Annotated in this window: 49 protein-coding genes, 3 pseudogenes and 2 riboswitches; of the genes and pseudogenes, 34 read left to right on the top strand and 18 right to left on the bottom strand. The window is 61.1% G+C overall.

The features are described from left to right. Positions 1-156: helix-turn-helix domain-containing protein (locus Q8M85_RS23450; RefSeq protein WP_371135165.1), on the bottom strand; the 156-nt coding region annotated here is incomplete at its 3' end. A 561-nt stretch (positions 157-717) separates the two neighbouring features. Between Q8M85_RS23450 and Q8M85_RS20985 the strand changes: the two genes are divergently transcribed. Next, a complete protein-coding gene (locus tag Q8M85_RS20985; protein WP_305548354.1) occupies positions 718-1,437 on the top strand; it encodes a ParA family protein in 720 nt (239 codons plus the stop codon). Between the two features lie 247 nt (positions 1,438-1,684). Continuing rightward, complete coding sequence (locus tag Q8M85_RS20980) at positions 1,685-2,080, top strand: hypothetical protein (protein ID WP_305548352.1); 396 nt, start codon at positions 1,685-1,687, stop codon at positions 2,078-2,080. Between the two features lie 98 nt (positions 2,081-2,178). On the opposite strand, the gene Q8M85_RS20975 is transcribed toward Q8M85_RS20980, so the two are convergent. Continuing rightward, positions 2,179-2,835: a LuxR family transcriptional regulator gene (locus tag Q8M85_RS20975; protein ID WP_305548350.1), complete on the bottom strand. Its 657-nt coding sequence runs from the start codon at positions 2,833-2,835 to the stop codon at positions 2,179-2,181. A gap of 962 nt (positions 2,836-3,797) precedes the next feature. Here Q8M85_RS20975 and Q8M85_RS20970 point away from each other — a divergent pair. After that, positions 3,798-4,031: a WGR domain-containing protein gene (locus tag Q8M85_RS20970; RefSeq protein WP_305548348.1), complete on the top strand. Its 234-nt coding sequence runs from the start codon at positions 3,798-3,800 to the stop codon at positions 4,029-4,031. Between the two features lie 33 nt (positions 4,032-4,064). Here the strand turns inward: Q8M85_RS20970 and Q8M85_RS20965 are convergent, their stop codons facing one another. Beyond that, positions 4,065-4,427 carry a polymer-forming cytoskeletal protein gene (locus tag Q8M85_RS20965; protein WP_305548346.1) on the bottom strand — a complete coding sequence of 121 codons (363 nt, stop codon included), beginning with the start codon at positions 4,425-4,427 and terminating at the stop codon, positions 4,065-4,067. A 304-nt stretch (positions 4,428-4,731) separates the two neighbouring features. On the opposite strand from Q8M85_RS20965, the gene Q8M85_RS20960 reads away from it, so the two are divergent. From Q8M85_RS20960 to Q8M85_RS20950, 3 genes are all read left to right on the top strand, one after another. Then, entirely contained in the window at positions 4,732-4,905 is a 174-nt protein-coding gene (locus Q8M85_RS20960) for a hypothetical protein (RefSeq protein WP_305548344.1), read from the top strand. Between the two features lie 202 nt (positions 4,906-5,107). Then, positions 5,108-5,377 carry an antitoxin gene (locus Q8M85_RS20955; protein WP_305548342.1) on the top strand — a complete coding sequence of 90 codons (270 nt, stop codon included), beginning with the start codon at positions 5,108-5,110 and terminating at the stop codon, positions 5,375-5,377. Continuing rightward, entirely contained in the window at positions 5,374-5,784 is a 411-nt protein-coding gene (locus tag Q8M85_RS20950; protein WP_305548340.1) for a type II toxin-antitoxin system VapC family toxin, read from the top strand. Before Q8M85_RS20955 ends, Q8M85_RS20950 begins: the two co-directional genes overlap by 4 nt. A 289-nt stretch (positions 5,785-6,073) precedes the next feature. On the opposite strand, the pseudogene Q8M85_RS20945 reads toward Q8M85_RS20950, so the two are convergent. From Q8M85_RS20945 to Q8M85_RS20935, 3 genes and pseudogenes are all read right to left on the bottom strand, one after another. Further along, positions 6,074-6,310 (bottom strand): annotated as a pseudogene (locus Q8M85_RS20945) (transposase); the annotation flags it as partial. A gap of 48 nt (positions 6,311-6,358) precedes the next feature. Then, entirely contained in the window at positions 6,359-6,892 is a 534-nt protein-coding gene (locus Q8M85_RS20940; protein ID WP_305548338.1) for a cation:proton antiporter, read from the bottom strand. A gap of 580 nt (positions 6,893-7,472) precedes the next feature. Next, positions 7,473-8,222, bottom strand: a complete 750-nt coding sequence (locus Q8M85_RS20935; RefSeq protein WP_305548335.1) for a cyclic nucleotide-binding domain-containing protein — start codon at positions 8,220-8,222, stop codon at positions 7,473-7,475. 161 nt (positions 8,223-8,383) lie between these two features. Between Q8M85_RS20935 and Q8M85_RS20930 the strand changes: the two genes are divergently transcribed. The 9 genes from Q8M85_RS20930 (at position 8,384) to Q8M85_RS20890 (ending at position 18,049) form a co-directional block, all read left to right on the top strand. Next, positions 8,384-8,935, top strand: a complete 552-nt coding sequence (locus tag Q8M85_RS20930) for a hypothetical protein (RefSeq protein ID WP_305548332.1) — start codon at positions 8,384-8,386, stop codon at positions 8,933-8,935. A gap of 12 nt (positions 8,936-8,947) precedes the next feature. Further along, positions 8,948-11,125 (top strand): NosR/NirI family protein, encoded by a 2,178-nt coding sequence (locus Q8M85_RS20925; RefSeq protein WP_305548329.1) that lies wholly within the window; start codon positions 8,948-8,950, stop codon positions 11,123-11,125. Positions 11,126-11,139: 14 nt separating this feature from the next. Then, complete coding sequence (gene nosZ / locus Q8M85_RS20920) at positions 11,140-13,092, top strand: TAT-dependent nitrous-oxide reductase (RefSeq protein WP_305548327.1); 1,953 nt, start codon at positions 11,140-11,142, stop codon at positions 13,090-13,092. Between the two features lie 3 nt (positions 13,093-13,095). Next, a complete protein-coding gene (locus Q8M85_RS20915) occupies positions 13,096-14,418 on the top strand; it encodes a nitrous oxide reductase family maturation protein NosD (protein ID WP_305548324.1) in 1,323 nt (440 codons plus the stop codon). After that, positions 14,384-15,280 carry an ABC transporter ATP-binding protein gene (locus Q8M85_RS20910; protein WP_305548321.1) on the top strand — a complete coding sequence of 299 codons (897 nt, stop codon included), beginning with the start codon at positions 14,384-14,386 and terminating at the stop codon, positions 15,278-15,280. Before Q8M85_RS20915 ends, Q8M85_RS20910 begins: the two co-directional genes overlap by 35 nt. Further along, a complete protein-coding gene (locus Q8M85_RS20905; RefSeq protein WP_305548319.1) occupies positions 15,277-16,098 on the top strand; it encodes an ABC transporter permease in 822 nt (273 codons plus the stop codon). Before Q8M85_RS20910 ends, Q8M85_RS20905 begins: the two co-directional genes overlap by 4 nt. Beyond that, a complete protein-coding gene (locus tag Q8M85_RS20900; protein WP_305548318.1) occupies positions 16,095-16,652 on the top strand; it encodes a nitrous oxide reductase accessory protein NosL in 558 nt (185 codons plus the stop codon). Before Q8M85_RS20905 ends, Q8M85_RS20900 begins: the two co-directional genes overlap by 4 nt. Positions 16,653-16,655: 3 nt before the next feature. Beyond that, the gene (locus tag Q8M85_RS20895; RefSeq protein WP_305548317.1) at positions 16,656-17,546 is read left to right on the top strand and encodes an FAD:protein FMN transferase; all 891 of its coding nucleotides are present in this window, start codon (positions 16,656-16,658) and stop codon (positions 17,544-17,546) included. Between the two features lie 125 nt (positions 17,547-17,671). Continuing rightward, positions 17,672-18,049, top strand: a complete 378-nt coding sequence (locus tag Q8M85_RS20890; protein ID WP_305548315.1) for a hypothetical protein — start codon at positions 17,672-17,674, stop codon at positions 18,047-18,049. An 89-nt stretch (positions 18,050-18,138) separates the two neighbouring features. Here the strand turns inward: Q8M85_RS20890 and Q8M85_RS20885 are convergent, their stop codons facing one another. From Q8M85_RS20885 to Q8M85_RS20875, 3 genes are all read right to left on the bottom strand, one after another. Further along, positions 18,139-18,348 carry a DUF1858 domain-containing protein gene (locus tag Q8M85_RS20885; protein WP_305548314.1) on the bottom strand — a complete coding sequence of 70 codons (210 nt, stop codon included), beginning with the start codon at positions 18,346-18,348 and terminating at the stop codon, positions 18,139-18,141. Between the two features lie 269 nt (positions 18,349-18,617). Then, a complete protein-coding gene (locus Q8M85_RS20880; protein WP_305548312.1) occupies positions 18,618-19,022 on the bottom strand; it encodes a single-stranded DNA-binding protein in 405 nt (134 codons plus the stop codon). Positions 19,023-19,632: 610 nt separating this feature from the next. Then, complete coding sequence (locus Q8M85_RS20875; protein ID WP_305548309.1) at positions 19,633-20,658, bottom strand: IS110 family transposase; 1,026 nt, start codon at positions 20,656-20,658, stop codon at positions 19,633-19,635. A gap of 463 nt (positions 20,659-21,121) precedes the next feature. On the opposite strand from Q8M85_RS20875, the gene Q8M85_RS20870 reads away from it, so the two are divergent. From Q8M85_RS20870 to Q8M85_RS20860, 3 genes are all read left to right on the top strand, one after another. Further along, on the top strand, positions 21,122-22,339 hold the full coding sequence (locus tag Q8M85_RS20870; protein ID WP_305548307.1) for a tyrosine-type recombinase/integrase: 1,218 nt from the start codon (positions 21,122-21,124) through the stop codon (positions 22,337-22,339). A 199-nt stretch (positions 22,340-22,538) separates the two neighbouring features. Then, positions 22,539-23,318 (top strand): tyrosine-type recombinase/integrase, encoded by a 780-nt coding sequence (locus Q8M85_RS20865; RefSeq protein ID WP_305548304.1) that lies wholly within the window; start codon positions 22,539-22,541, stop codon positions 23,316-23,318. Beyond that, positions 23,311-24,321 carry a tyrosine-type recombinase/integrase gene (locus tag Q8M85_RS20860; RefSeq protein WP_305548301.1) on the top strand — a complete coding sequence of 337 codons (1,011 nt, stop codon included), beginning with the start codon at positions 23,311-23,313 and terminating at the stop codon, positions 24,319-24,321. The genes Q8M85_RS20865 and Q8M85_RS20860 overlap by 8 nt, the downstream gene beginning before the upstream one ends. A gap of 73 nt (positions 24,322-24,394) precedes the next feature. On the opposite strand, the gene Q8M85_RS20855 is transcribed toward Q8M85_RS20860, so the two are convergent. From Q8M85_RS20855 to Q8M85_RS20820, 8 genes and pseudogenes are all read right to left on the bottom strand, one after another. Further along, positions 24,395-24,571 (bottom strand): hypothetical protein, encoded by a 177-nt coding sequence (locus Q8M85_RS20855; protein WP_288997859.1) that lies wholly within the window; start codon positions 24,569-24,571, stop codon positions 24,395-24,397. A gap of 391 nt (positions 24,572-24,962) precedes the next feature. Continuing rightward, on the bottom strand, positions 24,963-25,433 hold the full coding sequence (locus tag Q8M85_RS20850; RefSeq protein ID WP_305548296.1) for a hypothetical protein: 471 nt from the start codon (positions 25,431-25,433) through the stop codon (positions 24,963-24,965). A gap of 99 nt (positions 25,434-25,532) precedes the next feature. Continuing rightward, positions 25,533-27,725, bottom strand: a complete 2,193-nt coding sequence (locus Q8M85_RS20845) for a ParB/RepB/Spo0J family partition protein (RefSeq protein WP_305548293.1) — start codon at positions 27,723-27,725, stop codon at positions 25,533-25,535. A 150-nt stretch (positions 27,726-27,875) separates the two neighbouring features. After that, positions 27,876-29,054, bottom strand: a complete 1,179-nt coding sequence (locus Q8M85_RS20840) for a helix-turn-helix domain-containing protein (RefSeq protein WP_305548291.1) — start codon at positions 29,052-29,054, stop codon at positions 27,876-27,878. A gap of 230 nt (positions 29,055-29,284) precedes the next feature. Continuing rightward, complete coding sequence (repB, locus tag Q8M85_RS20835) at positions 29,285-30,241, bottom strand: plasmid partitioning protein RepB (RefSeq protein ID WP_305548288.1); 957 nt, start codon at positions 30,239-30,241, stop codon at positions 29,285-29,287. Beyond that, positions 30,231-31,439 carry a plasmid partitioning protein RepA gene (gene repA / locus Q8M85_RS20830; RefSeq protein ID WP_305548285.1) on the bottom strand — a complete coding sequence of 403 codons (1,209 nt, stop codon included), beginning with the start codon at positions 31,437-31,439 and terminating at the stop codon, positions 30,231-30,233. Before repA ends, repB begins: the two co-directional genes overlap by 11 nt. A 443-nt stretch (positions 31,440-31,882) precedes the next feature. Then, positions 31,883-32,257: pseudogene (locus tag Q8M85_RS20825) on the bottom strand (recombinase family protein); the annotation flags it as partial. 99 nt (positions 32,258-32,356) lie between these two features. Continuing rightward, positions 32,357-33,472, bottom strand: coding sequence for a tyrosine-type recombinase/integrase (locus Q8M85_RS20820; RefSeq protein WP_371135323.1), 1,116 nt, complete (start codon positions 33,470-33,472; stop codon positions 32,357-32,359). 165 nt (positions 33,473-33,637) lie between these two features. On the opposite strand from Q8M85_RS20820, the gene Q8M85_RS20815 reads away from it, so the two are divergent. The 15 genes from Q8M85_RS20815 to Q8M85_RS20745 all read left to right on the top strand — a co-directional run bounded on the left by Q8M85_RS20815 (position 33,638) and on the right by Q8M85_RS20745 (position 47,251). After that, positions 33,638-34,486, top strand: coding sequence for a DUF1403 family protein (locus Q8M85_RS20815; RefSeq protein ID WP_305548279.1), 849 nt, complete (start codon positions 33,638-33,640; stop codon positions 34,484-34,486). Positions 34,487-34,488: 2 nt separating this feature from the next. After that, the gene (locus tag Q8M85_RS20810) at positions 34,489-35,079 is read left to right on the top strand and encodes an SMC-Scp complex subunit ScpB (RefSeq protein ID WP_305548276.1); all 591 of its coding nucleotides are present in this window, start codon (positions 34,489-34,491) and stop codon (positions 35,077-35,079) included. A 127-nt stretch (positions 35,080-35,206) separates the two neighbouring features. Next, positions 35,207-35,328: riboswitch (TPP riboswitch) on the top strand. 84 nt (positions 35,329-35,412) lie between these two features. Beyond that, a complete protein-coding gene (gene thiC / locus Q8M85_RS20805; RefSeq protein ID WP_305548273.1) occupies positions 35,413-37,248 on the top strand; it encodes a phosphomethylpyrimidine synthase ThiC in 1,836 nt (611 codons plus the stop codon). Continuing rightward, positions 37,245-38,207, top strand: a complete 963-nt coding sequence (locus Q8M85_RS20800; RefSeq protein WP_305548270.1) for an FAD-dependent oxidoreductase — start codon at positions 37,245-37,247, stop codon at positions 38,205-38,207. Before thiC ends, Q8M85_RS20800 begins: the two co-directional genes overlap by 4 nt. Next, positions 38,197-38,391, top strand: a complete 195-nt coding sequence (gene thiS / locus Q8M85_RS20795; protein ID WP_305548267.1) for a sulfur carrier protein ThiS — start codon at positions 38,197-38,199, stop codon at positions 38,389-38,391. Before Q8M85_RS20800 ends, thiS begins: the two co-directional genes overlap by 11 nt. Before the next feature lies 1 nt (position 38,392). After that, positions 38,393-39,178, top strand: a complete 786-nt coding sequence (locus Q8M85_RS20790) for a thiazole synthase (RefSeq protein WP_305548264.1) — start codon at positions 38,393-38,395, stop codon at positions 39,176-39,178. 2 nt (positions 39,179-39,180) lie between these two features. Then, the gene (locus tag Q8M85_RS20785) at positions 39,181-39,777 is read left to right on the top strand and encodes a thiamine phosphate synthase (protein WP_371135325.1); all 597 of its coding nucleotides are present in this window, start codon (positions 39,181-39,183) and stop codon (positions 39,775-39,777) included. Next, positions 39,774-40,724 (top strand): HesA/MoeB/ThiF family protein, encoded by a 951-nt coding sequence (locus tag Q8M85_RS20780; RefSeq protein WP_305548258.1) that lies wholly within the window; start codon positions 39,774-39,776, stop codon positions 40,722-40,724. The genes Q8M85_RS20785 and Q8M85_RS20780 overlap by 4 nt, the downstream gene beginning before the upstream one ends. Beyond that, complete coding sequence (locus tag Q8M85_RS20775) at positions 40,721-41,419, top strand: hydroxymethylpyrimidine/phosphomethylpyrimidine kinase (RefSeq protein WP_305548255.1); 699 nt, start codon at positions 40,721-40,723, stop codon at positions 41,417-41,419. Before Q8M85_RS20780 ends, Q8M85_RS20775 begins: the two co-directional genes overlap by 4 nt. A 112-nt stretch (positions 41,420-41,531) precedes the next feature. Beyond that, the gene (locus tag Q8M85_RS20770) at positions 41,532-42,164 is read left to right on the top strand and encodes a GntR family transcriptional regulator (RefSeq protein ID WP_305548253.1); all 633 of its coding nucleotides are present in this window, start codon (positions 41,532-41,534) and stop codon (positions 42,162-42,164) included. A 91-nt stretch (positions 42,165-42,255) separates the two neighbouring features. Further along, positions 42,256-43,248 (top strand): biotin synthase BioB, encoded by a 993-nt coding sequence (gene bioB, locus Q8M85_RS20765; RefSeq protein ID WP_305548250.1) that lies wholly within the window; start codon positions 42,256-42,258, stop codon positions 43,246-43,248. A gap of 62 nt (positions 43,249-43,310) precedes the next feature. After that, complete coding sequence (locus tag Q8M85_RS20760) at positions 43,311-44,369, top strand: 8-amino-7-oxononanoate synthase (protein WP_305548247.1); 1,059 nt, start codon at positions 43,311-43,313, stop codon at positions 44,367-44,369. Next, a complete protein-coding gene (gene bioD / locus Q8M85_RS20755) occupies positions 44,366-45,007 on the top strand; it encodes a dethiobiotin synthase (RefSeq protein ID WP_305548244.1) in 642 nt (213 codons plus the stop codon). The genes Q8M85_RS20760 and bioD overlap by 4 nt, the downstream gene beginning before the upstream one ends. Then, positions 45,004-46,263: an adenosylmethionine--8-amino-7-oxononanoate transaminase gene (locus Q8M85_RS20750; protein WP_305548240.1), complete on the top strand. Its 1,260-nt coding sequence runs from the start codon at positions 45,004-45,006 to the stop codon at positions 46,261-46,263. The genes bioD and Q8M85_RS20750 overlap by 4 nt, the downstream gene beginning before the upstream one ends. Next, positions 46,250-47,251, top strand: a complete 1,002-nt coding sequence (locus Q8M85_RS20745) for a beta-ketoacyl-ACP synthase 3 (RefSeq protein WP_305548237.1) — start codon at positions 46,250-46,252, stop codon at positions 47,249-47,251. Before Q8M85_RS20750 ends, Q8M85_RS20745 begins: the two co-directional genes overlap by 14 nt. A 28-nt stretch (positions 47,252-47,279) precedes the next feature. On the opposite strand, the gene bluB is transcribed toward Q8M85_RS20745, so the two are convergent. Next, complete coding sequence (gene bluB, locus Q8M85_RS20740; protein WP_305548234.1) at positions 47,280-47,969, bottom strand: 5,6-dimethylbenzimidazole synthase; 690 nt, start codon at positions 47,967-47,969, stop codon at positions 47,280-47,282. Positions 47,970-48,012: 43 nt separating this feature from the next. Continuing rightward, positions 48,013-48,198, bottom strand: a riboswitch (cobalamin riboswitch). A 295-nt stretch (positions 48,199-48,493) separates the two neighbouring features. Here bluB and Q8M85_RS20735 point away from each other — a divergent pair. Further along, positions 48,494-48,906 (top strand): annotated as a pseudogene (locus Q8M85_RS20735) (hypothetical protein); the annotation flags it as partial.

The raw sequence follows: 48,906 nt of genomic DNA, 5'->3' as shown, positions 1-48,906 counted from the left end.
GGCGGAGACAGCGGAACGGCCCCGGCCGATGACGTTGTAGACGGTCTTGGGCGAAACCTTCAGCGCCGCGCTGATCGCACCAACCGAGACGCCTTTCGCCCGTTCCCGGACGATCTGACGGCGCTCCTGATCGGTCAGTCTCCGACTGCTGCCCATGTGAAGTATACGTTCCTATTTCTTGCCAACTTCGTACAAGCCCGCCTTCTCCCAGCACAAGCGGAGAAGGCACCAAGGGCTTGTACTCAATGTAGAAAATCGGCCTCGGAGGCCGATTTGACGTCCTTTGGCAAATGCAGCGCGCATCGCGCTCCATGCAACGCGTCCCGCGTTCTCTGCACTGCGCATCGCGTCCTTTGGACCGCGTTATGCGCGCCCCGCAGCACGTCGTCTGGCAGGCGTCAAATGGTAGATGCTGCCCGCATCCCGCCTGGCGCCAGATGGCTCACGTCCTGCGCGGGATGCATTGCGTTTCGTGCATCCGGAGCTATGGCCGATGTCGAGTGTTGCACGGCATCTGCAGGCTGCATCGCGCCAACTGGAGGACGCCCTCTGTCGCACGTACGGTGCCTTCCGCCATATGTGCGAAGCACCGTGCGCCCCGCATCCCGCCTCTGGGACCACGCATCCCGCCTTCTGCTTGACGCCGTCGCATGCGGAGGTTAGCGACGACACAACATCTTTGCTGCATATAACCACTTTTGCGAGAGGTCCGTCCCCATGCCGAACGACAATCTCGTGGTGATCGCCGCGATGGCCCGGAAAGGGGGGAGTGGAAAGACCACGCTTTCGCGCGCCCTGATCAGTGCGGCCGTTGCCGCCGGGCGTCGGGTCCTGCTCATCGACACAGACAGCACTGGCGTGCTCGGTACATGGCACAAGCGGGCAGAGGCTGCGGGTCTAGGATCACCTCTCCTGCGCTCTGCGACCGTCGAGAGCGTGGGCGCTGTGGATCGCCGGATCGAGCAGGTCTATGCAGCGGACTCGGCGGATTTCATCTTCATCGACACCGCGGGCGTCGGGGCCGAGTGGTCAGACGGGATCGCCGTTCTGGCCGACCACATCGTCACCCCGGTCATGCTTTCAACCTCAGATCTCGATGTCGGCGCGCAAACCGCCGACTGGTTCGAAAAGCTCCGCGCCCGCGTCGATGATCCTGCAAGCCTGCCCCGTCACCATGTCGTTCTGAACATGGTCGACCCTAAAACCACACGCGCCGATGCCGCTCTCATCGAAGCGGCAATCGCGCGATTTCCGGTAGTCGAGACTGTGATGATGCGCCGCAACGTCTACAAGGAGATGGACGAAAAGGGCCTCCTGCACGCTGTGGCCCTGCAGAAGCAGGCCGATCCCAACCCTCTCATGCGCCCGCATCTGCGCCACGTAGTCGAGGCTCTGGAAGAGGCGACCGACATCCTCAACAACATCCTGGCCGCGTGAGGGCAGGGCGGTGAGAAAGAAGATACCGACGATCACTCGGCCCGACCCGGCTTATGCTGCATCCCTGCGGCCAGAGGTGGGAGAAGACCCGGGAAGGGAAGAGGTTCTGCGAGCTGAGACGATGCCAGAAGCTGCAAACGTCGAGCCTGTGGTCTTGGACAGTCACGCTGTTTCGCCGCCAAGTACGCGGCCCGCGCCCGCTACTCAGCCCAGTCAGGAGACAGCCGGGCGAGCAGCATCCGCGGCCATGGTATCTCCCACCCGCCCGCGACGCAGTCCGGCGACGCGCAAGATCGACATCCGGGTGAACGCGCTGGAACGGCAGGAGGAAGCCCTGATCGACTGCGGCGTCGATCCCGCCCATGTCGTACGCGCCGCCCTGCGCCGCGCGGTGAAGAACTGGGAGCTTGGGCCAGACTTTGTCGCACCGTCAGAAGAGCAGCGTACGCGGATCACCGACTGGCGCGCACGCACCTCGCTGGCAGTCGATGCAGGCGCAGTAACCGCTCTCCTTCGCGCCCACGACCCGCTCGACGTGCTGAGCAAATGGACCCTGATCCGCGGGCAGTTAGAGCCCCGCGTATGGGCCGAAATCGACGCAATTCTGGACGAGATTGCGAAGCGAGCCACGTATTCGGCTTGAACTCTTATGAATCCGACACACTGCAAATGCTCGGCCGTTTACACTCGAAATGGCATCGGGCGGCGTGGCAGGGGAGAGCTAACCGCTTAGGCGGCTGTTCAGAAGGTCGGGTCAGTAAAGATCAGCCCGCGACGTGTGGCAATGGCAACGGCATGTACTGCATTACGCGCCCCGAGCACCTCCCGCGCACGCTCCAAGCGTTTCTTGATCGTTGCGGGGCTCACGCCACGCTGATCAGCGATTTCGTTATGCGTCATTCCTGCAGCCAGATCCCGCAAGGCCTCCAGTTCGACTTCCGTTAGGCCAGCATGTTCTCCAACCGCGTCGACGATCTCGTCGAGTATTTCTGCCAGGCTCTGCAGCTCAATCGCTCGCAACTCACGGTCTTCGCGTGCGCCAGACAGGACACAGAGGCAGTGACCCCCGGAAGGTCCTCTCGACGAGACAACGCCACCATAGTTCAGCCCGAACTGGCTGGCATGCTCCAAAATGTGTAGCCCTGGACCGCGGGAAAACCCAGCAGGGATCTCGCTCCATCGCGTCGAACCAACTGAGAAGCGGGCCCAAGCAACAATTGGATCGAACATGACATAACGGCGTTCCGTGTAGATGTTGACCCAGTCTGGAGGATAGGTCGACTGAAAGAACTCCGGTGTCAGATGCCGAATGTTCAGGGCCAGCATGTGACCGACCGGCACGATCTGACCCAGACGCGCTTCGAGGTTTTCGATGTTTGGCAAGATATTGTGCAGCATGGCGCCTCCTGCGGGTCAATAGCGCGGGCAAGATGCGGTTGGGAGTGGATTACCAGATTTGGTAACCGTCTGGAACAACCTAAGCGTGCATGTCACACCCCCGGCCAAGCAAGGCCGACTGTCCGATGGCTGCAGCTCCTAGGCTAATCCAATCCGGAGGGAACAGACGTGATCCATCATAGAACCATGCCACGCTCGACGACCGACACTGCTGGGTCTTCTGCGGCCGATTTGGTGGCGACGTTCTTGGTAGCCTGGGAAAATGCCGCGATTTCCTACGAGCGGTTGCTCGCAACTGGACTTGCGCAAGGCGATCATGAGCTCGCCAAAGACCAGAACTATGCGCGGCTCCTGAAGGCGGGACAGTGCATCCTATGGATCGGTGGCCATCGGGCGACCATACATGCTGCTCGCCTAATCGCGAGACAGGTTCCTGGCGGATCGGCCGAGCACTTCGACAGGCTCTGGTGCGGTCTCATGCGGCATGGAATTGCCTGAACCGTCCGACCGCCGGCCATGGTCGCCATACGCAGGGCTGAGAACGCCCTGCTATCAATTTCACAACGGAAAGCATCATGAAGAAAGAGCCGCGCCTTTCTGCGCGTCCCGTCGCACGATTGATCTGCGCAGAGACGGAAATGACCGTCGGATACACGTACGAATGGAACAACGGCGACAGACAGCCGGCATGGCTTGGACCACGCGTGAAGACCGTGCGCTCCGTACCAATCGCAGAAATGCAGAACGAGCATGTAGGCATTGACCCTGTCATCGGGCCAACCCGTGACCGTGCAGTAGGTTAGAGAACAGGCTTGCGACCCGGATCAGTGGCACTCGACGAGTGTGGTCCTGCATTGAAGCCAAGGAGCTCATCAGGTTTCGGAATCGGATCCTGCAGATAGATTCAGAAACCTGATTGGACTTGGTTCCGCCGGGAGGGCATCCTTTCTGTTGGAGGTCCTATGCAGCCAATCCATCTCCACCGCGTAATCGCCGAAGCCAACATGGCCCGGTTCTATCACGTTGACATCGCACCAACGCTTTTCGGTGAAGTCTCCGTGTTGCGTAGCTGGGGCCGCATCGGGTCGCACGGACGGACAAGCGTCGAGACCTGGGTGACGTCTGAGGAGGCGGAGACCGCCGCAACCCGAACCCTGCGTCAGAAGGCGCAACGCGGCTACTTCGCGGTGCTCTGAATGCGCTTGTCTGACCTGCCAGGCTGAAGTCCTTTAGGCTCTGCTCTGCAGCCGGCCTTCAAGCTCCGCACCTGCCTCGACTGCAATCCGTTCATGGCTAACGTCGGCATGAACAACAGCGCTAGGCGAGAGTTGGACGTTGCGCGCCGAGATCATGCCGGAAACCGCTCCGAGCACTGAGAGGTCGTTTGCGACGACGGAGCCTTCAACCCGACCGGAACCGGCGATGACGATATCGGGCGCGCGCATCGAGCCAATGATCTTGCCGTGCATGTCGATTGGACCGCTGGAGGTGACATCCCCCTCGACGACAAGGTCCTGGGCAAGAACACTCCGGCGCGCGTTTGCGCCGGCCGGGTCAGGCCAACGGTCGAGGTCGCCATGTGGTATCTTCATCTGGGTGCCGCCTCAGCTCAACTTCGTGCCGCCAGATTGGACCAGAAGCGAAATGAAAGAGCAACTTGCGGCGCCGAGATCGGCAACGAAGCGCGGCAGCCCTCGGCATTGCACAACTCGTCCGGCAAGGATCGTCTGCCTGTCGTCCCTCACGAGCTATAGATTCTACGTCTATCGCTCATCCGTGGCCTTCAGACCGTTGGTTGGTGTGGTCCACCGTTGGAACCACGACAATGAACGGCTAGGGTATTCCGGTGAACTTCAGGCGAGCGTAGTGATGATGGAACACGAAGAGCGTGGTAGCTTGACCGATACCGACTTCAACTTCAGGCATGAGCAATTCGCAGGCGAGATGCAGCGGCGCCTCGCTCTTCCCTTTGATGCCTGGGAAACCATCGGCAGGGGAGACCCTATAACAACCGGAGCCCGGGCTCATCTTGCCCGCCTTGCCGAATCCGGCAATGGAGACATGGCCTGAAACACTCGGGTCGTGTTCACTGTTCGACCGCGACCTTTTCGTCTCCGCTGTCCAGATCCCATGCGTGACCGGTAGGTCCCACAGCTAATCGGGTGTAATTGGGTGCAGAAACGGGTTGCAAGAAACTTGTGTTTCCGAAGCGCCTGCTTGAAATCGCGGCGACGTACATGTATATGTTCATGCATATGCAACGGAGGTCGCCATGCCGCAAGCTCACACCCATGACCACTTGCCGGGCCGGGAAGCCAAGCTTTTCCGCAACAACAAGAGCCAGGCTGTGCGCATCCCGGCCGACTTCGAAATGCCGGGCGATCGTGTGATGATCCACCGCGACGGGGACCGCCTTATCCTCGAACCCGTTCGACGCCGGAGCCTTCTGGCCGTGTTGGCCGATCTTGAGCCTCTTGGTCCGGAAGACCAATTTCCCGACGTCGACGAGACACTCTTGCCCCCACGCGAGGTCGACTTGTGAGCCGACTTTACATGCTGGACACGAACATCGTGTCCGATCTGGTACGCAACCCGCAGGGCCCGGTCACGCTGCACATCGTAAGGGTCGGGTCCGAGGCAGTCTGCATCAGCATCATCACCGCCGCTGAGCTTCGCTACGGCTGCGCGCGGAAGGGGTCAGCCAAGCTGCTCGCCAATGTCGAGGCCATTCTGAGCAGCATCCAGGTCGTGGCCTTCGATGTCCCGGCCGATGCGGAATATGGTGGGATCCGGGCCGAGCTTGAAACCGCTGGCAAGCCGATCGGCCCAAACGATCTCCTGATCGCGGCCCATGCCTACGCGTTCGGGGCAGTCTTGGTCACAGCCAATACAGGTGAATTTTCTCGTGTGCGGGGCCTGCAGGTCGAAAACTGGCTGAACCCACCTTGAGGCACGACGACGGATACCGAAGAAGAGGTCACTATTTGTTTTTCTGTCAGTGTGTTACATTAAAACTGATAATAGTAGTTATGCAATCTAACCAACGATGACCCATGATCGGCCATAGGTCGATCGGCTACTGCGACCCTTGGTCTCAGTGGATCATCACCTTGGTCTTGGGTTTGCGTCGCCAGGCTGCAGCCAGGTTGATCATCATGAGGAGCTGGGCGGACCAGCCGCGGTGGCGCGCCAATGGCTTCTCTCACTGGGACTCGCGCGCGAAGTACGCCGTTGTGTGTCTTAGAATGTCGAACTCCTCGGTGACCCGAGCAACCTCCCGCTTCAGTCGTCGATTCTCCGCTTCGCGGTCAATGCCACTCACCTTCGGCGCAGGCTCCGCGAAAAGTCTAAGCCACTGGTAGAACGAGTGCGAACTAACCCCCAAACGTCGAGAAACCTCCCAAACCGGATACCCACGCACTGTAATCTGCTGCACCGCATCACGCTTGAACTCGTCGCTGTAGTTGCTCGTCCCCGTCTCGGCCTCCTTGCCTCAAAGTAAAGGGGCAAAGCGTCTACAAATCTAGGGGCACCTCAGACCGGCTTCGGCCGTCAGGGTGAAGCGGACAGGGTGCTCGCCACCTTCGAGCGGTGGGCCGACCTGCACATCGCCCGCCAGCACGGGATCGGTCGGGGACAAGGACGCACCGAGAAGCACTGCACCTGCGACGGTCATTCCAGCCAGAGCCCAGCCCAGAAAGGCCACAGCGGCAATCGTCAGCGGCATGGCGATCAACAGAAGATGTACGGTCGGCCTCCAGCGGCTCCAGTTGTTGATCCTGTCGATCCGCAAGCCGGTCGCGAAGAGGACGACGATCACCACGATCTCGCTGGTCGTCTCCCAGATGCGGGGCGAAACCGTCGGATCGAGGGCAGCAGGCATGCCGGGCACGAAGGTGAAGGCCAATAAACCGAGGATCATCAGGATCGCCGACGATGACGTAAATCGCAGAAAGTAGATACGCGGCAGAAGATACGCATTGAACACCGCTGCGCCCAACGCCGCCATGAGCACATGGATAGGGGAAAAACCGAAGAAGGTCTCAGCATCTGACATGGCGTTGCTATCTCCTAGATCGGCGCGTGAACGACGGCAGGAGGCCGCTCGACCTTGAAGCAGCGATATGTTGGTGATCACTGCGATACAACCGGAGAACGGGTGAAGGGAGGCACAGTTAAGGGAAAGGACCCTCCGTTACGGATAACTGGCTAGCTGCTCGGAGGAGCTCCAACGCGGTGCACCGATCGGGACGACCGGCAGCTATGGGCCGAAGGCATCCGCATGGACGCAAAGGGCGGAAAGCAGACGCTCGCAGGTCTGGCAAGGATTATTGGGCTCATTGTACCAGCGATTGGACCCACACTCTTCCCAACTCATTTAGAGATGTCCTTCCGTCAAGCAAAAGGCTTATCTCGGCAGCATTTCTGGTGGAAGGCGCCGGGCCTTGATATTCTATGCCGGATCAAAATCGCCGTTACCAGTTGCATGAAATGGTACGCCATCGCTTGATCCATCAATCTTCTTTCGCGCAGATGGTTGAGCCGCGCGAAATGTGCGTTCGCCACAGCTTCGATTGGGCCGCTGCCCCTCTGCCGCGCGAACCGTAGGGACAGGGTGCTTGCAGGGGTCGGGATCGTCAGCGCACCGGCAAAGCGGGGCCGGGAAGGCTTACGCCGCCGCTCATCCTTTCAGGGTCGGGCCCGTCGATCAGCACATCGGGCGGACAGGCCGCCATCAGTCGGGCCCGATCGGTGATCGTCACTGTCTGCCCCTTTAGCGAAACCCCGTCTGCCTCCAGCGCCTTGATCGCACGTGACAGGTTTTCTGGCGTCATCCCGAGGTATGAGGCGACCAGCCGCTTTTCCACCAGCAGCACGAAACGGTCCACACCCCCGGCGAGTTGTGACTGCTTCAGCAGGTAACAGGCGATCCGCTCGCGCGAATTGCGCAACTTCAGGTTCTTGGCGTGCCGCGCCATCGACCGGAAGGCCCCAGCGAGTTCGCCGACGATCGAGACGGCAAACTCCGGGTCGTTGCGGAAGATCGCCCGCAGGTCGGACGCGGGGACCAGCAGCAGACGCGAGGGTTCCAGCGTGCGGGCAGACATCAGATAGGGCAAGTCGCGCACGCAGGCGGCCAGGATGAAGGTTCCGACCGGCTGGACGACCGCCATGGTCGTCTCTCGGCCCTGCCAACCGGCATAAAGCTCGACGCTGCCTTCCACGACGACATGAAGGAAATCCGCCCGTTCTCCTTGCCGGATCAGCTCAAGGCCAGCGGGGAAGCGCTGCGCATAGGCCCCCTGCATCAGCGCCGCGAAATTGGCTTGTAGCATGTTGCGAAAGAGGGGGAGCTGCCGGGTTTCCGCCAGGTCTTCGGGACGCATTCGGCCTCCATTCTGGATTGATGCAGTTCAGGTCCATGGGCGAAGAAAGTCAATCCTTGGACCGAAAGCAGCGGCACCTGCGGTCCTGTTCGCAGCCAATAAAGTCAAGACAGCGACCGGCTCTGTCAGCGCAAAGGCACGGGGTAAGTCGGACAGAAGAAATGTGCCGCCTGTCCAGCTATGACTTGATCTATATCAATCAATCGCAGGCCACGCTCCGCTATCAAAACGCCATGCAACGCATCGCGCACAGCCTTTCCTGCCTTGTACTTGCGTTCGCCCTAATCCTGACCGGACCGGGCGGGGCAGGTCCTGCCAAAGGTGAAATGCTGGTAGAGCTTTGTGCCGATGGCGCGACCAGCCTCCTGTGGATCGATGCCGAGGGAAACCCTGTGACGCCCGGCCCTGCTCACATCAAGTGTCTGGATTGCCTTCTTTTTTCTGCCCCATTGCCCAACCTTGCCGATGGTCTGTTGAGCATCGATCCGCTGCCGTTAGCTCCCGGCATGTCCCTGTCGGTGGCGCGACCAACCCACCCCGTCGCCCATCTTCATCCCATTCCCCGCGGCCCGCCTGCCGTGAAAGGTGACATCTTGCGCCTTGGGAGCCTGCGCCACGATTTCAGGTCCTTTGAGCCTCTGGCCACATTGTCGCTTGAGTTCCATCAAGCCGTGCTCATGGCCAAGGTTACCGACCCTCGGGCTATCCTCTGAAAGCGCCCGAACATGATCCTTCCCCGCCTCCTCTCCCTCCTCTTGCCGCTGATGCTGGCCGCCATTCCTCTTAGGGCCGAGCCGGTCTTGCCGCAGTTCCTGGACAAGGTTCCTGCAAGCGAGCTTGTCGCGGGGGCTGATGCATATGGCCCTGTGCAGGTCGACCCCCCGGTCGCCCCAGTCCTGAAGGGCGGCGAGACGGTAGGCTATGCCTTTATCACCAGTGATTTCGTCACGACCACCGGCTATTCCGGCAAACCCATCCATACGCTGGTTGCGGTAGACCTTGACGCGCATGTGACCGGGGTGAAGCTCGTCAAGCACTCCGAACCCATTGTCCTGATCGGCATCCCCCAGGCCAAGATCGACGCACTGGCCGCGGCCTATATCGGCCTCGATCTGGTGGCCGAGGCGCAGTCGGGCGGCACGTCGCATGAGGTCGACATCATCTCCGGCGCGACCGTGACAGTGATGGTGATCGACGACAGCATCGTGCGCGCAGGCCTGAAGGTGGCGCGGGCGCTGGGGCTGGGGGGGCTTGCGGTGGATGCAGCACCTACCGGGCCGGTGTTCGAGCTGAACGCCGATGCGCCGGCCGCAACGGATTGGATGACGCTGGAAGGCGACGGCACGCTGCGCCGCCTGTCGCTGGATGTGGGGCAGGTGAATGCGGCCTTCGCGGCACTTGGTGACGAACGCGCCACCGCCCGCGCCCTGACCGAGGCGCCGGAGACGACCTTCATCGAGATGCAGGCGGCCCTGGTCTCGCATCCTGCCGTTGCCAAGGCGATCCTGGGCGAAGGCGAGGCCGCGAACCTGCCCAACTGGCTTGCACCAGGGGAGCATGCGCTGGTGATCGTCGGCCGCGGGATCTACAGCTTCAAGGGCTCGGGCTATGTCCGGGGCGGGATCTTCGACCGGATCGTGCTGATCCAGGACGATGTGTCCGTCCGCTTCCGCGACAAGATGCACAAGCGGCTGGGGGCGGTCGCGGTCGAGGGCGCGCCAGAGTTCACCGAGACCGACCTGTTCAAGATCCCGGCCGATGTGGGCTTTGACCCGACGAAGCCGTTCCGGCTTCAACTTCTGGTCCACCGCGAGGTCGGGCCGATCGAGAAGGTCTTCACCACCTTCGACCTGGGCTACCAGCTGCCGCCGCAATACCTGCGCGCCGTGGCCCCCCCGCCGCTGCCCGAGGCCGTGGCCGAGGTCACCACCCGGGACGAAGCCGCCGCGCATCAGGCCCTGTGGAAGCGGATCTGGGCCGACAAGCAGGTCGAGATCGCCATCACCGCCGCGATGCTGGCCGTGCTGACGCTGGTCTTCTTCTTCCAGGGCCTCGCCACCCGCAATGCACGTGCCTTCTGGTGGTTCCGCATGGGCTTCCTGACCGTGACGCTGGTGTTCCTGGGCTGGTATGCCAATGCGCAGCTTTCGGTCGTGAACCTGATGGCGCTGTTCGGCGCGCTGGTCAGCGGATTCAGCTGGCAGGCGTTTCTTCTGGACCCGCTGACCTTCATCCTGTGGTTCAGCGTGGCCGCCGCGCTGCTGTTCTGGGGCCGGGGGGCCTATTGCGGCTGGCTGTGCCCCTTTGGCGCGCTGCAAGAGATCACCAACCAGATCGCGCGGACGCTGCGCATCCCGCAATGGACGCTGCCCTGGGGCCTGCACGAAAGGCTTTGGCCGGTCAAGTACATGATCTTCCTTGGCCTTTTCGGCGTCAGCCTGATGAGCATCGAACAGGCCGAAGCCTATGCCGAGGTCGAGCCGTTCAAGACCGCCATCGTGCTGAAGTTCGTCCGCGCCTGGCCCTTCGTCGCCTATGCTCTGGCGCTTTTGGCCGCCGGGCTGTTCGTCGAACGCTTCTACTGCCGCTACCTGTGCCCGCTTGGCGCGGCGCTGGCGATCCCGGCGCGGATGCGGATGTTCGACTGGCTGAAGCGGTACAAGGAATGTGGCAACCCCTGCCAGACCTGCGCCCACCAGTGCCCGGTCCAGGCGATCCATCCGACCGGGGAGATCAACCCGAACGAGTGCGTCAACTGCCTGCACTGCCAGGTCCTGTACCAGTCCAAGACCATCTGCCCCGTCGTCATCAAGCGCGACAAGCGGCGCGAGGCCGCTGCCGCCTCAACCGCGCGCGACCTCTCAGGGCACCCCAACACACCCAAACTCAACCCCCTCCATTGAAAGGAGTTCCGACCATGACACAGGAACAGAAATCCGGCCTCTCTCGCCGCGCGCTTTTGGGCGCGACGGCCGGAGGCGCCGCCCTTGCCGGAGCGGTCGGCGGCGGTCGCCTGGCCCTGACCGGCGGCGCTGTCGGCGTCGGCGCGCTTGCCCTGACCAGCGGCGCGGCCCTGGCCGCCGGTGACGGCAGCGTCCCCCCAGGCCAGCTTGATACGCATTACGGCTTCTGGTCCTCGGGCCAGACCGGCGAGATGCGGATCCTTGGCATCCCGTCCATGCGCGAACTGATGCGCGTCCCGGTCTTCAACCGCTGCTCGGCGACGGGCTGGGGCCAGACCAATGAATCGCTGCGCATCCACCAGCGCACGATGACCGACAAGACGAAGAAATACCTGGAAGCCAACGGCAAGAAGATCCACGACAACGGCGACCTGCACCACGTCCACATGTCGTTCACCGACGGCAAGTATGACGGCAAGTACCTGTTCATGAACGACAAGGCGAACACCCGCGTCGCCCGGGTCCGCGTCGACGTGATGAAATGCGACGCGATCCTGGAAATCCCGAACGCCAAGGCGATCCACGGGATGCGCCCGCAAAAGTTCCCCGGCACCAAGTACATCTTCTGCAACGGCGAGGATGAGGCGCCGCTGGTCAACGACGGCTCGACGATGCAGGACGTGTCGACCTATGTGAACCTCTTCACCGCCGTCGACGCCGAAGCGATGCTGCCCGCCTGGCAGGTCATGGTTTCCGGCAACCTGGACAACTGCGACGCGGATTACGAGGGCAAGTGGGCCTTCTCGACCAGCTACAACAGCGAAATGGGCATGACGCTGGCCGACATGACCGCCTCCGAGATGGACCACGTCGTGATCTTCAACATCGCCGCCATCGAGGCCGCCGTTGCGGCGGGCGAGGGGCAGGAGCTGAACGGCGTGCGCATCCTGGACGGCCGCAAGGACGCGAAAAGCCAGTTCACCCGCTATATCCCGATCGCCAACAACCCGCACGGCTGCAACATGGCGCCGGACAAGAAGCACCTCTGCATCGGCGGCAAGCTTTCGCCCACCGTCACCGTGCTGGACGTGACGAAATTCGACACCCTCTTTGACTCCGAAGTCGACCCGCGCAGCGTCGTGGTGGCGGAACCCGAACTTGGCCTTGGCCCCCTGCACACCGCCTTCGACGGGCGGGGCAATGCCTATACCTCGCTGTTCCTGGACAGCCAGGTGGTGAAGTGGAACATCGAGGACGCGATCCGCGCCTATGCCGGAGAGGCGGTGGACCCGATCAAGGACAAGGTCGACGTGCAGTATCAGCCCGGCCACCTTAAGACGGTGATGGGCGAGACGTCGGAGGCCGAGTCGAACTGGCTGGTCTGCCTGTGCAAGTTCAGCAAGGACCGCTTCCTGAACGTCGGCCCCCTGAAGCCGGAAAACGATCAGCTGATCGACATCTCGGGCGACAAGATGGTGGTGGTGCATGACGGCCCGAACTTCGCCGAACCGCATGACGCCATTGCGGTGGCCGCGTCGAAGGTGAACCCGCTGTCGGCCTGGGACCGGAACGACCCGATGTGGGCCGAAACCCGCCGGCAGGCCGAGGCGGACGGGGTGGACCTGGACGACTGGCAGGACACGGTGATCCGCGACAAGGACGACCCGAAGAAGGTCCGCGTCTACATGTCCAGCCAGGCGCCCAGCTTTGCGCTGGAAAGCTTCACGGTCAAGGAAGGCGACGAGGTCACGGTGATCGTCACCAACCTGGACGACATCGACGACCTGACCCACGGCTTCACCATGGGCAACCACGGCGTCGCGATGGAGGTCGGGCCGCTGGCCACCTCGTCCGTCACCTTCACCGCGGCCAACGCCGGGGTCTACTGGTACTATTGCCAGTGGTTCTGCCACGCGCTGCACATGGAGATGCGCGGCCGGATGTTCGTGGAACCCACGGGGGCCTGACCGATGCGCGCCCTTGCCCTTTTCATGCTGCTTGCCGCGCCCGTCTGGGCGGCGGAGGTGCATGTCCAGCCGGGCACGGGCACGCTGGCCGCAGCCATTGCCGGGGCCGACCCCGGCGATGTGCTGATCCTCTCTGGCGGGGCCTATCTTGGCCCCGTCACCATCGACCGCCCTCTGACGCTGCGGGGCGACGGTCTGGCCACCGTGGAGGGCCAGGGCCGGGGCAGCGTGATCACCGTCACGGCGGCTGACGTGGTGCTGACCGGCCTGCACGTCACCGGGTCGGGCAGCGACAACCAGGCCATCGACTCGGGCATCAAGATCGCAAAGGGCGCCGACCGCGCCCGGATTCAGGGCAACCGGCTGACCGACAACATGCATGGCGTGGACGTGCACGGGGGCGTTGACACGCTGGTCACTGGCAACAGCATCGAAGGCCGCCAGAATCACCGGATGAACGAACGCGGCAACGGCATCTATATCTGGAACAGCCCCGGCACGGTGATCGAGGGCAACACGGTGCGCTGGGGCCGCGACGGGATCTTCTCCAACGCCTCGAAGAAGGGCACCTACCGCAACAACACCTTCCGCGACCTGCGCTTTGGCGTTCATTACATGTACACGCATGACAGCGAGGTGTCGGGCAACGTCAGCATCGGCAACCACCTGGGGTTCGCGATCATGTTCTCGGACCGCGTGGTGGTAAGGGACAACCTGTCGCTGGGCGACCGCGAACACGGGGTGATGCTGAACTTTGCCAACGGCGCCGATGTGGCCGGAAACCTGGTGCGCGGCGGCACGAAGAAATGCCTGTTCATCTACAACGCCCACAAGAACCTGATCTTCGGCAACCGCTTCGAAGGCTGCGGCATCGGCATCCACTTCACCGCCGGATCGGAACGTAACCTGCTGACCGGAAACGCGTTCCTGGGCAATCAGGAACAGGTGAAATACGTCGGCACCCGCTTCATGGAATGGAGCTATGAGGGGCGCGGCAACTTCTGGTCCGATCATCCCGCCTTTGACCTGAATGGCGACGGCATCGCCGATGGCGTCTTTCGCCCCAACGACCTGATGGACCATATCCTGTGGTCCCAACCCGCCGCGAGCCTTCTGACTGGCTCGCCCGCCGTGCAACTGGTGCGCTGGTCGCAGTCTTCCTTTCCGGCGATCATGCCGGGCGGGGTGACCGACAGCCACCCGCTGATGCAACCCCACACCATTCCCGTCCCGTCCGACATCGCGGCCTTTGGAGCCGAAGTCGAGGGGCGCTGGACCGAAGGCACATTCGATGACATCGACGTTGACGATCTCGGATCTCACTAAGCGCTTTGGCGAGATCGCGGCCCTGACCGGGGTCAGCCTTTCTGTTGCCCCCGGCGAACGGGTGGCTTTGCTTGGCCATAACGGCGCAGGCAAGTCGACGCTGATGAAGATCATCCTGGGCCTGATCCCGATGACCAGCGGACAGGTCACCATCTGCGACGCCGCCCCCGGGTCCGCCGCGGCCCGGTCCGCCGTGGCCTACCTGCCCGAAAACGCGGCGTTCCATCCGGCGCTGACGGGCCTAGAACAGATTCGCCACTACCTGCGCCTGCGGGGCGAAAGCCCGTCGCTCGCCATGGGCCTGCTGGAGAAAGTCGGCCTTGCGCAGGCCGCCCGCCGCCGGATCGGCACCTATTCCAAGGGCATGCGCCAGCGTGTGGGGTTGGCCCAGACCCTGATCGGCCATCCGCGCCTTCTGGTGCTTGACGAACCCACCTCCGGCCTCGACCCCGTGTCCCGGCGTGAGTTCTATGCGCTTCTTGATGACCTGGCCGCGCAGGGTGCTTCGATCCTTTTGTCGTCGCATGCCTTGACAGAGGTTGAGGCGCGGACCGACCGGATCCTTATCCTGTCCAAGGGCCGCCTTGTCGCCGAGGGCAGCTTGGCTGACCTCCGCCGCCGCGCCAACCTGCCGGTTACGCTGCATGTGACGGCGCGAAATGGGTATGCGTCGGATATTTGTGCCCATTTGCCGGAGTCGATCCTGGTTGACGGTGCTTTGCACCTGACTTGCCCGCAGTCCGAAAAGCTGGAAACCCTTGGCCGGATCACTGGCCTTGGCGACAAGGTGGCCGACCTCGACGTGCTTCCCCCCAGCCTTGAGGACCTTTACGCCCATTTCAGCCGGGGGCCGCAGCCATGACCCGCATCCTGTCCACCGCCGGGACCGAGTTCCGCATCGCGCTGCGCAACCGCTGGGTCGCCATCGCGCTTGTCCTCATGGCGGTCTTTTCGCTGGTTCTTTCGCTTGCCGGGTCCGCCCCAACGGGGGGCCTTGGCGTCGACCGCCTATCAGTGATCGTCGCATCGCTGACCTCGCTGTCGGTCTACCTGATTCCGCTTCTGGCCCTTCTCATGAGCTTCGACGCCATCGCCGGCGAAGCCGAGCGCGGGACGCTGCCCCTCCTTCTCGCCTATCCGACTGCGCGGGAAGAGGTACTTATCGGCAAGCTCCTCGCCCACCTTGCCATTCTGACCCTTGCCGTCCTTCTTGGCCACGGCCTGGCCGCAAGCGTCGCCTTCTGGACCGACGAGAACGCCCTCGACGGCCTTCCCGCCCTTGCCCGGCTGAGCTGGTCCTCGATCCTGCTGGGGGCCACTTTCCTTGGCGCGGGCTATGCGCTGTCGTCCCTGTCCCGCCGCCCCTCGGGCGCAGCCGGCCTTGCCATCGGCCTCTGGCTTGGCCTGGTCGTCCTCTATGACCTCGCCCTCCTTTCGGCCATCGTCGCCGACAATGGCGGCTGGTTCACGACCGAAGCCTTTCCCATCGCGCTAATCGCCAACCCCGCCGATGCCTTCCGCCTCTTCAACCTCACTGCCTCTGGTGCCACTGCCGCTGCAGCCGGGGTAGCGGGTGCCGCTGACGCCATTCCCCTGTGGCAGTCGCTCACCTCTGTCCTGCTCTGGCCCCTCGTGGCACTGGCGCTTGCCGCTGCCGCCTTCCGAAAGGTCACCCCATGAAACGCGCGCTTCTTTTCGCCCTGTTGCTTTCTGCCTGCCAGGAAGAGCTGGCCCAGAACACCGACCCGCTGCCGCTGACCCCGGAAACCGTAGGTCATTTCTGCCAGATGAACCTTCTGGAGCATGAGGGCCCCAAAGGTCAGGTGCATCTCGACGGTCTGCCCGGCATGCCATTGTTCTTCAGCCAGGTCAGCGATCTGGTCGTCTACCTGCGCCTGCCTGAACGGAGCAACCCGGTTCTGGCGATCTACGTCAGCGACATGGGTGCCGAGGGCGCGACTTGGGCCGCGCCGGGCGTCGCCAACTGGACGGATGCCAGAACCGCGCATTACGTCGTGGGCTCCGGCGTCGAGGGCGGCATGGGCGCGCCGGAGGTTGTGCCCTTCGCCGATCCCGCCGAGGCTCAGGCCTTTGCCGCCGAGCGGGGCGGCGTCGTGATGGCGCTGGACGACATCCCCGACAGCGCCGTTGCTGCACCGCCTTCGGCAGCCGCGACGGGCGAGGATGATTATGCGCGCCGCCTGAAGGCGCTTGCCGACAAACCCGAGGGCTAAGACATGCTGACTCGCCGCCGCTTCATCGCCATTTCCGCCGCAGTTGCACCTTCCATGGCCCTGGCAAACACTGGGCCCTATGTCGAAACCGGCATCGCGCTGGGGGCCAGGGTGACCCTGCGCCTGCACCATCCCGACGCCCCCCACCTGGCGACCATGGCAATGGAGGAGATCCGGCGGCTGGAAGGCATCTTCTCGATATACCTGCCGACGTCCGACCTCAGCCGCCTGAACCGGGATGGCACACTGCCCGCGCCGCCCTTCGAACTCCTTGAGTGCCTCAGCCTTGCCGGGGCCATCCATGCGGCCAGCGACGGGCGGTTTGATCCGACTGTCCAGCCCCTGTGGGCTGCCGAAGCCAAGGCAACCCAACGCGGGCATCCTCTGACCGACTCCGAACGTGCAGCGGCCAAGGGCCTGACCGGTTGGGCTGGCATTACCCTGTCGCCCGATGCGATAAGCCTGCGACCAGGCATGGCGTTGACGCTGAACGGTATCGCGCAAGGCTACATCGCCGACCGGGTGGCGGCACTTCTTTCCAGCCATGGTCTGACCCGTGCGCTGATCGATACCGGAGAACTGCGCGCCCTGCCGGAAGGCCGCTGGACCGTCCATCTGCCCGACCGCGAACTCCCGCTGGAAGGCCGTGCCCTTGCGACCTCTTCCCCGCTTGGCTTGACTTTCGGCGGCGATGGGCGTACCAGCCACCTCATTGATCCCTCCCTCGGTCGCCCGATCCAGCCCAAATGGCGATCCATCTCGGTCTCGGCCCCATCGGCCGGGTTGGCGGATGCGCTGTCGACCGCCGCGTGCATGATGGACCTCAAGGAACGCATCATCGCCCTCTGCGACCAGGTGCGCGGTGCTACCCTCGAATCCGCTATCTCGATCTAGAGGGGAAGCTCGCGACCGAACAGGAAGCCTGCATCATCGCCGTCACCCATGACGAAAAGATCTTCGACCGCCTGATCCATCTGCGCGATGGTAGCCTCGTGGAGCGCTGAACAAAGGAGGAGGCCATGCCTACCCGCTCTCGTTCCGTCACTGCTGCCGCCATCGTTGCCGTCATTTTCGGGCTGCTGACGATCTTCTCCGGCGGGCGCGCTCTGTTCGGGGGGGCCGACATGGGCGCTGTTGTGCCCTTCGTGCTGTGGTTCAACTTCCTGGCCGGTTTCGCCTATGTCGTCGCGGGTCTGGGTCTTTGGTATCGCACCAGCTGGGCGGCCAGCCTCTCGATCTTCATCGCACTGGCAACCGCAGCCGTGATCGCCACCTTCCTCTGGAAGGTCTGGAGCGGGACGGCATACGAGGCGCGGACCATGGGTGCCATGGGGCTTCGCCTTGCCACCTGGGTAGTAATCTCGATCGTCGCGGCCAGAGGCGGTCGGGCAAGCTGACAGTCTCGCCGGTGAAGCTCTCACGGCCACTGATCGAGACCGCCTGACCTATACGACGCATTACGGGTCTGTGCAGGTTCCGGAAAGTTTCACCCGCCAACTGCGTCGCGCAATTCAGCGCGAAACACAACCTCGTTCAGCCCGTATTCTTCACAGGCGTCAATAACCGTGTGAAAAGATACGATTGGGCAGCCGAAACAGAGCATGCGATTTGATAGAAACACGCTCACTGTTGCCGGCCAGTGCCGGAACAGCAAGACGAGTGGTAAATCTGGGTCGTCAATCCTTGGCTCGCACATGATGCATCCCAATCAATAAGAATACAGTTCTGGAATTCTGAATATTATAGCGGCTACGTCATTGCGCTGGGACAACGTTCACCTGAGGTTGCGTGCATAATATGAACCGCTCCTAGATGTCGTTTTGGTAGCTTCTGGATCCGCGGTAGCTGGGCGCGAGTCCCGAATGTTCGCCTTGGCTCCGACTATGATGACCGGCAGCTATGGGCCGAGATCAACTGAGCCCGGCGGGTTTCCCCGCCGGGCCTAAGGGGGAGACCCCGTTCTTTTCAGAACGGGATCTCGTCGTCGCGGTCGACCAGCTCGGGGTTTTCGCTCTCGGCCGACTTCGGGCGGCTCAGGAAGTCGACCTTCTCGGCGATGATCTCGCAGCCGTAGCGGTCGGTGCCGGTTGCGTCGGTCCACTTCGTATAGTGGATGCGACCGTGGACGAGGACCTTCATGCCCTTCTCGCAGTGCTCTGCGACGGTCTTGCCGAGACCATTGAAGCATGTGATGCGGTGCCATTCGGTGTCCATGACCCGGTAGCCGTTCTCGTCGCGCATCACGCGACCTTCCGAGAGGCACGGCCGCGAGGTGACCAGGGTGAAGTTGGTGATCTTCGTGCCGTTTTGGGTCGAGCGCACTTCGGGCTTCTGACCGATGTTGCCGGCGAGGATGACGATGTTCTGCATGGTAAGCTCCTGTGTTTTCTGTCCCTGGGACCGTCCCTTCGACAAGACCCGGAAAAAGCCTGTCGGCTGAGGCGTGCACGGGCGACGGAACGGCGACCGGAAACCTCCACAGGGCCGGGGTGGTGCGGGCAGCCCCGAAGGGGCAACACGGCACGGACTGACGCGGGGTTGCGCGCCAGAGGCCGAACAGGCTTTGGGGACTGTCAGTCGAAGGGAGGGCACCGGGGATGGAGGCGACCTGGCTCTTGCAGAACTCGTGCTTCCTTGCCTAGGCAACGGGGTGAAAGCGCTTGCGAACCGGACGACCCTGCGGACCAAGCCAACTTCATCCCCCTTCTATGGTTGCCGCCCGTGATGCAAGTTGCTTTTGACGCTTCCTGAGGTGTGATCGAGTGCGGTCTTCTATCAGGCCTTTTGTGCGGCATTTCAGAAGCCGCTGGCCGGTATGGAGATCAGCGGATCGGGTCCAAATCTACCCTGCGAGCTATCATACTCATGGGGGCGCACTGGTTTCCCCGACCCAGATCTGTTCGATCATTTGCCCATTCAGGTCATCGGCTTCCTACACCTCCCGTTGGCCGGCCTCAGGTTTAACTGCGAAACATGAACTTCACGCTGCAGTCATCGTCGCCGGTTCCCGGTAGTCTTCTTGTTTCATGAGCAGCGCCCAGATTTGCCGGGCCATTTTGTTTGCCAGCGCGATCGCCACCAACATCTTTGGCTTTCGTTCGAGCATCCGCGCCAGCCAGCTGCCCTCAGGAATACCGCGACGACCTCGAGGCGTGAGCCGTGTCATGGCGCCCATGATCAGCAGGCGCCTTATGTCCCCCTGCCCCGCTTTCGAGATTTTTCCAAGCCGCTGTTTGCCGCCCGAGGAATGCTGCCGCGGCACAATTCCAAGCCAGGCCGCAAAAGCTCGACCTGACTCAAAGGTCTCCATGGGTGGTGCGAAGGTTTCAACAGCCAGTGCAGTAAGCGGCCCCACACCCGGTATGGTCTGCAGCCTACGCGTCACACTCGCCTGCGCTGACAGGGCGGTCGTCGTCCTCGTTCGGGCCTCGATACGGCCTGATTTTTCCGAGATCTGATCCAGCAGGTCGAGGCAATCCGCTAGAACCAGGGGATGCAGCCCATTGTCCGGATCAAGCAGCAAGGCCTCGATGCGCCCGACGTGCGCGGCACCCGTGGGGAAAACATGCCCATGCTCATAGAGCACGCCACGCAGCGCATTGATCAGTTCAGTGCGTTGGCGGACAAGACGGTCGCGAGAGCGGAAAATTGCCGCGCGCGCCTGCTGTTCTTCGGTCTTCGGCTCGACAAACCGCATCTCAGGTCGCTGCGCCGCAACGACAATCGCCTCAGCATCGGCAGCGTCGTTCTTTTGTCTTTTCACGAACGGGCGCACGTACTGAGGCGCAATCAGTTGGACTTGATGCCCAAGTTCAGCCATCACACGTGCCCAATAGTGCGCTCCCCCACAGGCTTCCATAACAACGACTGCAGGAGCATGGTCCGACATGAACTTAAGGAACTGTGATCGGGTCAACTTCTTCCGAAACAGCACCTCGCCGGTCATCGCCGCTCCGTGGAGCTGAAAGACAGACTTTGCCAAATCCACGCCAATCATAGTATCCATTATATGCCGTCCTCTCCGTTTTGTGGCTCTGAACACCACAATCTTGGCACATCGCGATGCCGTTTGGGGAGGGCGGCAACCATTCCATCTGCCCTATCTGCTTCAGTTTTTTGCCACCGTCTTCTTTGGATTTCGGAATGCCGACAAGACGTCGGCGCAGTGGGCCTGTCAGGCTCTTGAGGGCAGACAGGCGAAAGGCCCGGAGACGCGTTCGCGCCGAGCCCGGGCCTTATTAAAGACCGTGGGCACTACGCCCACGGGTCGTGCTCAGCCTTATGGAGACATCGCCATAACGCTGAGTATGATCCCTTCGCGATTATGGCCCGCTGAGGGCCATCTTCTTGGCAAGCGGCTGAGGTGCCGGGCTTTTCGCCCGGCACCCTGCCCTTGGCAGTGCACATAATCAGGGGCTTCACTTCGATCTTTGGAACAAAGGAGATCGAAGATGCGAACCAGACTATGCATGCGCAAGCTGACGGACGATCCGGGCAACCTACTTGCGCCGGTATTCTCGGCCTACCGACAAACCCTAATCGAAGGGCGATATGTCCCGGATATTCAGGGCCGCTACTTTGCCGCCGTTTTCCATTTTGGAGACTGGCTTCGATCCTCTGGGATCGGCATCCGGGTGGTCCGGCATGAGCACATCTGTGACTTTCTGCAAAGCCATTTGCCAACATGCACCTCTAAGCGCCATACACACAGCGATCCAAAACATTACCGGTCTGCGCTGCAGCTGCTTGAGCGGGTGATGCAGACCCACGGCTTCGCGGTCCCAAAGCCTACGACAGCAATCGACGCCGAACTGCAGGCCTTTGACGTCAAGATGAAGCAGGTCTGGGGTTATGCTGACAGTACACGGGCGGCGCGGTGTCTTACCATCAAGAGGTTCCTCAGTAAGCGGTTCAATAATCAAGATATTGATTTAGCCAATATTTCAGCCGATGACTTGGAGCGCTTTATCTTTGGGGATGGCAATCGGGGCAGCAGCAGCGCGCGTTGGATTTCAGGGTCGATCCGATGTTACCTGCGATACCGACAACTCTTGGGTGATGACGTCTCGCATCTGATGAGGGCCATGCCAACGCTTGCGCGTGCCAACCCGTCTGCGCTTCCAGAAGTTCTAAACGATGCAGAAGTCGCTGCGCTGTTGAACGCCTTTCGCGGCGACTTTCCAAGGCGGCGGCGTGCATTTGCCATTGCACGATGTCTGATCGACCTCGGCCTTCGCTCAAGCGAGGTTGCGGGCCTAACTCTCGATGATATCGATTGGGATCTTGGGACCATTCGTGTCGCCAATCGCAAGGGGCGAAGAGCAGATGTCATGCCCTTGCTCGCACCGACTGGCGAGGCAATCGCCAATTATGTTCAAAAGGAACGTCCATCGACGACTTGTCGTAACATCTTCGTCAGAACATCGGCGCCGGTTGGACAACCTGTCGGGCGGCGGGCTGTCCAAGCCACAATGCTGGCCGCTTATGACCGTCTTGGCTGGGATCGCAGTCGGGTCCATGTGTTGAGGCACACGTTGGCGACACGGCTGCTGTCCGCCGGGACACCAATGCCAATTATCGCTGATGTGATGCGCCATAGAAGCCTCAGCACAACAGTCATCTACACAAGACTAGATACAGCCTGGCTGACAGCGGTTTCCTTGGCCTGGCCGGGAGATATCCAATGAACCAGCCCTTTAGCTTGATCGAAGCGGCCGTTGCCTTTCTCGATGATCGATATCGCCGGGGTTTCGTAAGGGTGAGTTCTGACAATCGGGTATCTGCTTTTGCCCGGTATGCAGCAGACCGTGGACACACCTGGCCCATGACTGTCGAGCTTTGCCTTGGGTGGGCTCGAGATGGAGCTGAGATAGCTGACCCCTACACTTGGGCCAGACGCCTCGATTCACTCCGGCCATTCTCGCGATTTTTGGCCAATCGCGATTTTTGGCCAATATCGATCCAGCGACACGATTTCCGTTCGGAAGTCCGTTCGGACAGGCGGCAAGGCGCCTCGCGCCGCACATTTACACCAGCGCAGAGATCCAGAGGATCATTGAAGAAGCAACAAAACTGCAGCCGACCGTGCCTTTGCGGCCGGCGACTTACACAACAATGTTCGGCCTCCTCGCGGCAACGGGCTTGCGGATATCAGAGGCATTGTCGTTACGACTCGCAGATACCGACCTCAGCCTCGGGCTACTTACAATAAGGGCGAGCAAATTCGGAGGCAGCAGGATTGTTCCGCTTCATCCAACCACTGTACGAGCGCTGGACCGATATCTGGCGCGCCGCCGCCATTTCGCTGACAGAGGTGAGGCAAGCCATTTTTTCACAGGCCACCTAGATGGTCGGGCAATCGAATACGCAACGGCGTTTCACGCGTTCACCCGACTGCCGGCACGCAATGACATTCGGCCGAGGGGCGGTCACCCTTGGGTCAGACTCCATGATCTGCGACACACCTTCGTCTGCCGCAGGCTGATGCTCTGGTTGGAACACGGTGTTGATATCGATAACGCCATCTTGGCTCTGTCTACCTATGTCGGGCACGCCGAGCCTAAAAGCACCTACTGGTACATGGAGGCGGTGCCAGAATTAATGGCGCTGACCAGCTTAAGGTTCGAACGCAGCGTGCAAAAGATGGAGGTCATCGATCATGCGTGACCCAGCCATGCGCCCTTCATTTCCACATCTGCTTCAGCAGTTTTTTGTCGAATACCTCGGCCAACAGAAGGCTGTTAGCCGACACACGGTTGCCGCCTATCGGGACACATTTCAGCTTCTCCTGCGATTTGCACAGAAGACGATTGGCAAGAGTCCGACCGACCTTCACTTAGAGGACCTGAATGCAGCACTGGTGCTCGACTTTCTGGACCATCTGGAGAAGGAGCGGGGCAACTCAGTTCGCAGCAGAAACGCCAGATTGGCAGCCATCCGAGCGTTCCTTAAATATGCAGCTCATAAAGACTTTGCGGCGATGGCCTCAATCGAGCAGGTCTTGGCTGTGCCTGCGAAGCGGTGCGACAAACCAGTCTTGGACTTCCTGACCAAAGCCGAGATAGATGCGATCGTCGCAGCACCGGATCCTGCAACATGGGTCGGCCAACGTGACCGCGCAATGTTGGCATTGATGTACAACACCGGGGCCCGCGTTTCAGAAGTTGCCGGTTTGACACTGAACGATATCGTGCTTGGGCCAACTTCTGTTGCACATCTCAAGGGAAAAGGTCGCAAACAGCGGAGCGTCCCCCTGTGGCAACAGACAGCATCAACTCTGCGCAAGTGGATCAGACGGCTGGATGATCCGAGTTCAAGTAGCGCATTGTTCCCCAGCACCTTCGGTCAACCAATGACGCGGTCTAGCATCGCGCGTCGACTTGCCGTCGCAGTCGCTTGCGCCAGTAGGGCTGAACCGAGACTCAGCAACCGCGTCGTGTCACCGCACATCATTCGGCACACAACCGCCATGCACCTGCTGCAGTCTGGGGTCGACATCTCTGTCATAGCCTTGTGGCTAGGGCACGAAAGCCCGGCGACAACCTTTATCTACCTGTCAGCCGACATGAAGATGAAGGAGGAAGCTCTGCTTCGACTTCAACCAACTGTCATCAGCATGAAGAGGTTCAAGGCATCGGATGACCTGTTGGCTTTCCTGAAAGGCCTCTGATTATGTGCACTGCAAAGGGCAGGGTGCCGGGCGAAAAGCCCGGCACCTCAGCCGCTTGCCGAGAAGATGGCCCTCAGCGGGCCATAATCGCGAAGGGATCATACTCAGCCACAACCAAAACCTCGTCACCGTCGATTTCGTCGGCGGGGACGGCACCAAAGGTTCCATCCCCTGCCTGGAAGACGACGATCGAAACCATGAGCGTGGCGGCGAGGCTGGCGGCGAAGGCGTGTGCATCTTTGCGGGACATCTGTTTTGGCTCCTGTTTGGAGGCGAGGGACCATCCCCCGCGCTGACAGGAACCCGCAGGCCCAAAGACGGGCTGACATCACCGGGTGCGTTCGGGCTTGCCCCGAATCCGGCCGGCGGCACGGGCTTGCCCCGTAGTCCGAGCCCTTGTGGCTTGATCTCGAAGACTGGATTTGGGCCAAGGAAGGGACTGGCAAGCGGGGGATGGTAGTTTGACACAAGGAGCCTAATTGTCCCGCCGATGCTCACCCCGCCAGCCTTGTAGACAAGCTTTTGGTTGACCGAGGCCTTACTGGGGATGGAGCCTTTAGTGCCCCGCGCAGATGCGCGGGACAGGTTGGTGCTGGATGAGAGGCCCGCGTGCGGCAGGCCCCCTTGGTCTATGAGAAGGCTCAGGCGGCAATACCCGCCTCCCCTGCCCTATCGACTTCGTCGCCGACGACTTGAAGCCGCGCGTTGCGATAGCCCTCTTTGGCGATCCAAAGCTCTGCCGCTGTGACGGACGACGCCAGATGCAAAAGCTCGGTATTGCCTCCAAAATCCAACAGCACGCAGACCTGCCCCACCTTTGGCTCCTCGATGACTTCGAAAATCAGCGAACTGTCGGCCGAATGACTACGCATGATGGTAACGAGGATGACCCCCTCCGAGGAGAAGTTGCCTTCATGCAACGTGAAGGACGCCGGGGCCGTCCAGGTCGGAAAGGGTCGCTGCGGTTCTTTCTTCACCAGGCGGCCAACACCGTTGGACCTTTCCCAGGCTGCCAGCTTTTTGGTGAAGCGCGCGGGCGGTTTGGGACTGCCATCAGTGTAGCGAATGAGCGCGCCCAAAGGCGCTTGGTCGATGATTGAGTTTGCGGACATGATTCCTCATTCTGAATGCGAACACTCGCATTCATCATATTGATATTGTTGTGTTTTATGGTGAATGAGGGCGGGTTTCCCCGCCCTCAGGGGCTCAGATCACTCTGCAGCCATCATTGCCGTGCTTTCCACGGGAAGATCGGCCATCAGGAAGGCGGGCAAGTCGAGCTCAGCGTCAATGTCAGCAGCGCCCAAGGGTTCTTCGCTCAAAGCCCCCTGCCCTTCTGCAGCGCCATCGCCGTCCAGAGCGGCAAGATCACTGCGCCGCAGAACCTCCGGCAACCAACCGCTGCCCTTGAGCAAGCGCTCGGCTTCCGTCGCCATCTCACCCTTCTTCAGATGGTCGAGCAGCTGCGCGGTGCCCTCCCCCTTTGCCTCACGCACCGCCTCAAGGATACGTGCCTTGGGAACCCGGTTCAGGTAATTGTCCGCCGTCGGCTCCCAACCAGCAGCGACCATGTCGAGATCGACGGCTTGGGCCACGATCTCCGACTGCGCCATGCGGCGGGTCAACCCGCTGGCCGAGATGCCCGCGCCGTAAGGGTTCACCTTCTCATGCAGCGCGTTGATCCCTAAGCTCAGGCAATGCGCCAACAGTGCCAGACGGCTGGCCTTATCGAGGGCCGAGAGATAGTCCCAAAGCACGGCATCGTCGCCAAGCGGCAGATCGGCCTCCCACGCAGAATGACGATCGTCCACCGCCTTGGCCACCGGACTGTCCTTCAGATCAGGCGCCTGAGCCGACATGTAGACGGGGCGCAAAGAAGCCTCCAAGCAACTGCCCGAAGCCCCGGAACTGCGGAAGGTGTCATTGACCAGCTTCATCAGCAGCAGCGTCAGGGCGACGTCGGGCGAACGCCCAATCGCCTCGCGCAACGCGAGGGTGCGATGCGCGGTCAGCTCCATGATCAGACGCTCCGGCAAAGGCTTCAATGCGCCATCATCTTCGTCATCTGAAAGACCGCCACCGAACGGCTGGCCCCCGGAAGTGATGACGGTGGCAGCAGACGTGCCAGCGGGAAGCTGATAGGCGGAGACACCGACATCAACCCCCTGCCCTTCCGCGTCCGACTCATCGCCGAAGTTGGCCACGGTCTCTTCGCGAGGCTCATCCTCCGGCCGGACATAGCCGCGATAGACAGCCAGGTTGCCATCTCGATCCAGCGTTACGAAAACCCCGGCGCGACCAACCTCGGCCACATCGAAGATCAGCGGACGCTGCTCGAAGGCTTCCATCGCAGCTTCCAGCTCGCCAAGCCGGGTGTCGATCTCCTCGGGGTATTCGTCCTGACCAGAGTATTCATCTTCCAGAGCGTGATACTCCGCGAGAAGCTTGGCATGCTCTGCAACTTCATCCGCGCTCAGGGGCGAGGGATCGCCAAGCAGACGCCGCAGACCGTGGCTGTAGCCGTAGGCCAGATCAGTGGACACCTCGATCCACTTCCAACCCTCAGCCGCAATTGCCTGCGCCTCGGCTTGCAGCTTGTCCGTGACCAAACGGTCGAGCAGGGCAGGGTCCTCCAACCAGCCGCCATCATCGCCTTGGAAGAGATCACGCAAGACAACGCCGCCCGCGGCCTCATAGACATCAATACCGACAAACACTGCACGCCGATCCGAGGCCCGCACAGAAGTTTCGGTCAACATGCGGCGGATCGAATAGGGCTCCTTGTTCCAGGAGTTCTGCACCGCTTCCCAAACCTGCACCTGGCGCGCGTGATCCGGGTTCACCGTGAAGGCCATCAGCTGTTCCAGCGTCATGCCACCCTCGGCATAGACCTCGAGTAGGACAGGGGCCACGGACGCAAGTTTCAACCGCTGCTTCACGATCTGCGGGGTGACAAAGAAGGCCGCTGCGATGGCTTCCTCACCCTGACCCTTGTCGCGCAAAGCAACAAAGGCGCGGAACTGATCGAGCGGGTGCAAGGCAACGCGCTGCATGTTCTCAGCTAAGGAGTCGTCCTCGGCCAGAATATCTGATGTCACATCACGCAACACACAAGGCACAGGTGCGGTCTTTGCCAATCGCTTCTGCTTCACCAGCAACGACAGCGCCTGAAAGCGGCGACCGCCAGCCGGGATCTCAAACTTGCCGGTCTCGACGCCATCGGCATCCAACACGGGCCGCACGCTCAGGCCTTGCAACAAACCACGACGGGCGATGTCCTCGGCCAACTCTTCGACCGACACACCGGCCTTGATACGTCGGACGTTGGACTGGCTCAGCACCAGCTTATCAAAGGGGATGTCCCGCGAGGACGACAGGGTGATCTTCTGGGCAGCTTGGGCCATCAGGTTTTCTCCACGACGGGCGCCGGGAGCCACTCTCCCGATCTCACTTCCCATCACCCTCAAACCAACCATTCTCTTACTTTCCTACTGGACATAGGTGGCAACGACAGCGCGCCAGACCGGCAGGGCGGCGCGTTTTAGGTTGGCAATCTATGTACCAACGCGAAGTTGGCCATGGCCAACTCTTGTCTTGGTGCAACCGGCTAGGATCCTCGAAAGGTAGCTATCAGGGTTTTTGACTTGGTCGATCTTGCAGGCCATTTGATCTGCCACCTGAATCGCCTCTGCCAGGCCAAGCAAAGACACCGCCTTACCCAGCAGAGCGCTGTCTATTCTCAGCATCTTACCAAATTCAAATAGCAGCTGTAGGAGGCCGTGTTCTGTGGTGGGGTGGTCTGGATAAAAGGCCGGGATTTCGGTCAAGCAAGCCCACAGCTCTGTCATCGAGCGCGGTAAGGCTTTTTTTGTATATGATTTTTGAGTCTCTTTGTGCCGGACATTTTGTCCGTCTGAGGCGGTCGTTTTGTTCGAGTTAGAAGACGGTGCTTGTTCTTGGCGTTGTTCGTGTTCCGGATCGTTGGCCGTGGCCAACTCTTCAAAATGCGGTACGCTTGGAGCGACTACCTTACTCTGCAGAATGCATTTAAGTCTGCTGATGACGCTGCTTGCTTGAAGTACAGTTACTCCGGTTCGACGCATAAAGTTGCGGGCAGCTTCGACGAACTCTAAGGCCTCGCCTTGCAGGCAAAGGGAGAGGCATTCACCGCGCAGTTTTTGGATGTAGGCTTTCATGCCTCGAAGTTCGTCGGCTTCCTGACGATGTTTCTGAGACAGTGCAAGGATTTCGCCAGACCGTACGAGCAGGGGCGACAGGTCGATGCCAAACGCGCCGATGACTTTACCGTTGCGCATAATTGGGAATCGTTTGCCGTTGGAGCTGTCACGCCGTTGGATCAGATTTGCAGCTTCAAGTTTCTCAAGGTGCCGCCGAAGTTGCCTGTCCGTTATGCCTTTCGTGCGAAAACATAAAGTGTCGTTGCAAGCGAACACGGTCAGCAGGGTGAGTGGCGTGATTGGGCTGTCATTCCCGGTTTTCGGATCGTTGCAGGGAAGGCAGCTCAAGAGTGCGTCAAGCACAACGACTGAAGACGGTCGCAAGCCGAGTGCGCGACTTGTGGTGTTGACGGCCGCCATGAGCGCGCGCCGCGTTACAGGTGCGAAGTTTGGCTGCTGTTCGATCGTGCCAATACCGGCGAAAGAATCGAAGATTGAAGGCGCACAACTCAGCTGTGCCTCGACCTCGATGGTCGTGACTGCTTCTTGTTCCATCTGTTTTCAGACAGCAAAAGGATACCGGTCACCGAAATCGGTGTTGCAGTGATTCGATTTTTTGGGTACCAATAGATTGCGAGTAAATCGGGACCCTCTGGAGTGCTTCACCGCCTTCGGGGGGTTTCTTTTTGCGCTACGTCTGCCTCCTTTTTGATTGTTTCTTGTCTGTTTGAACAGGGTTGACCATGGCCAACCCTATAAAGATCAATCACTTAACCGTTTCGGCTTCATGATTTTTCTTTCCACTCCTTGTAGAGGCGCTCAAGCTGTGCCTCCACGAAGTTGATGAACCCGCGCTCCTTTTTGTCGGAAACTTCGATCAAAAGACGCTGGCCTTTGGACCTGAAAGCCACCGAAGTTGCGGGCATCTTGTTGAGCGGGGCAGGAGAGGGGCCCTTAGCGGCAGACTCCGCTGCGTTCTGCTCTGCATCCGCGACTTTCTGCAGCGCATCGATGACAGCGCTGAGCTTCTCGGCCGCAGTGCCTTCTTCAGGAACAAGCAAGAGGACAGAACTGTCGGAAGGTGCGTGTTCCGTTTTGACCAGACGACGCAGTTCCAGCCATGGGCGACGGCCTGCTTCATGCGCGGCGCCAATTTTGTAGATCACTGCGTCGGGCACGTCTCGGGCAACGCCAATCAGCTTGCTTAGCGTTCCCTTGTCGACAGCTAGCACATCGCCGATCTCGGCCCGGGTGAAGCCCTGGTCCTCCAGCTTGGTGGCAAAAATGGCTTGTTCGATGAAGCTGCGCTCTAGGCGCGCAGAGTTTTCCAGGGCTTGCGAGACAAGAGCCTCGCGGTGGTCCATTTCCTTGACATAAGCCTTGACCTTGATCCCAAGCACTCGGCACGCGGCAATTCTGCGGCGTCCGTAAACCACCTCATAGCGAGGGCCAGGGCCGCGGCGATAGCGGAGCAGAGCAGGGAGCTGTTGTCCTGATGTCCTGATGGACTCGATCAGATCATCGAGCCCTTCTGATACGTCAAAACGATCCGCGATTTCAGAATTGCCGATCTCATTGACATCCACGTCCTGGGCCGCCTGTGCCGAGACCTGAGAAAGGACGTCTGACATGCTCTTCAGGGAACGAGGCGAGCTTTCGTCCACCTTCGACCCGGCCTCGGCAGCAATCAAAGGCTTTGAGCCCATTTGTGCTAGGCTCTTGGCAAGAAGATCACGCTTCATTTGTGCCCCCTCGACCCCATGCTGACTGAATCATCTTTTCAATGTCATTTGAAAAGCTCATCACCGACTCTAGGGCTCGCTCATAAGTCTTTCGGTTCTTGGTCGTAGCGAGGTCCACTTCGAAGATTGTCTTCTGCGAAAGGCCGGCCTCGCTAACCGCCGAAGACTTCACGAAGGGCGTCTTGATCACACTGTCGCCCAACAATTGCCTGAGCCATTCAGACAAGTCCTGCTGCGTGCTGATAGCGGTGTCGAAGCGCGTCAGGAGGTAGGCGAAATTGTCATACGCGCCGATGCCACCGTTCGAGTACAGGACTTCCAACACGCCCGACGCCATCGTCAGGAACTGGCTGGCCGAGGCCAGGTCGACACGCTCAGGGATGATGGTCATGAGAAGCGACGTCGATGCACAGACCGCCGCCATCGTAAGATAGCCAAGCTGAGGCGGGCAGTCGATTAAAACGATGTCATAATCGTCTTCAACCTGTCGTAGCGAGTCGCGGATCCGATTGAAGAAGACGGGTTGTTCGCCACGGCTCAGCGCAGTTGGAGTTTCGGTTTCGAATTCCGAGAGCATGATCCCGCCGGGCACTAGATCCAGGTTCGGGAAGTAGGTCTTGCGCAAAACGTCCACGATAGGCACCCGGGACGTTTCGCCATCGTTGTAGCGAATTGCATCATACAGCGTGCCGCCGTGACGGAAGTCGATCTCTGGCTGGTATCCAAAGAAGGTCGTCAGTGAGGCCTGAGGGTCTGCATCGACCAAACACACACGGTATCCACGCAGGGCGAGCCTCATCCCGAGAGTCACGGTGGTCGTAGTTTTGCTGGATCCGCCCTTGAAGTTGACGGTTGACCAGATCTGAAGCTTGTCACCTTGTCGCCGACCGGGAAGGAACTGAAACGGATCCTTTGCATTCTGAGCCAGAATGTTGCGGATCTGGAGAATGTTCTCGGCGGAATAAAGGCGCTTGTTACCCGGTCCCTGTTCGACTTCTGGAATTCTGCCGTCGAAATGCGCCTTGCGCAGATAGCCGTCGCTCACCCGCAACAACTCTCCGACCTCTGCGCTTGTGAAGGCGCGGAGTGTCTTTTCTTCCTTCGGTGCCAGAAAAAGCTTCGACATATGTTCAAGGGCTTCAGAAAGCCGCCCTGCGTCTGCCTTGAGCTTGTCATGCAACACTTGGTGCATCATCATTCGCCTGTCTCGAGACATCTCTTAAGCGTTACCCGTGATCTGCAGTCGATCGGTGCCAGCAGGAACGCAGTGGACGTCGTTTTCTTAGTTTTCGCGTTACAGATATGACGCCCGTCGGGAAGAAACTCAAGGCAAATCTTGTGCAGCTATCTTGTGCTTTCTGCCGTTCATGGCACCATATGATGCGAAAAGGCTAAAGTGACCTGTTAAAAGTTGGGTGTAAGATATTGTAAAGATTACAGAAAATGTCGCGATACTTATCCACAGGACCCGACGCCCTTGAACCCACGCGTGATGCTTGGAAAATCTCTGACCAGGCTCAGTAACGCTGTAGCAGACCTGACCACGGCAATCGTGTTCGCGAGAGCATCGCAAGCGATTCTTCGTCTGAGCCCGTCGGTAGAATGCCTTTTGGCCTCATGGGCACCGAAAAGCGTTACCTACTACAAGAGTCCCAACTTCTTAGCCCGCTCCAAGATCATCTTGACCGATGACGGCTCCCACTTGCTGCGGCCCCTAGGTGTCCGTTCGCGCATGGTTTCTAGCCGGTCGCAGATGGCTTGAAGAGTCATCGTGGGATCTGCGCCTTTGATGCCCGCGACGATGGCGGGCAGGCGATCATCCTTGTCGGACGCGGAGGCGCGGGAAAGGATGGTGTCCGGCAGCAGGCCTTCGCGGACGAAGGTTTTGGCAGCACGGATCAGGCGGGGCAGGGACCAAGGCTGCGCCTCGCTCGGCAGACCTGAATTGACGATGCGCAGCACGTCTTCCCAAGGCAGGCCCGGTCTCAGACGGCGCACTTCCGGCACCCACTGTCGCGTTTAATTACCGATTTCAATTGAAGCGGTTAGTTGAAACCTAAACGGTCACATTTGAGCTTGTCACTTCACCAAAGGTGCAGCGGTGGGGCAGGGGGGTCAAAGCCCGGCCGCCTTGGTCAGGTTTACGCGGAACCGGTCGCGCCGACGCTGGTAGCGCCGGGTCATCTCGGCCGAGGCGTGGCCGAGCTGCTTCTGGACATAGCGCTCATCAACCTCGGCGGATGAGGCAAGGCCCGCGCGCAGGGAGTGGCCCGAGAAAAGGGCGATACGGTCCTTTTCAGGGAGATCAGGGCGCCGGCCCGCCTCTCGGGCGCAGGACTTGATGAGCCGAGCGACGTGCTTATCGGAGAGGCGTTCGTCCGTGGCCTTCAGACCGTTACGCGAGACAGCCACGAAAAGTGGGCCGAAGTCGATCCTTGCGTAATGCAGCCACTGCGTCAGGGCATGGACCGGGCAGGTCTGATCGGATGAGCCGCGGGCGATTTCGACCTCGCGCCAACCGGTCTTGCCGCGCAGGGTGAGGAGCACGCCGTCCTCCAAGATCTCGACCCAGCCGCCTGAGTCAGGCGTGTCATCCTTGCCGTGGTCGAGGCTGACGATTTCAGAGCGACGTAAGCCCCCGGCAAAGCCGATGAGCAGGATGGCGCGGTCACGCAGGCCACGCAGATCGTGGGGCAGGGTGGCCAGCATGTCGCGCAGGTCTTCGGGCAGGATCGCCTCTTTCTGCGTCGGTGGCCGAGCGTGCTTGCGGCGGATGCCGGCCAGTACAGAGGCGATGTGGCGGTCCTTGCGGTCCAGCCGTTCCCCACGCTGTGCGTAGCCCCAGGCCAGGCCCGAGAGGCGGCGTTCGATGGAGGCCACCGAAAGGGGTCGGGACGCCGACTGCGACGGGGTCTTTCCTCCCGGCGCCGCCAGATCGGTGATGTAAAGGCCGATCAGTTGCGCAGACGAGGGCAGGGGATCGGCCCCGCGCATCCGGCACCAACGGGCGAAATGGCTCCAGTCTTTGGCATAGGCTTTAAGCGTGTTCTCCGACGCCGCCTGACGCGCATAGTCGCGCGCAGTGTCGACTAGGCGGTCGAGCGTACCCGAGCCAGCGACATGGGAGGGCAGGGCGATCGTGTCGCGCTCCAGATCAGTGCTGTCGTCCCGTTCATGGCGATCGGGACGTTTCGGGGGTTCTGAAGGTGATTTCTCGGGTGTTTCGGTCATGCTGGTGAGCATACTCTTCTTGTGTCCGATAATGCAAACTTATTGGACATTGTGACGATCCCAAAGCTGCGGCGCTATGCGCACATTTCACTGGCAGAAAGCGCCGCCGCGCTTTATGTTGCTGGCATGGGAAAACCGCGTACCGAGCCTTTGGAAACCTTGCCGATGCTGCCCCCTCTGCCGGGCTGGATCGTCTCTGCGCCGACAGAAACCCTTGAGGCCGCGGCCTTCCGGTCCGGGGCCGCTCTGGCGCATCTGAGCTTGGCGACCGCGACCGAAGACCTGCCCATGGCGCTGTGGCGCGACCGGCTGGCGCTGGCAGCGGCCGATCGCTGCGCCGCGATGGCGGGACGAAGGGAAGGGGAGAGCGCTTTGCGCGATGCGCTGCACCTGACGGGACCGGGCGACGACCCCGGTCCGGCGGGGCGGATCGCACGGCAATGGTCACGCGCGGCGGCGCGGCCGGTTTCGGTCGCGCATCTGGCCAATGCGTTGGAAGGGATAGCGGCAGAGCGGATCGCTCTTTGCCTTGATGCCACCGGACCGACCCCAGTGGACCGCGCGGCGCAGGTCGTCGAGGCGGTGCTAACCGATAGTCCGCGAGCCGAGGTCGCTGCCCTGATCCTGGCCGATGCCGCGTTGGCAAGAGCGTTGGGGGCAACGCATGTGCTGCCGTTTCTGGCGCTGACGCTCAAGCCCCGCGATCTGCGCCTGCGGGGCGATGATCTGCGGCTGGCCTGTCACCGCGCCGTTGTCTCTTCCGTCGGGCAGGCGCTGCCGCTGGCCGGCGATCTGGCCCGGGCGGCGGCCCGCCGTTGGACGGTGGCCCCGAAACTGCGGGCCAAGTCGGCGGGCCGGGCGGTAGATCTGTTCCTATCGCGCGATGCGCTGGCGCCTGCAGCCTTGACCTTCATGTCGGATCGGGCCGCGCGACGGCTCTGCGACCGATTGGTTGCGCTTGGCGCCGTGCGCGAACTGACCGGGCGGGACACGTTTCGCCTGTACGGGGTCTGAGCATGGGGCGGCGCGAGGACACAGACCTTGACCGCGAACTGGCCGACCTGCCGCCCAAGCTGCGCTGGCGGGAATGGATGCGCCGGATCGAGGCGGTGCTGTTTGCAAGCAGCGCCCCGGTGGCGCGGGATGATCTGGCGCGGATCGTGGGGCAAGGGGCCTCGGTCGATCTGTTGATCGAGGATCTGGCGGTCGATCTGGAAGGCCGACCCTATGAGGTGGCGCGGGTGGGCGCAGGCTGGTTGCTGCGCACGAGGCCCGCCTATGCCCCGGCGATCCGCGCGGCGGCGGATGTGGGGGGGCAGGCGCTGAACCTGGCGGAGTTCGATCTGGCCGTGCTGGCGGCGATTGCGTTTCATCAGCCGATCAGCCGCGACGGGTTGAAGGACATCTTCGGACGCGAGATCAGCCGTGACCTGATCGGCAGGCTGGCCGAGCGTGACCTGATCGGCACCGGCCCCCGCGAACCCCGGCGCGGCGCGCCTTATACCTTCGTCACGACGGAAACCTTTCTGGCGGCCTTCGGGATGGAGTCCTTGCGCGATCTGCCGGACCTCGAGCAACTGGACGATGCGGGACTTGCCGCGAAATAAAGGCAGGTCGAGCAGATTCAAAGCCAGTCGCATCAGGTTTGTGCAGTCGTGTTCAGGTCGACATTACCGTTTCAGAAATTGACCGGGAAGCGGCTCTTGACGGGGCGCAGGTGCCTGCTTACAAAATCTGCACTGTCAGGGGAGTCCCGCCAAAGGGACTGAGAGGCTGATGGGGGGCAACCCCGGTGAAGCGACCCTTTGAACCTGACCCAGTTGATACTGGCGTAGGAAGCACAAGCGGTCGCTCTTCTTGTCGGGTTTCCGGCGGGGCGGTTTCGGGATAATCCCGGCTTCTTTCCCTTTATGACGGGTCATCAATGCAAAGAGGCTTTGATGAACCAGACCGACCAGACCACCGCGCTCGCAACTGCACCTGCGTTGCCCGCCGTCACCACCGGGCCGCTGCCCGCCTCTTCCAAACGCTATGAGGCGGGGGTGATTCATCCCGACATTCGCGTGCCGATGCGCGAAATTGCCGTACATCCATCGGCTGGCGAGCCTCCGTTAACCATTTATGATGCCTCCGGCCCCTATACCGACCCGGCGGTGCAAACCGATATTGCCGAGGGGCTGGCCCCCGTTCGCAGCGCGTGGACGGCGGCGCGAGGTGATTGCGAGGGATATGCCGCGCGTAGTGTCCAGCCCGCCGACAACGGCTTTGCAACCGGCACGCGGCTGGTGCCTGGCTTTCCGGTGAAGACCACCCCGCTGCGCGCCATGGGCGGCAAGGCGGTCACGCAACTGGCCTACGCCCGCGCAGGCATCATCACGGCCGAGATGGAATATGTGGCGATCCGCGAGAATTTGGGCCGCCCCGCCGCCCTGCCCACCCCGCGCGACGGCGAGGATTTCGGGGCATCGATCCCGGATCATGTGACCGCCGAATTCGTGCGTCAGGAAATCGCCGCCGGGCGCGCGATTATCCCGGCCAATATCAACCATCCCGAACTGGAACCAATGATCATCGGGCGCAATTTCGCGGTCAAGATCAATGCCAACATGGGCACCAGTGCCGTCACTTCGTCGATGGCCGAGGAGGTGGACAAGATGGTCTGGTCGATCCGTTGGGGCGCCGATACGGTGATGGATCTGTCGACCGGGCGTAACATTCACAACACCCGCGAATGGATACTGCGCAATGCGCCAGTCCCAATTGGCACAGTGCCTCTGTATCAGGCGCTGGAAAAGGTCGATGGTATGGCCGAAAATCTGACATGGGAGATCTACCGCGATACGCTGATCGAACAGGCCGAACAGGGGGTGGACTACTTCACCATCCATGCGGGCGTGCGGCTGCACCACATTCCTCTGACGGTGAACCGGGTGACCGGGATCGTCAGCCGGGGCGGGTCGATCATGGCCAAATGGTGTTTGCACCACCACCGCGAGAGCTTCCTGTATGAGCATTTCGACGAGATCTGCGATATCATGCGGGCCTATGACGTGAGCTTCAGCCTCGGTGACGGGCTGCGCCCCGGTTCAATCGCCGACGCCAACGACGCCGCCCAATTCGCCGAATTGGAAACGCTGGGCGAACTGACCAAAATCGCCTGGGCTAAGGATTGTCAGGTGATGATCGAGGGGCCAGGCCATGTGGCCATGCACAAGATCAAGGCGAACATGGACAAGCAGCTGGCCACCTGCGGCGAGGCGCCGTTTTACACTTTGGGGCCGCTGACCACCGACATTGCGCCGGGCTATGACCACATCACCAGTGCCATCGGTGCCGCGATGATCGGCTGGTTCGGCACCGCAATGCTTTGCTACGTGACACCCAAGGAGCACCTTGGCCTGCCAGACCGCGCCGATGTCAAGGTGGGCGTGATCACCTACAAGATCGCCGCGCATGCGGCCGATCTGGCCAAGGGTCTGCCGGGGGCGCAGGCGCGGGATGATGCCCTGTCGCGTGCGCGGTTCGAATTCCGCTGGGAGGATCAGTTCAACCTGTCGCTCGATCCAGAAACTGCGCGCAGCATGCACGACGAAACCCTGCCGAAAGAGGCGCACAAGACCGCGCATTTCTGTTCGATGTGCGGCCCGAAATTCTGCTCGATGCGGATCAGCCATGACATCCGGGCCGAGGCGCAGAAGAACGGCATGGCAGCCATGGCAGCGAAATTTCGCGAAAAGGGCGAGGTTTATCTGCCAACAGCAGAGGTCGCGGAATGATCACCATTCTGGGGGCGGGGGTCGCGGGGCTGTGCGCCGCGACCGTGCTGGCCGAACGCGGCTATCGCGTGCAGGTGATGGACAGCGGCCCGCAAGCCGCTGGGGCAAGTTGGCTGGCAGGAGGGATGCTGGCCCCCTTCGTCGAGGCAGAAAGTGCCCCGCCCGAGGTGGCGCGTCTGGGTGCCACTGCCGCCGATTGGTGGGCGGCACGCGTACCGGGGGTGGTGCGGCGCGGCACGCTGGTGGTGGCCTTGGCCCGCGACCAGGCCGAGCTTGACCGGTTCGCTGCCCGTACCACTGGCCACGAACGCATCGGTCCAGACCGGATCGCCGGGCTTGAACCCGATCTTGCGGGCCGCTTTGGCAGTGCGCTTTACTACCCCGACGAGGCGCATCTGGATCCCCGCGTCGCTCTCAAGGCGCTGGCGGAGGGATTGCGCAATCGCGGTGTCACGATCACCTATGACACCCATTTTCCGCCAGAACAGGCGGATATCGACTGCCGGGGCATCGCCGCCCGCGATAACCTGTTGGATCTGCGCGCGGTGCGGGGCGAAATGTTGATGCTGCACTGCCGGGACGTGGCGCTGTCGCGTCCGGTGCGCCTGCTGCACCCGCGCTTTCCGGTCTATGTGGTGCCGCGCGACAATGGTCTTTTCATGGTCGGGGCCACGATGATCGAAACTGACGCGACCGGGCCGATGACCCTGCGCAGCGCCAGCGAACTGATGTCGGCGGCCTTTGCCCTGCATCCCGGCTTTGCCGAGGCCGCCATTTTGGAAATGGGCAGCGGGTTGCGCCCGGCCTGGCCCGACAATCTGCCCCGGCTGACGCAAGCGGCGGGGCGCTGGCATCTGAACGGATTGTATCGCCACGGTTTTCTGACCGCCCCGGCGCTGGCCGGGCAGTTGGCTGACATGCTTGCCCCGACCCGACAGGAGGCCGCCCTTGCGTATTGATCTCAACGGCACCGCAACCGAGGTCGCCGCCCGCACACTTGCCGAGGCTCTGGCCGAACTCGGCTACGCAGGCGCGCTTGCCACGGCGCTGAATGGCAGCTTTGTGGCTGCCACCGCCCGCGCCGAAACGTCGCTGCACGATGGCGACCGGGTCGAAGTGCTGGCCCCGATGCAGGGGGGATAGGATGCAGCTTTTTGACATTGAGCTGACCTCGCGGCTGCTGCTGGGCACGGCGCAGTATCCCTCGCCGCAGGTGTTGACCGAAGCGATTTCCGCCTCGGGTTGCGGCGTCATCACTGTCTCATTGCGCCGGGAAACCGCAGGCTCCGGCAAAGCAAACGGCTTTTGGCCGCTGTTGAAGGCCACAGGCGCGCGCATTCTGCCCAACACCGCCGGATGCCATTCGGCGCGTGAGGCGATCACCACCGCGCAGATGGCGCGCGAGGTTTTTAGCACCAACTGGATCAAGCTGGAGGTAATCGGCAATGCCGACACCCTGCAACCCGATCCGTTCGCGCTGCTCGAAGCTGCGCGCATCCTTTGCGCCGAGGGTTTCGCGGTGTTCCCCTATACCACCGAGGATATAATCGTCGCCGAACGTCTGCTCGACGCCGGGTGCCGGGTGTTGATGCCTTGGGGTGCGCCGATCGGAACGGGCCGCGGTCTGCGGAATGTGGACGCGCTGATCAGAATGCGCGGGCATTTTCCCGGCGTCCCGTTGATTGTTGATGCGGGGATCGGCGCGCCAAGTCAGGCGGCCAAGGCGATGGAAATCGGGTTTGACGCAGTGCTTTTGAACACCGCCGTCGCCAAGGCGGGCGATCCTGTAGCCATGGCGCGGGCCTTCGGGCAGGCGGTCGCGGCGGGGCGGTTGGCGTTTGAGGCGGGGCTGATGCCACCGCGCGACATGGCGGTGCCCTCAACCCCGGTGTTGGGCATGGCTGATCTGGGGTTGGGGGGGATGCGATGATCCTGCCCCGCTTTTACCCGGTGTTGCCCGATGCCGCGATGATCGCCCGGCTGGTGCCTTTGGGCGTGCGTCTGGTCCAGCTGCGCTTCAAGGGTGATGCTTGCGATATCAATGCACAGATCGCGGCCTCGTTGGCTATCTGTGCCCAGTATGGCGCACAGTTGGTCGTAAACGACTATTGGCAGGAGGCGTTAGATCAGGGCGCGGATTTCATCCACCTGGGGCAAGGTGATCTGGGCAGCGCAGATTTCGTCGCCATCGCCCGCGCCGGGGCGAGGCTGGGGATTTCCACCCATGACAGGGTGGAACTGGACAGAGCACTTGCCCTGTCGCCCGCTTATATCGCGTTGGGTCCGATTTGGGCCACGCTGCTCAAACAGATGCCATGGCGGCCGCAGGGGCCTGACAAGCTGACGCGCTGGAAAACGCGGATAGGTGAGATTCCGCTGGTGGCCATCGGCGGACTCACGCCCGCACGTCTGCCCGAGGTTTTTGCAGCAGGGGCAGATGTCGCGGCCGTCGTCACTGATCTGGTCACGGCATCCGACCCTGAGGCACAGACCCGCCTCTGGATAAACTCCGTCGGTGCCAGACCATGAGCCGTTACGCGCGTCAGATGCAAGTGTGTGGTGTTGGGGCCAAGGGCCAAACCCTTTTGAACGCGTCGCATGCTTTGATCGTTGGCGCTGGCGGCCTCGGCTGCACCGCGATTCCCGCACTGGCAGCGGCGGGGGTGGGGCGGTTGACGATCATCGACCCCGATTGCGTGGAGCTGACCAACTTGCACCGGCAATTGCTTTACGACGCGTCCGATATCGGCCAACCCAAGGCGATGGTGGCTGCCAGTCGCGCCCGCAAGTTGAACGCCGCCTGCGAGGCCGGGGCGCTGATGGTGCGTCTTGATCCGGGCAATGCTCCCGATCTTATCGCATCGGTGGACGTGGTTGTGGACGCCGCAGATAGCTTTGCCGTTACATACACTCTGTCCGACCTTTGCAGGGCTACGGGCAAGCCGATGATTTCGGCTTCGGTGATTGGGCGGACAGGCTATGCGGGGGGCTTTTGCGGACCGGCCCCCGGCTACCGTGCAGTTTTTCCCGACCTTCCCAACCAAGCAGCAAGCTGTGCCAGTGCCGGGGTAATGGGTCCTGCCGTGGCCGCCCTCGGCGCGGTACAGGCGCAGATGGTGCTTTCGGTGCTGATCGGGCTTGAGCCAAGCCCGCTCGGTCGGATTGTTACGTTGGACATGGAAAGTTGGCGTTTTGGCGGTTTTGGGTTTGAGAACGCCACCGAGGCCCCCGGTTTTGGTTTTGTTTCCGCACAGCAGATTACCGCCACCGATACGGTGATCGACCTGCGCCCGGCGGGGTCCGTGCGCGTTTTCCAAGGTGCCCAGATATTGGCTCCGGGGGATCTCGTCGACTGGCCAATCCCCTTTGGCCGGGTCGTGCTGTGCTGTGCAACTGGCTTGCGGGCTTGGCGCGGCGCACAGGTTTTGGCGGAAAGGGGGGCGGTGAAGCTGGCCTTGCTGGCAGACGGACAATGACTGTGCTTCTTATCGGAGGATTGGACAGTTCAACCGGCGCGGGCCTTGCGCGGGATCTCGCGGTGATGTGCGATCATGATATGACAGCACGTGTGGCGGCAACGGCGGTGACGGCACAGGATTCCGCAGGGGGCTGTAGCATTCACCCGATTCCTGCAACGCTTGTTGCTGCTCAGATTCGTGCGGCCGGTCAGGTGCGAGCGGCCAAGACGGGGATGCTGGCCAATGCAGACATCGTCCACGCCATCGCCGAGACTCTGCCCGAGGTGCCATTTGTCATTGACCCGGTTCTGGCGACAAGTGCTGGCGCGAAACTGCTGGAAAGGGCTGGCTGCGCGGCAATGATCGCTCGGTTGATCCCGCGCGCAACTTTGGTGACACCAAACTTGCTTGAAGCCGCCCAGCTGACCGGTCTCAAAAGCGATGCGGAAATTGCCACCTTAGCTGCGGGTTTCTTCGCCATGGGCGCACGGGCGGTTCTGATCAAAGGAGGTCATGCAGACGGCCCGGAAGCGGTCGATTGGCTGCTTCGTCCCGGTTCAGCCCCACTTCGATTTGCTTCGTCACGAAAACCCGGCAGTCGCCGCGGTACGGGTTGCACGCTTGCCAGCGCAATTGCTGTGCACTTGGCCAGGGGGCATGATTTGGCGACAGCATGCGAATATGCGAAGCGCTATCTTTCAGACTGGCTATGACGCTGACATGCCGCGCGCAGCTGAGGTTCGGGCAGCTCAGAGGGACTTTCGTGCAAATCCACACGCTTGCATGGCAGTTGGAATCCGGATCACTTGTAGATAAACTAAACTTATGTCTGTCAGCCCTGATCCCACACTTGTCGATCGCATCGTGTCTGTCCTTGCCGCCGAGATTGAGACTGGCGAACTGTCTGCCGGATCGCGCCTGCTGCAGAACGATTTGGCATCACGGTTTTCTGCAAGTCATGTGCCTGTGCGAGAAGCGTTCCGGCGACTCGAAGCCATGGGACTGGTGCAATCCCTGCCGCGGCGAGGTGCGCGGGTAGCTGCCGTTGACGCACAATTGTATTTCGAAGCTATAGAAATGCGGGCCGTTCTTGAAAGTCTCGCGCTTGTACACGCGCGAGCCCACTACGCGCCTGGGCATCTCGCCAAGATCGCCGAGGCTGATCTTGTCTGCAATAGTGCCATGACCGCCGGTGACTGGGAAAAGGCAAATAGGAATTTCCATCAGTTGCTGATCGATCCCTGTCCGATGCCCGGACTTCTGGCAGAGATAGGGCGATTGCACTCAGTGCTCCGTCGAGGCGTTGCGCATTTGGGTGGACGACAGACCCTGTCCTTTCCCCGTGAGGATCGCGATCATAAGATCATCCTGTCGTCCTTACGCGAAGCCCAGATCGATCGGGCCGCCGGAATTTTGGCTTCACATATCCGCAAGGGTCATCTTAGAAAGATTTTATAGATAATTTTTATGGATGTGCGATTCCTGTGGATAAAAAATAGATATTTTGGCATTCCTTAGCCGTTCGGAGCGCCGAAAAAGGGAACAGACGATGCCGAGGGACACGCAACCTGCTGAAATTAATACTGGATGGACCCGCGCAGAAGCTGAGGCAATCTACAACCAACCCTTTGTGGACCTGCTGTTTCAGGCCCAGACCGTGCATCGTGCACATTTCGATCCCAACAAAATTCAAATGAGCCGTCTCCTTTCGGTGAAGACCGGCGGCTGCCCGGAAGATTGCAGCTATTGCAGCCAGTCGGCGCGCAACGGCTCTGCCCTGAGCGCTTCCAAGCTGATGGAGGTGGAGCGTGTGATCGCCGAGGCGCGCAAGGCGAAAGCAGCAGGTGCCACACGTTATTGCATGGGCGCAGCCTGGCGCAGCCCAAAGGAGCGCGACATGCCGGCCATCGAGGCCATGGTGCGCGGCGTGCGAAAGCTGGGCATGGAGACCTGCATGACGCTGGGCATGCTGGATGACAGCCAGGTGCTGAGGCTGAAAGATGCGGGGCTTGATTACTATAATCACAACATCGACACGTCAGAGGCATTTTACCCAAAGATCATTACCACCCGCAGTTTTGCCGATCGCATTGACACTCTTTCCCGCGTGCGCGAGGCCGGGATCAGTGTGTGTTCAGGTGGTATCGTCGGCATGGGCGAAACCGCGGGCGACCGGATCGACATGCTGGTGGCTCTGGCCACGCTTCCGGAACACCCTGAAAGCGTGCCGATCAACATGCTGATCCCGATTGCGGACACGCCTTTGGCCAATGCCGCGCCGGTGGACCCGCTTGACTTTGTGCGCGTGATAGCGCTTGGCCGTATCCTTATGCCGAAAAGCCATATGCGGCTTTCGGCGGGTCGGACCGGTATGAGTGACGAGATGCAAGCATTGTGTTTCTTTGCAGGTGCCAATTCGCTATTTATGGGTGATACGCTGCTGACCGCCGCCAATCCCGGAGAAGACCGGGATCGGAAACTGTTCGACAGGCTCGGCCTGCAGCCACAGGCACTGCAAGACTCTACAGACATTGGTGCATGAACTTGCTTGCGCAACAGCGCGGCTTGCTCGAGAGCTTGACGCAGCGAGACCGGCGACGCACGTTGCGGCCTGTCGCGGGCTTTGACTTTGCCTCGAACGATTATCTCGGGCTGGCGGGATCCACCCTTGTACGCCGTCTGACAAAAGCTGCGTTGGAACGGGGCATTTCTCCCGGATCGGGCGCAGCGCGCCTGTTGCGCGGCAATCATCACAGCTTTTCGGCGCTGGAATATCACGCCGCACGTCACTTTGGCAGTGGCTCTTCGCTGTTTTTCGGGTCGGGCTACGCAGCCAATCTGGCGATTTTCGCGGCTCTTCCGGCGGCGCGCGACCTGGTACTGCACGATGCATTGATCCATGCCAGTGCGCTGGACGGGATGCGGCTTGGAGCAGCAGAAACCCGCAACTTCCGCCACAATGACGTTCAATCGGCCCGGGACACGCTTCAGAACTGGCGCGCAGGCGGTGGCAAGGGCCAGATTTGGCTGGCGGTCGAAAGCCTTTATTCCATGGACGGCGATTTCGCACCGCTGGCCGACCTTGCAACGCTGGCAACCGAAGAATCCGCGTTCCTGATCGTGGACGAGGCCCATGCGACGGGTATCTGGGGGCCGGAAGGCCGGGGCCTTGCCGCACCCTTCGCGCATCTGGAAAACGTGGTGACCCTGCACACCTGCGGCAAGGCGCTCGGGCTCCAGGGCGCTCTGGTCTGCGCCGATCCGGTTCTAGTTGATTTGCTGGTGAACCGCGCCCGCAGCTTCATCTATTCTACGGCGCCCTCGCCTCTCTTGGCCGAAGTGCTGCGCGATGTGCTGACCCATCTGGAAAACGATCCCTCGCGCCGTATTGACTTGTTGTCGCGTGTAGCACGGGCGAGAGGTTTGGCGCGTGATATCGGCATTCCCCCATCGCGCAGTCAGATTCTGCCGGTCATTCTGCCGGGCGATGCCGCATGCCTTGCCGTTGCGGCTCGGCTGCAGGGGCTGGGTTTTGATGTCTGTGCCATCCGTTCCCCGACCGTCCCAAAAGGGGCGGAACGGCTGCGCCTGTCGCTGACCCTCAACCCTGATGATGCAGCACTGGTGGCTGTCTTCGCAGCGCTGCAGGAGACTACTCAATGACGGCTTTTGTAGTGACCGGCACTGATACCGGCATCGGCAAGACGGTGTTTGCTGCCGGACTGGCCAAGCGGCTTAACGCTACCTATTGGAAGCCCGTGCAATCGGGACTGGAAGAAGAGACCGACAGCCAGATCGTCTCGCGCCTGTCCGGCCAGCCTGTTCATGCTGAGACTTACCGGCTCCAACTGCCTGCGTCGCCCCATATTGCGGCTGCACGAGAGGGCGTGACCATCGATGACCGCGTCCTGACCTTGCCGTCTCAACGCCCGCTCGTGATCGAGGGCGCGGGCGGATTGATGGTGCCGCTGAATGACCAGGTCACTTTTCTTGATATGTTCGCGCGCTGGCAGTTGCCGATAATTCTCTGCGCGCGCACATCACTTGGGACCATCAACCATAGCTTGCTCTCTATCGCCGCGCTGCGGTGGGCGGGCGTGGCTCTTCATGGTGTCGCTTTCATCGGCAAGCCCGAGCCGCATGTCGAAGCCACCATTTGTCGCATAGGTGAAGCCCGCCATCTGGGCCGATTGCCTTGGTTGGACGCCGTCACCGTAGACAGTCTGAGCGCGGGATTTGATGCGGCCTTCGCTGTCGATGTATTTGCCACGATGGCCCCCAATTCCGGGTCGCGCTCATGAACCCGCCAAAGGCCTCGCCAATCTGGCACCCCTTCACACAGCACGCGTTGTTCCCACAAATGCGCGCCATCGCTTCCGCATCTGGTGCTTGGTTGACCGATGTGTCGGGACAGCGGGTATTTGATGCGGTGTCTTCGTGGTGGGTGGTGACGCATGGCCACTGCGACCCGCATATCGTAGAGGCAATCCGCGATCAGGCTGGAAAGCTGGATCAGGTCATTTTTGCCGGGCATACCCACGAACCGGCGGAACGATTTGCACAAAAGCTGCTGAACCGTTTGCCCGCCGGACTGACACGCTTGTTCTTTTCCGACAGTGGGTCCACCGCGGTTGAGGTGGCAATCAAGATGGCGCTTGGCCATTTCCGCCATCGGGGCGAGGCACGACATCGCATTCTAGTGATGGAAAACGGCTATCACGGCGACACCGTCGGCACCATGTCGGTGGGCGAACGCGGTGCCTTCACCCAGCCCTATGATCCGCTTCTGTATGCGGTGGACCGCCTGCCTTTCCCCGCACCGGGACGGGAACAGGCGACCCTCGATGCCCTGGAACACCTCGCCCGCGACCCTCTGACCGCCGCGCTGCTGGTCGAGCCGCTGGCGCTTGGCGCCGGGGGCATGCTGTTCTATCCGCCCGCCATTCTGACCGAAATGGCGGCGATCTGCGCCCGCAATAGCGTGCTGCTGATCGCGGATGAGGTGATGACCGGCTGGGGCCGCACCGGGCGCTTCCTGGCCTGCGACCATGCGGGCGTGGTGCCGGATATCCTGTGCCTGTCGAAAGGCATTACAGGGGGGCATCTGCCACTGGCAGCAACACTTTGCCGCGAGGAAATATTCCAGTCGCACTGGTCAACCGACCGGCGGCGCACCTTTTTCCACTCTTCCAGTTACACAGCCAATCCCATCGCCTGTGCCGCGGCATTGGCCAATCTGGAACTCTGGGAGCGTGAGCCTGTGCAGGCGCGCATCGACGCGGTTTCGGTCATGCAGGCGGCAGGGCAGACCAAGCTGGCAGCGCATCCGAAGATCAGCGGAGCGCGACAGTTGGGTACAATTCTTGCGGTTGAGATTGGCGAAGGTGGCTATCTTTCTGAGTGTGGGCCCGACCTCCTCCGTTTTTTCAGTACACGAAATCTGCTGATCCGACCGCTGGGCAATACTGTCTATCTGTTGCCACCCTATTGCAGCACGGCGGCCGAACTTACTGCCTGCCATGATGCGATTTTGGACGCCGCCGATGCGTTTGGTTGAGCGCGGCGTTGTCATGGCAGGATTCGGCCACTATCTGCCCGAGCGCCGGGTTGCGAATGTCGAGATCGAGGCCGAGTTGGATCTGCCGCCTGGCTGGATTGAAGCGCGCAGCGGTATCCGCGCCCGCCACTATGCAACACCCGATCAGGCGGTGAGCGATCTGGCCATCCCGGCTGGGAAAATGGCACTGGAAGTAGCGGGCGCTATGCGCGATGAAGTAGGGCTGCTGCTGCTTGCAACTTCCACGCCGGATCACTTGCTTCCTCCTACCGCACCTTTGGTCGCGCATCGTTTGGGGTTGGGCTGCGGCGCGGTTGATTTGGCAGGGGCCTGCGCCGGTTTCCTGCACGCGCTTGTACTGGCTGCAGCTCATGTGCGGACCACCGGACAGTCGGTTCTGGTTATCGCGGCCAATCTGCTGTCGCGACGTATTGAGCCGACAGAAGTTGCAAGCCGCGTTCTGTTTGGCGATGCGGCGGGGGCGGTCCTGTTACGTCCAGTTGCGGACCCGGCGCTTGGGCTGCGATCAGTAGTCTTGAGATCGGACGGCTCTGGATATGATATGATCCGCATTGACCGCGGTGGTTCTCGCTTGCCTTTCTCCGCGACCGGCGTTGATGGGCTTTCCATGCGAATGCCTGATGGCAAGGCGGTATTCGAACGCGCAGTGGATGGAATGGTCAGGTCTGCCAATGAGGCCTTGAGCTCTGCCGGGCTTGTCGCAGCAGACATTTCAACCTGGGCTCCGCATCAGGCAAACCAACGTATCATCGACAAAGTTAGGCAACGGCTTTGCCTGCACACGGCGAATTGCCTCGGGACATTGGCCGAGCACGGCAACTCCTCGGCAGCGACAATTCCGCTGGCCCTATCTATACACGTCGCAGCAAACGGCTCTCTGGATTCAGGACGGATGCTGTTCTCAGCCTTCGGAGCTGGGACACTTTGGGGGTCGGCTATTTGGGTGCACGCCAACAAACAGCGATGAGCTCTCAGATTTGCCGGCATGCGGGGTGTCATTTTTTGAGTGTCAGTCCCCATCCATCGCGAAAAACGAGATCGTCAAGTGGCAAACGCTGTCCCCATCCTTTCACAGCAAGTTCAGGCATGTCGTAAAGTACGTCAACATAGCCGAGGCACAGATATGCCACTGGAATTACTTCAGGCGGCAAGTTGAGGACCTGCCGTACATCTGCTTCTCGAAAAATGCTGACCCAACCAACACCAATTCCTTCGGCGCGCGCGGCGAGCCAGAGATTCTGCACGGCGCAAACTGTTGAGTACAGGTCCATATCCGGTGCATGCGTACGACCCAACACCACCGGGCCGCCCCGGCTACGGTCGCAAGTGATACAGAGATTGACTGGGGCCTCGGTGATACCTTGCAACTTTAAAGCTGAATAAGGCGTGCGGCGGTCTTCGGGAAACATTTTAACAGCTTCGGCGTTGGCGCGGTCAAAGGCAGTGCGCATTCTGCCCTTTATGTCTCGGTCTGCGATCACAATAAAATTCCACGGTTGCATGAAGCCGACCGACGGTGCGTGATGTGCAGCGGTCAAGAGGCGCATTAGAATATGCTCTTCAATATGTCGTTCGGTGAATTGGCTGCGTACATCCCGTCGGGAAAAGATCGCACGATACACTGCTTCGCGCTCGGTCTCTGAGAAGGGTGCGGCTGATTTCAGATGGTCGTTCAAATTTGACATGTGTCCCCTGCAGGCTGAAAGCGAGAGCAACCGCCGGCCTTCGGCACTCTCGGTTTCGTCTGGCCGGTCTTCTGACTTGGCTTCGCTCCGAACAGCGCCTTCCCGGCTTTGCGCCAGTGGCATTTGCGGTTCGGTCCACCTTACAGCGTTGGGCACGTTGCGGATTTACACCGCATTCCCGATTATCCTTCCGCGTCTGCGGGGAGGCACCAGACTTTTCAAGTATGCAGGGACTGGCATAAGCTTGCAACCTACTCAGCGAAGAATGTTGACCCCGGACCAAGGCGCCCGGATAGGGCAATCTGCCCGTAAGTCAGATTTACTCCAGAACCATGACTGAAGGCGCATACCGGGGGTTTCACCATATGTTTCCGATGGTTAGCCCCTCTTTTGCGCCCTTGCGATTAATTCCTGACTATTTTAATCTACATTGACAGATTCAAGGCTCATCCTTATGAACACGGTCAAGCCAGCATCCCGCAAGCCCTATGAATTCAACCCGCGCCTGGCGCGAAGGAGGGGCGATGCTGCTCACAAAACCGAAAACTTTCCTCACGGCCCTAGTGACGGGCGGACTTGTCTGGGCGACCGCCTCATTTGCCGAAAACATCACAGTAACCGACATGGCTGGCCGCACAGTCGACGTGCCACACGGCGCAGAGCGGATCATTCTGGGCGAGGGCCGCATGATGTATGCGGTCGCCCCCTTGATGACGAAAGATCCGTTCAAACGCATCCTGGGCTGGTGTCGCGTAGCCCTTAAATGCGGTATACGAAAGTCAACGAAATCAATGGGGGGAGTGGACAAAACATGGGGGTCATGCCGCGCGTTTTCTGTTTGCGACGGTCAGCCGACCATCGAGAACTGCGGCCCTTGTGACGGCTACTCGGTGAGCCCCTTTGGGCGACCACCGCATCCTTCTGCGCTTTCCCATGC

It is taken from the genome of Tabrizicola sp. (assembly GCF_030694085.1).
Lineage (GTDB): Bacteria > Pseudomonadota > Alphaproteobacteria > Rhodobacterales > Rhodobacteraceae > Tabrizicola.
Note: the sequence above shows the minus strand (reverse complement) of the source record. Positions and strands in the feature narration are given on the sequence as shown.

Bases quoted from the DNA above. Each gene is read 5' to 3' on its own strand.
- Q8M85_RS20985 (WP_305548354.1), top strand. From the start codon at position 718: ATGCCGAACGACAATCTCGTGGTGATCGCCGCGATGGCCCGGAAAGGG.
- Q8M85_RS20980 (WP_305548352.1), top strand. From the start codon at position 1,685: ATGGTATCTCCCACCCGCCCGCGACGCAGTCCGGCGACGCGCAAGATC.
- Q8M85_RS20975 (WP_305548350.1), bottom strand. From the start codon at position 2,835: ATGCTGCACAATATCTTGCCAAACATCGAAAACCTCGAAGCGCGTCTG.
- Q8M85_RS20970 (WP_305548348.1), top strand. From the start codon at position 3,798: ATGCAGCCAATCCATCTCCACCGCGTAATCGCCGAAGCCAACATGGCC.
- Q8M85_RS20965 (WP_305548346.1), bottom strand. From the start codon at position 4,427: ATGAAGATACCACATGGCGACCTCGACCGTTGGCCTGACCCGGCCGGC.
- Q8M85_RS20955 (WP_305548342.1), top strand. From the start codon at position 5,108: ATGCCGCAAGCTCACACCCATGACCACTTGCCGGGCCGGGAAGCCAAG.
- Q8M85_RS20940 (WP_305548338.1), bottom strand. From the start codon at position 6,892: ATGTCAGATGCTGAGACCTTCTTCGGTTTTTCCCCTATCCATGTGCTC.
- Q8M85_RS20935 (WP_305548335.1), bottom strand. From the start codon at position 8,222: ATGCGTCCCGAAGACCTGGCGGAAACCCGGCAGCTCCCCCTCTTTCGC.
- Q8M85_RS20930 (WP_305548332.1), top strand. From the start codon at position 8,384: ATGTGCCGCCTGTCCAGCTATGACTTGATCTATATCAATCAATCGCAG.
- Q8M85_RS20925 (WP_305548329.1), top strand. From the start codon at position 8,948: ATGATCCTTCCCCGCCTCCTCTCCCTCCTCTTGCCGCTGATGCTGGCC.
- nosZ (WP_305548327.1), top strand. From the start codon at position 11,140: ATGACACAGGAACAGAAATCCGGCCTCTCTCGCCGCGCGCTTTTGGGC.
- Q8M85_RS20915 (WP_305548324.1), top strand. From the start codon at position 13,096: ATGCGCGCCCTTGCCCTTTTCATGCTGCTTGCCGCGCCCGTCTGGGCG.
- Q8M85_RS20910 (WP_305548321.1), top strand. From the start codon at position 14,384: ATGACATCGACGTTGACGATCTCGGATCTCACTAAGCGCTTTGGCGAG.
- Q8M85_RS20905 (WP_305548319.1), top strand. From the start codon at position 15,277: ATGACCCGCATCCTGTCCACCGCCGGGACCGAGTTCCGCATCGCGCTG.
- Q8M85_RS20900 (WP_305548318.1), top strand. From the start codon at position 16,095: ATGAAACGCGCGCTTCTTTTCGCCCTGTTGCTTTCTGCCTGCCAGGAA.
- Q8M85_RS20895 (WP_305548317.1), top strand. From the start codon at position 16,656: ATGCTGACTCGCCGCCGCTTCATCGCCATTTCCGCCGCAGTTGCACCT.
- Q8M85_RS20890 (WP_305548315.1), top strand. From the start codon at position 17,672: ATGCCTACCCGCTCTCGTTCCGTCACTGCTGCCGCCATCGTTGCCGTC.
- Q8M85_RS20885 (WP_305548314.1), bottom strand. From the start codon at position 18,348: ATGTGCGAGCCAAGGATTGACGACCCAGATTTACCACTCGTCTTGCTG.
- Q8M85_RS20880 (WP_305548312.1), bottom strand. From the start codon at position 19,022: ATGCAGAACATCGTCATCCTCGCCGGCAACATCGGTCAGAAGCCCGAA.
- Q8M85_RS20875 (WP_305548309.1), bottom strand. From the start codon at position 20,658: ATGGATACTATGATTGGCGTGGATTTGGCAAAGTCTGTCTTTCAGCTC.
- Q8M85_RS20870 (WP_305548307.1), top strand. From the start codon at position 21,122: ATGCGCAAGCTGACGGACGATCCGGGCAACCTACTTGCGCCGGTATTC.
- Q8M85_RS20860 (WP_305548301.1), top strand. From the start codon at position 23,311: ATGCGTGACCCAGCCATGCGCCCTTCATTTCCACATCTGCTTCAGCAG.
- Q8M85_RS20855 (WP_288997859.1), bottom strand. From the start codon at position 24,571: ATGTCCCGCAAAGATGCACACGCCTTCGCCGCCAGCCTCGCCGCCACG.
- Q8M85_RS20850 (WP_305548296.1), bottom strand. From the start codon at position 25,433: ATGTCCGCAAACTCAATCATCGACCAAGCGCCTTTGGGCGCGCTCATT.
- Q8M85_RS20845 (WP_305548293.1), bottom strand. From the start codon at position 27,725: ATGGCCCAAGCTGCCCAGAAGATCACCCTGTCGTCCTCGCGGGACATC.
- Q8M85_RS20840 (WP_305548291.1), bottom strand. From the start codon at position 29,054: ATGGAACAAGAAGCAGTCACGACCATCGAGGTCGAGGCACAGCTGAGT.
- repB (WP_305548288.1), bottom strand. From the start codon at position 30,241: ATGAAGCGTGATCTTCTTGCCAAGAGCCTAGCACAAATGGGCTCAAAG.
- repA (WP_305548285.1), bottom strand. From the start codon at position 31,439: ATGATGATGCACCAAGTGTTGCATGACAAGCTCAAGGCAGACGCAGGG.
- Q8M85_RS20820 (WP_371135323.1), bottom strand. From the start codon at position 33,472: ATGACCGAAACACCCGAGAAATCACCTTCAGAACCCCCGAAACGTCCC.
- Q8M85_RS20815 (WP_305548279.1), top strand. From the start codon at position 33,638: ATGCTGCCCCCTCTGCCGGGCTGGATCGTCTCTGCGCCGACAGAAACC.
- Q8M85_RS20810 (WP_305548276.1), top strand. From the start codon at position 34,489: ATGGGGCGGCGCGAGGACACAGACCTTGACCGCGAACTGGCCGACCTG.
- thiC (WP_305548273.1), top strand. From the start codon at position 35,413: ATGAACCAGACCGACCAGACCACCGCGCTCGCAACTGCACCTGCGTTG.
- Q8M85_RS20800 (WP_305548270.1), top strand. From the start codon at position 37,245: ATGATCACCATTCTGGGGGCGGGGGTCGCGGGGCTGTGCGCCGCGACC.
- Q8M85_RS20790 (WP_305548264.1), top strand. From the start codon at position 38,393: ATGCAGCTTTTTGACATTGAGCTGACCTCGCGGCTGCTGCTGGGCACG.
- Q8M85_RS20780 (WP_305548258.1), top strand. From the start codon at position 39,774: ATGAGCCGTTACGCGCGTCAGATGCAAGTGTGTGGTGTTGGGGCCAAG.
- Q8M85_RS20775 (WP_305548255.1), top strand. From the start codon at position 40,721: ATGACTGTGCTTCTTATCGGAGGATTGGACAGTTCAACCGGCGCGGGC.
- Q8M85_RS20770 (WP_305548253.1), top strand. From the start codon at position 41,532: ATGTCTGTCAGCCCTGATCCCACACTTGTCGATCGCATCGTGTCTGTC.
- bioB (WP_305548250.1), top strand. From the start codon at position 42,256: ATGCCGAGGGACACGCAACCTGCTGAAATTAATACTGGATGGACCCGC.
- bioD (WP_305548244.1), top strand. From the start codon at position 44,366: ATGACGGCTTTTGTAGTGACCGGCACTGATACCGGCATCGGCAAGACG.
- Q8M85_RS20750 (WP_305548240.1), top strand. From the start codon at position 45,004: ATGAACCCGCCAAAGGCCTCGCCAATCTGGCACCCCTTCACACAGCAC.
- Q8M85_RS20745 (WP_305548237.1), top strand. From the start codon at position 46,250: ATGCGTTTGGTTGAGCGCGGCGTTGTCATGGCAGGATTCGGCCACTAT.
- bluB (WP_305548234.1), bottom strand. From the start codon at position 47,969: ATGTCAAATTTGAACGACCATCTGAAATCAGCCGCACCCTTCTCAGAG.